The sequence below is a fragment of the Pectobacterium actinidiae genome, assembly GCF_000803315.1.
Classification (GTDB): Bacteria; Pseudomonadota; Gammaproteobacteria; order Enterobacterales; family Enterobacteriaceae; genus Pectobacterium; species Pectobacterium actinidiae.
In genome coordinates, this window is sequence record NZ_JRMH01000001.1 from 1,900,078 (window position 1) to 1,957,748 (window position 57,671).

Below are 57,671 nucleotides of genomic sequence, written 5' to 3' on the forward strand. Positions count from 1 at the left end.
GCCACGGGAAGCCTGTAACGTTATGCAATTTGGATGACGTAAAAGATAACGATCTTTTTATCCCATGCAGTACGATGGGGGCACCGACAGTCTCTGTGGAAAAAATCATTTCACCGCGGCAAATTCTTCTGGCATTTGAAACAATGGAAAATTATCTCGCTGAGTCAGCAGTTGGGACTTTTTCCATCGAAGTCGGCGGCATCAATTCGTTAATACCGTTAGTGGTTGCGGCCGCAAAAGGGTTACCTGTTATCGATTGTGACGCGATGGGGAGAGCCTTTCCCGAAGCGCAGATGGTGACCTTTTTTCTCGATGATTTAACCTCTGCTCCGAATACATTGGCGGATGAGAAAGGTAATGCAGTCATCCTTAATCCCATTGATGGTATGTGGTCGGAACGGTTGGCCCGCTCAATTGTGGAGCAAATGGGAGCAGCCTGCGCCATGTGTGATTACCCACTGCGCGGTAGTCAGCTTAAGCGTAGCGCCATCAAAGGAACGCTGACGCTAGCGCGGGATATAGGAAGAATGCTTCGTCTGGCTCACCAGTCGGGCAGCCATCCTGTGCAGTCTCTGCTTACGGTGCTGAATGGTCATATTGTTGCATCAGGGAAAATTGTTGATGTAGCACGACGCACAACCGGTGGTTTTGCTCGGGGTAACGTGGTGCTGGATGGCATGGGGAACGATAGAGGCGAATCGTTTACGGTACTTTTCCAGAATGAGTTATTGCTCGCTTATCGCTCATCACAGGTGAAAAAACCTACACAGGATAATCTGCTGGCCGTTGTGCCTGATTTAATCTCCATAGTAGATAGTGAAACCGGACGTCCGATTATCACGGAACATTTACGTTATGGGCAGCGAGTCGATGTGATTGCCTATCCGTGCAATGACAAGTGGCGAACGCCAAAAGGGATTGACGTTGCGGGGCCGGAGTATTTCGGTTATCCGGTGCAGTATGTGCCGATAGAACGGCTTGCAAATCGCTGAGGCTTTCCCGATGTTACATAAAAATGATTACCGACTCGGGATTGATGTCGGCGGCACCAACACGGATGCGGCAATTTTAGATGTTGATCTACACTGCATCGCGACGGCCAAATTTCCTACCAGCCTGGATATCTACAGCGGCATCGAACGGGTGATTGCGGAAGTATTGGCGCAGTCTGGCATCGCCCCGCAGCATATTCGCTATGCGATGTTGGGGACAACCCAATGTACCAATGCCATTGTTGAGCGGAAAGGGCTGGATCGCGTCGGAATGTTGCGCCTTAGCCTGCCAAGTAGCGATAGCGTCCCGCCGCTGTTTGGTTGGGATGACGAGTGGCAAAGGACATTAGGCGAGCATTTCTATCAGATTCATGGCGGCTATGAATTCGATGGTCGAGAGATTCATTCTGTACTGCGGAATGAAGTGCTGGCAGTTTGTGACAAGATGCGTGGCCATGTCGATAGCGTGGCTATCTGTGGTGTATTTTCTCCCGTAAATAATGAACAGGAACTACAGGTTGCCCAGTGGGTGAGCGCGGCATTGCCAGAGGTTTCTGTGTCGTTATCCCATCGGATAGGCAGCACTGGATTGTTGGAAAGGGAAAACGCGACCATCCTGAATGCATCGTTGCAAAGCACCGCGAACCGCTTTGTTAACGGCTTTACGCAAGCGCTAGTCCGGCACGGTATCAAGGCTACGCCATTCTTCGGGCAAAATGATGGCACATTGATGTCCGAGAGTATGGTGAAGCAATATCCCATTTTGACGATGGCCTGTGGGCCAACAAACTCGATTCGTGGGGCGTGCCACCTTTCGGGACTGAATAATGCGCTAATTATCGATGTCGGCGGTACGACGACAGACATTGGCGTGTTGGTGAATGGCTTCCCGCGTGAATCGGCAATCGCCGTTGAGGTCGGTGATGTGCGGACGAATTTCAGAATGCCAGACATTATTTCTATCGGCATTGGCGGTGGAACCTGCGTGCGGCAGTCTCAGGATGGGAAACTCACCCTTGGGCCGGATAGTGTCGGCTATCGCCTGCTTGAACAGGGGATCAGCTTTGGCGGGGAGACGTTAACGCTTAGCGATATCATGCTGCAACTTCATCGTGAGAGATGGACTACGGCGCTTCCTCTTCCGCTGCCCGAACTGGATAACGCTCTTTGCCAGCAGGCTTATCGCCAGATGATTGATAAAGTGGAAAGTGCTATCGATCGGATCAAATCGTCAAACACGGCAATTCCCGCGGTGCTTGTGGGCGGTGGCAGTATTTTACTGCCTGATGTTTTATCTGGTGTCAGTCAGGTCATGCGCCCGCAGAATTTTGATGCGGCAAATGCGGTTGGTGTTGCGTTAGGGAAGGTGGGTGCACAGATCGAGCGCGTAGTTAAAATGCCTGATAACGATCGCGAGAAGATAAAAAGTGAATTGCAGCAGCAAACCAGGTTTCTTGCACAAGAGATGGGTGCCATGCCGGGCAGCGTTGAAATCATCGACTATCAGGAAATTCCGTTGGCTTATCTGCCAGGGAATGCGGTGCAGGTGAAAATCAAGGCGGCAGGGAATTTGGCTTAGCGTCGCGCATTAACACTGCGGTGATATCTACTCGCAAAATGAAAATAGCGCGCCATGAGCGCGCTATTTTTCCAGAAAGCGTCAGACGTTAGTACATGACCTTGTGACCGTAACTTTCAAGAATCGATTTAATACGATCCATCGTGTCGGCCTTCGGCGGTTTAACACCGTCTAATTTGTACTCTTCACCCATCGCAATCCACTTGTGTTTGCCAAGTTCATGATAAGGAAGAAGCTCAATTTTCTCGATGTTTGTCATATCCTTGGTGAATTCGCCCAGCTTGTGTGCGGACGCATCATCGTCAGACCAGCCTGGAACGACGACATAACGAATCCAGGTACGCTGGTTGCGTTTTGCCAAATAGCGAGCGAAATCCAGAGTACGGTGATTGGATACGCCAACTAAATTCTGGTGTATGTCGTCATTCATTTGCTTCAGATCGAGCATCACTAAATCGCTGACGTCCAATAGCTCGTCAATGACGGGGTCGTAACGACGAACGAACCCATTGGTGTCCAAACAGGTGTTGATGCCTTCAGCCTTACAGGCACGGAACCAGTCACGCACAAACTCGGCTTGCAGAATGGCCTCTCCGCCAGATGCCGTTACGCCGCCGCCTGATGCATTCATAAAGTGGCGATAGGTTACGACTTCTTTCATAAGCTCCTCAACTGTCACTTCCTTACCGCCGTGTGTATCCCAGGTATCACGGTTATGACAATACAGGCAGCGCATCAGGCAGCCTTGAAAGAAGATGATGAAACGGATACCTGGGCCATCGACGGTGCCACAGGATTCAAAGGAATGGATGCGACCGATTACTGACATTGCGAGGTTTTCTCCAAATTTGACCGAACAATAGCGGTCTTTATGAGCGCAGTCATAAGAAAGCAGGTACCACTCTGACAGGGATTTCTGACAGAAGAACACCGTGTGACAGATGCTGCGTCGAATCTGTTTTGCAAGCCATCCACATGATGAGGGCAACATAGCGGGCTGGCAAAACAGGTTAACAATCTGAACGACAAGCGAGGGTGAGAAAAAGGCCCCACTGACGTGGAGCCTTTATTTTACGCCTTTTCAGACAGTCATGGAAATTACATTGACTGTGTGAAAGTACGGGTGATGACGTCTTGTTGCTGTTCTTTCGTCAGTGAGTTGAAACGCACTGCGTAGCCAGATACGCGGATAGTCAACTGCGGATATTTTTCCGGGTTTTCCATCGCATCAAGCAGCATTTCACGGTTCATGACGTTGACGTTCAGGTGCTGACCGCCTTCGATGCTGGCTTCGTGGTGGAAATAACCATCCATCAGGCCGGCAAGGTTAGCTTTACGCACGTTATCGTCTTTGCCCAACGCGTTAGGAACGATGGAGAAGGTATAAGAAATACCATCTTTCGCGTAAGCAAACGGCAGTTTGGCAACAGAAGTTAGGGAAGCAACCGCGCCTTTCTGGTCACGACCGTGCATTGGGTTAGCACCTGGTCCGAATGGCGCGCCTGCGCGACGACCGTCTGGCGTGTTACCGGTTTTCTTACCATAAACCACGTTAGAGGTGATGGTCAGAACAGACTGAGTTGGTGTTGCGCCACGGTAGGTATTCAGTTTCTGAATTTTCTTCATGAAACGTTCAACCAGGTCACAAGCCAGTTCATCTACGCGAGAATCGTTGTTACCGAATTGCGGATATTCACCTTCGATATCAAAGTCGATAGCCAGGCCATCTTCATCACGAATCGGTTTAACTTTGGCATATTTGATGGCAGACAGGGAGTCAGCAGCAACAGACAGACCAGCGATACCACACGCCATCGTACGGAACACGTCACGGTCATGCAGTGCCATCAGCGACGCTTCGTAGCTGTATTTGTCATGCATGTAGTGAATGATGTTCAGAGCGGTGACGTATTGTTTAGCCAGCCAATCCATGAAGTGATCCATACGATCCATCACTTCGTCGAAGTTCAGAACGTCGCCTTTGATCGGTTCTGATTTCGGACCAACTTGCATTTTCAGTTTTTCGTCCACGCCGCCGTTAATCGCGTACAGCATGGTTTTCGCCAGGTTTGCACGGGCTCCGAAGAACTGCATTTGTTTGCCAACGATCATCGGGCTGACGCAACAAGCAATTGCGTAGTCATCGTTGTTAAAGTCAGGACGCATCAGATCGTCATTCTCGTATTGCAGAGAAGAGGTATCGATGGAGACTTTAGCCGCATAGTTTTTAAAGCTTTGTGGCAGTTTTTCAGACCATAGAATGGTCATGTTTGGCTCTGGAGACGGCCCCATGGTGTACAGGGTGTTCAGGAAGCGGAAGCTGGTTTTGCTCACCAGAGTACGACCATCCAGACCCATACCCGCCAGAGATTCTGTTGCCCAGATTGGGTCACCAGAGAACAGCTCATCATACTCAGGCGTACGCAGGAAACGTACCATACGCAGTTTCATGACCAGGTGGTCAATCATTTCCTGAGCGTCTTCCTCAGTGATTTTACCGGCTGCCAGATCGCGCTCAAGGTAGATGTCCAGGAAGGTGGAGACACGTCCGAAGGACATTGCCGCACCATTCTGTGATTTCACCGCAGCCAGATAGCCGAAGTAAGTCCACTGCACGGCTTCCTGAGCTGTCGTTGCTGGGCCAGAAATGTCACAGCCATATTTAGCAGCCATTTCTTTAATTTGGCTCAGTGCATGATGCTGATCGGCAATTTCTTCACGCAGACGAATGGTTGCTTCCAGGTCTTCGCCGTTTTCCAGTTTGGATTGCAGAGAAGTGAACTGAGCAAATTTGTCTTTCATCAGGAAGTCGATACCGTACAGCGCAACGCGACGGTAGTCACCGATGATACGGCCACGGCCATAGGCATCTGGCAGACCAGTCAGAACGCCTGATTTACGACAACGCAGGATGTCTGGGGTATAAACATCGAACACGCCCTGGTTGTGCGTTTTGCGGTATTCAGTGAAGATTTTTTTCAGTTGAGGATCCAGTTCACGACCGTAAACTTTGCATGAACCTTCAACCATTTTGATGCCGCCGAACGGAATTAACGCACGTTTCAGCGGAGCATCAGTTTGAAGACCAACGATTTTTTCCAGACCTTTGTTGATGTATCCCGCGTCGTGAGACGTGATAGTTGCAGCAACATTGGTATCAAAATCAACAGGCGCGTGAGTACGGTTTTCCTGTTTGATGCCTTCCATGACGCTGTCCCACAGGGCAGAAGTCGCGGTGGTTGCGCCAGCCAGGAAAGACTCGTCACCTTCATACGGTGTGTAGTTTTTCTGGATAAAGTCACGTACGTTGACGTTATCCTGCCATTCACCTTTGCTAAAGCCTTGCCATGCATTGGCCAATTTTTCATTCAGCTCGGTCATTTTACACCTACCTTTGATATGGATTTCTTAAAATCCGACGTTGCGGCCGATTGCACCTTAGTGGTGCTTGTCTCCACCGCGCAAATAAATTACCCAATATGTCAAACCGACCATGACGCCGCCTCCGATGATGTTCCCTAGGGTGACGGGAATCAGGTTATCGGTAATAAAGTGGCTAACGGTTAAATGTTCAAACTGAGACGGCACCATACCTATCGCATTCCAGAATTCTGGAGCCGCAAAATTTTTGATAACGATGCCCATAGGTATCATGAACATGTTGGCGATACTGTGTTCAAAGCCGCTGGAAACAAACATGGCGACAGGCAAAATCATGGCAAACATTTTGTCGGTAAGCGTACGGCCGGAATAGCTCATCCACACGGCCAGACAAACCAGCAGGTTGGCGAGAATCCCCAGACACAACGCTTCAACGAACGTGTGTTCAAGTTTGTGTTCTGCCGTTTGCAGGACGTTGAGGCCCCACGCACCGTTTGCGACCATATGCTCTCCCGAGAACCAGATAAGCCCAACGAAGAAGAGTGCACCAATCAGGTTGCCGACATAGACATTTGCCCAATTATAGGCTAGTTGCTTCCAGGTAATACGTCCACTGGCTTTGGCAATCACGATAAGAACGGTTGAGGTAAATAAGTCTGCACCGCAGACGACAACCAACATGAGGCCAAGGGAGAAACAGATACCACCGATCAATTTCGCGATGCCGAAAGGAATCGTCGCGGTTCCAGTGGTAGCCGTAATATAAAAGACGAAGGCGATCGAAATAAACACACCCGCAGTGATCGCTAAATAAAACGTCGTACACGGTTGTTTTGTAGCTTTATAGACTCCGGCGTCTTCAGCAACTTTTGCCATAGCGGCCGGGAGTAATAGAGTAAAGGGGTTGTCAGCTTTCACACTAACTCTCTCTTAAAAATTATCAGCGTTGAGATACTAACAAAGCAGTATACGGTAAAATTTGACGTGGATCATATTGCAAGAAATTAACAGGTTAGCAAGCAGGGTGGGATACGGGGATTTCATGGTTAATTAATTGAATTTTATAATAAAAAAATATTTTAAATTTTGCGAAAAGATTTGAATGACAGACGTTAAACCTACCGATTTAGCGTTAAAAAAAATCATGTTTTGTAGAATTTCAGTACCACCTTGTCGAGGTAATTTAATTAAAAATTCACTATTCAATAACAATGTTCTGATTATGCATTACGAATAATAAATATTGCCCTCTGGATAATAAAATAGCCCTTTAAAATAAAGGGCTATTTGTCGATTGTTATTTGTACTAGATCGCACTCATCGATATAAGATACGTTCTGACGGCATCACTCTGACGTTATTTTGCCTGCCAATAACGACGTTTCGCCTGTTGCAGTTTTTCATAGGCAGCAAGCAGTGACTGGTGCGCAGGTAAAGCGTTAAAGGTGTCATCCACGGCAAACAGACCATAGAAGCACGCTTCACCAGCAATGGCGGCGCTGGCGGCATCGACCGTCTCGCTGCCGTACATTTTGGTAAAGGCGTCATAATATTCTGCTGGGTCGCGCTCAGGTTCTTGCGCCAGTAACAATAGAGTTTGCAGGCAACGGTAATAATTGCTGCGCTGTGCCGTAAAGACGGAGCCGTTGAAATCTTGTGTCCACTCTGTCCAGGTCAGCGCCTGATCCAGATCGCCACCAGCCAGAGCCAGCATCGCTTTCAATTCGCCAACGCGCAGCGTGAACCAGCCATTATCTTTGCCAGTGGCAATACCCAGCAGCTCACGTACGCGAGTGAAATCATCCAGCCCTTCGTCATCCAACTGTTGCAACAGAGTCAGATAGTCTTCTTTTTCCCATTTGCTGTCAGGTAGCGCCAGCAGCGTGTCACGCAGATGAGCGCCCATGCTGTTATTGGCTAACAACAGATCGTCAGCAGGGTAGATGTCCGACATTCCCGGTACGATGATGCGGCAGGCATAAACAGCCAGATGCTCATAGTCAGCAATGTAGACTTCTTTATCTTCCTGCTTGAAAATCGCCATCAAGGTAGCAAATTCTTCTTCCGTCGATCCTTTAAAGCTCCAATCTGCAAATTCATAATCCGCTTGCTTCTTGAACATATCCCAGGAGATCAGGCCGCTGGAATCGATAAAGTGGGTTTCCAGATTAGCGTGCTCGGCAACTTCCTCATCATCGAATGTTGGTGGGGTGAACACGTCCAGATCTTTCAATCCACGGCCTTGCAGCAGTTCGGTAACGGTACGCTCCAGTGCCACGCCGAAATCAGGGTGCGCGCCGAACGAGGCAAAACAGGTGCCATTCGCGGGGTTAAACAGCACCACGCAGATAACCGGATATTTCCCGCCCAGTGAGGCATCGTAAGAGAAAATCGGGAAACCTTCTTTTTCCAGCGTTGCAATCGCTTCGACCACACCTGGATAACGGTTTAGCACCTCTTGCGGAATTTCCGGCAGACTGATGGATTCAGCGATGATGCGGTTTTTGATGCTGCGCTCAAACACTTCAGATAGCCCCTGAACGCGGGCTTCGTTGGCGGTGTTACCTGCGGACATCCCGTTAGAAACGTACAGGTTACCGATGATGTTCATCGGAATATAGACAGTTTGCTGATCGGACTGACGAGTAAATGGCAGCGCGCAAATGCCTCTGTCAGCATTGCCGGATTGCAGATCGATCAAATCGCTAGCGCTCAATTCCTGATCAGGATCGTAAAACTGGTGCAGACGGGCATCCAGAATACCTTCCGGTAGCGCATCATTTTCTGGAATAGGGAACCATTTTTCATTTGGGTAATGGACGAAATCGCCGTTAGCGATGCTTTTGCCGAGATAGAAGTCAGCAAAGAAATAGTTGGTGGACAGACGCTCGAAATACTCACCTAACGCAGAGGCCAGTGCCGCTTTCTTACTGGCGCCTTTACCGTTAGTGAAGCAGAGTGGGCAATCACGGTCTCGAATATGGACAGACCAGACGTTTGGCACCGGGTTCAGCCATGACGCTTCTTCGATGTTAAACCCCAGGTCCTGGAGCTGTTGTTGAAAACGGGCGATGGAATCTTCCAGGGCGGCGTCTTTGCCTGGGATAAACGTTTGAGTCATGGTGTTCACTCTTATCGAGATTAGCGGAAGCGGCATGATACGGATTTTTCTGTTCAGACTCTATTTATTCATAACAGATCGGCAACAGTGAAAAAGAACAGGCTGCGTAACGTGCCGTTTTGCATAATGAAAGCGCAATAAGCGTTGCAGCCGCGATTGACGAGTGATAAAACCGATAGCAGGGTAAAAGTAGTGTGGTTATGGCGGCTGTTCCGTTATAACTACTATCTTGTAACAGCGGTATTTTTATAATCGTCAGGTTTATAAAAATGGTATTTGTAACAACGGTGATAAAAAGAACCGCTATTTTTCAGGTGTGGTGAGGGGAAATGACTCAGATTTTTAATTTTAGCGCCGGTCCAGCAATGCTGCCGGTTGAAGTACTGCGTCGTGCTGAACAGGAGTTGTGTAATTGGAATGGTCTGGGCACATCGGTCATGGAAATCAGCCACCGCAGTAAAGAGTTTATGCAGGTTGCCGCTGAGTCCGAACAAGATCTGCGTGATTTGCTGAAAATCCCCTCTAACTACAAAGTGCTTTTTTGCCACGGTGGTGCGCGTGCGCAATTTGCGGCAGTACCGTTAAATCTTCTGGGCGAACGCTCAACGGCCGACTATATCGACGGCGGATATTGGGCACACAGCGCAATCAATGAAGCAGAGAAATACTGCACACCTAACGTGATTGACGTGAAAACGCGCGTAGGCGAACTGCGTGGTATTAAGCCGATGCGTGAATGGACATTGTCTGATGACGCGGCATTTGTACATTACTGCCCGAATGAAACCATTGACGGTGTTGCAATCGAAGAAGAACCGGATTTTGGCGATAAAATTGTGGTCGCCGACTATTCTTCCAGCATCCTGTCTCGCCGTATTGATGTCAGCCGTTACGGCGTGATCTACGCTGGTGCGCAGAAAAACATCGGTCCGGCCGGTCTGACGCTGGTTATCGTGCGTGACGATTTACTGGGCAAAGCGCGTCGTGAGCTGCCATCGATACTGGATTATCAGGTTCTGGCGGACAACGACTCTATGTTTAACACGCCGCCAACGTTTGCCTGGTACTTGTCCGGCATGGTCTTCAAATGGCTGAAAGAGAACGGCGGTCTGGCTGAAATGGAAAAACGTAACCAGGAAAAAGCTGACCTGCTGTATAGCGCGATTGACGGTAACGATTTCTATCGTAATGACGTCGCCGTAGCGAACCGTTCTCGCATGAATGTGCCGTTCCTGCTGGCGGACTCTGCGCTGGATAAAGTCTTCCTGGAAGAATCCGTTGCTGCGGGTCTGCACGCGCTGAAAGGCCATCGCGTAGTGGGCGGTATGCGTGCTTCTATCTACAATGCGATGCCGCTGGAAGGCGTGAAAGCGCTGACGGAATTCATGTCTGACTTCGCGCGTCGCCACGGTTGATTAAGACCGCCCCTCGATACATTTTGATCAGCCCCGGACTTTCCGGGGTTTTTATGTCCACGTTGAAAGAATAGGCTTTACATGCAGGAATCCCTGACGCTACAACCCATCAAACTGATTAACGGTACCCTTAACCTTCCTGGCTCAAAAAGCGTCTCTAACCGTGCGCTTTTGCTGGCGGCCCTGGCTGAAGGAAAGACCCGGCTGACTAACCTGTTAGACAGTGATGATGTTCGCCATATGCTTACCGCTCTAACGGCATTGGGCGTAGAATATCATCTGTCGTCTGACCGGACCGTGTGTGAGATTACGGGGCTGGGTGGGGCGTTTACGGCATCGCAGCCGCTGGAACTGTTTCTGGGAAATGCAGGGACAGCGATGCGTCCACTGGCTGCTGCGTTGTGTCTGACCGATGGCGATATTGTACTGACGGGCGAGCCGCGGATGAAAGAGCGTCCGATCGGACATCTGGTCGATGCACTGCGTCAGGGCGGGGCGAATATTGATTATCTGGAGCAGGAAAACTACCCACCGCTTCGTCTTCACGGTGGTTTTCAGGGCGGTGACATCAGCGTAGATGGCAGCGTATCAAGCCAGTTCCTGACCGCGCTGTTGATGACTGCGCCTTTGGCTATGCAGGATACGCAAATCAGCATTCAGGGCGATCTGGTATCCAAACCGTATATCGATATCACGCTGCATATGATGAAAGCGTTTGGTATTGAAGTACGTCATGAAAACTATCAGCGATTCGTCGTGGCAGGTCGCCAGCGGTATCGCTCACCGGGTGATTATCTGGTGGAAGGCGATGCGTCATCGGCCTCTTACTTTCTGGCCGCCGCGGCGATTAAAGGTGGCGTTGTACGCGTCACTGGCGTAGGCCGTAACAGCGTACAGGGCGATATCCGCTTCGCTGATGTCTTGGAAAAGATGGGCGCGATCGTTCGCTGGGGTGAGGATTATATCGAATGTGAACGCGGTGAACTGCACGCGATCGACATGGATATGAACCACATTCCTGATGCGGCAATGACAATCGCGACGGCGGCACTTTTCGCTCAGGGCGGTACGACCACGTTGCGTAATATCTATAACTGGCGCGTGAAAGAGACCGATCGTCTGGCGGCAATGGCGATTGAGCTGCGTAAAGTTGGTGCGGAGGTGGAAGAGGGTAACGATTACATTCGCATTACGCCGCCGACCACGCTGAAAGCGGCAGAAATCGGTACGTACAACGATCACCGTATGGCGATGTGTTTCTCGCTAGTGGCGCTATCGGATACCCCTGTCACGATTCTGGATCCGAAATGTACAGCTAAAACCTTCCCTGACTACTTTGAACAGCTGGCGCGTCTCAGCGAGCTGGCTTGATTTCTCTCTTCTAAGGCACGTTTTTCGTGCCTTTTTTGCTATCAAGTTTTCCCAAGGTTCGCTCAACTTTTCTTCTGAAATTGCGTAACGCATTCAGAGAATGCCTTATTTTTCCCACCATTCTGGCATTGGGGTAACCTTTCTCTGCATTGATGCGTATAATGAGGTTCCGTGATGCCATAAAACGGCATAAGCGGAACTTCCCAGTATTAAGGAGAGAGAAATGACGGTGATGGCACCGGTAATTACGGTTGACGGACCGAGTGGCGCAGGCAAAGGTACCTTGTGTAAGGCATTGGCTGAGGCTTTACAATGGAATCTGCTGGACTCGGGGGCTATCTATCGTGTTTTGGCTCTGGCAGCATTGCACCATCATGTGGATATCAGCTCGGAAGACGCGCTGGTTCCACTGGCTTCTCATCTTGATGTGCGCTTTGTCGCAGAAGACGGGCAGTTGAAAGTCATTCTGGAAGGTGAAGACGTTAGCCATGAAATTCGTACCGAAGCGGTAGGCAATACGGCGTCTCAGGCTGCGGCTTTCCCTCGCGTTCGTGAAGCTTTGTTACGTCGGCAGCGCGCTTTCCGTGAGGCTCCTGGGCTAATTGCCGATGGCCGTGATATGGGAACGGTGGTCTTTCCTGATGCACCGGTGAAGATTTTCCTGGATGCCAGCGCGCAAGAACGTGCACAACGTCGCATGCTACAGTTGCAGGGGAAGGGCTTTAATGTTAACTTTGAACGTCTTTTGTCTGAGATAAAAGAACGGGATGAGCGCGATCGCAACCGCCCCGTTGCGCCGTTAGTGCCTGCTGCCGATGCATTGGTGCTGGATTCAACGGAAATGACAATCGATGAAGTGATAGCGCGCGCGTTGGCTTATGCCCGCGAAATTTTAGCGTAATCACAAAAAACTGAATTTTTACCTCGCTGTAAGGATGCACAGCGAGGCATGTTAAACAACCCCATCGAGCAGGATGCCAGATGGACGTTAAAATGAAACCCTTAAGATTATCAACATGACTGAATCTTTTGCTCAACTCTTTGAAGAATCCCTGAAAGAAATCGAAACCCGTCCTGGTTCCATCGTACGCGGTGTTGTTGTTGCTATTGACAAAGATGTCGTACTGGTTGACGCCGGTCTGAAATCTGAATCTGCCATTCCGGTAGAGCAATTCAAGAACGCACAGGGCGAACTGGAAATTCAGGTTGGTGATGAAGTTGACGTTGCTCTGGACGCTATCGAAGATGGCTTCGGTGAAACGCTGCTTTCTCGCGAAAAAGCTAAACGTCATGAAGCATGGCTGACGCTGGAAAAAGCCTACGAAGAAGCTGCAACGGTTACCGGTATTATCAACGGTAAAGTTAAAGGCGGTTTCACTGTTGAGCTGAACGGCATTCGTGCGTTCCTGCCAGGTTCTCTGGTAGACGTTCGTCCGGTTCGCGACACGCTGCATCTGGAAGGCAAAGAGCTTGAGTTCAAAGTTATCAAGCTGGATCAGAAACGCAACAACGTTGTTGTTTCCCGCCGTGCAGTTATCGAATCTGAAAACAGCGCTGAGCGCGATCAACTGCTGGAAAACCTGCAGGAAGGCATGGAAGTCAAAGGTATCGTTAAGAACCTTACTGACTACGGTGCATTCGTTGATCTGGGCGGCGTTGATGGCCTGCTGCATATCACTGATATGGCTTGGAAACGTGTTAAACACCCAAGCGAAATCGTCAATGTGGGCGACGAAATCACTGTTAAAGTGCTGAAGTTCGACCGCGAGCGTACTCGTGTATCTCTGGGCCTGAAACAGCTGGGCGAAGATCCATGGGTTGCTATCGCTAAGCGTTACCCAGAAAGCACGCGTCTGACTGGTCGCGTGACTAACCTGACTGACTACGGTTGCTTCGTTGAAATCGAAGAAGGCGTTGAAGGTCTGGTACACGTTTCTGAAATGGATTGGACCAACAAAAACATCCACCCGTCCAAAGTTGTTAACGTTGGCGACGTAGTGGAAGTGATGGTTCTGGACATCGACGAAGAACGTCGTCGTATCTCTCTGGGCCTGAAACAGTGCAAATCTAACCCATGGCAGCTGTTCGCAGAAACCCACAACAAGGGCGACCGCGTTGAAGGTAAAATCAAGTCTATCACTGACTTCGGTATCTTCATCGGTCTGGACGGCGGCATCGACGGTCTGGTGCACCTGTCCGACATTTCCTGGAACGTGGCTGGCGAAGAAGCCGTTCGCGAATACAAGAAAGGTGATGAAATCGCCGCTGTTGTTCTGCAGGTTGATGCAGAGCGCGAGCGTATCTCTCTGGGTGTGAAACAACTGGCTGAAGATCCATTCAATAACTACCTGTCTGTTAACAAGAAAGGTGCTATTGTTACTGGTAAAGTTACAGCAGTTGACGCCAAAGGTGCTACAGTTGAATTAGCAGACGGCGTAGAAGGCTATCTGCGTGCTTCTGAAGCCTCTCGCGATCGCATTGAAGACGCAACGCTGGTACTGAACGTTGGCGACAGCGTTGAAGCGAAATACACTGGTGTTGATCGTAAAAACCGCGTTGTTAGCCTGTCTGTTCGTGCGAAAGATGAAGCTGACGAGAAAGATGCAATCGCAACTGTTAACAACAAGCCGGAAGAAAACAATTTCTCCAGCGCGATGGCAGAAGCGTTCAAAGCAGCTAAAGGCGAGTAATCACAACGGTAGAATGAGCAACGCAAGTTGCTCATTCTTGTAACGGTAGTCAGTTATCCTGGTTATTGATAACCGCACTTGGAGGAGCTATGACCAAGTCTGAACTTATTGAAAGGCTTGCTGGACAGCAATCTCATATCCCAGCCAAAGTGGTTGAGGATGCAGTGAAAGAAATGCTCGAACAAATGGCTTCTACGCTAGCCGAAGGCGACCGTATTGAAATCCGTGGGTTTGGCAGTTTTTCACTTCACTACCGTGCACCGCGTGTAGGTCGTAATCCAAAAACGGGTGACAAAGTTGAGTTGGAAGGTAAGTACGTCCCTCACTTTAAGCCAGGTAAGGAACTACGCGACCGCGCTAATATTTACGGCTAATCATTAGTCCTAAATACCAGCCTTATAAAAGCACCCATCTTGGGTGCTTTTTTACATTTATAACCAGCATCCTCTTCGTCTTCCGTCGATATGACGCGGTTATCTGACACCGTGTAGGCTATTCCGCGTTATCAGCGATCGATAACGCGGGGAACAGGCTTACTTATTATGACGTTCTTTCAGGCGATTGATGATAGTCGCCAGATCTAAATCCTGATCCTGCAACAGCACCAGCAGGTGGTACATTAAATCCGCGGCTTCGTTGGTCAATTCTTCGCGGTCATGCACCGTGGCGGCTAATGCCGCTTCCAATCCTTCTTCACCGACCTTCTGAGCAATGCGCTTGGTGCCGCTGGCATACAGACGCGCAGTATAAGAGCTATCCGGGTCAGCATGCTTACGCTCGGCTAGCAGTTGTTCCAACTGATAGAGGAACGTCCAGTCGCTGGCAGCAGGCGAGAAGCAGCTACTGGTGCCAAGGTGACAGGTTGGCCCGATTGGGTTAACCAGAATCAGCAGCGTGTCATTATCGCAATCCGGCGTGATAGAGACGACATTCAGGAAATGGCCGGAAGATTCACCTTTCGTCCACAACCGTTGCTTAGTCCGCGAGAAAAACGTCACTTTGCCGCTTTCTTCCGTGGCTTGCAAAGCATCCTGATTCATGTAGCCCAGCATCAACACTTCACCAGATACCGCATGTTGCACGACAACGGGCAGCATGCCGTCCGTTTTTTCCCAATCGAGCTGGTTTCGTTGTTCGTCGTTTAAAAAGAACCTTTCGCTTAACACACTCGAATCTCCACACCCTGTTGCTTAAGATATTGTTTCAGCTCGCCAATATTAATAATTTGCTTGTGAAACACCGATGCAGCCAGCGCGCCATCAACGTGGGCGGTTTGGAACGCATCCAGAAAATGCTCCATGGTGCCTGCGCCGCCGGAAGCAATAAGCGGGACATGACAGACATCACGCACCAGATTTAACTGGTGTAAATCATAGCCGTTGCGCACGCCGTCCTGATTCATCATATTCAGGACAATCTCACCCGCACCGCGCTTCTGTACCTCTTCAACCCAATCCAGCGTTTCCCAGGTGGTGACCTTGGTTCGCGCTTCATCACCCGTGTATTGGTTGACATGGTAGCGGCCCGTCGCGGCATCGTGCCAGGTATCAATTCCGACAACGATGCACTGCACGCCATAGCGGTCAGCCAGTCGGGTAATCAGCTCTGGGTCGGCCAGCGCTGGTGAATTGATGGAGATTTTATCTGCGCCGAAAGAGAGGATTTGACCTGCTTCTTCCACGCTTTTAATACCGCCTGCCACGCAGAAAGGAATGTCGATGACTTCAGCAACGCGAGATACCCAGCTTTTATCGACTACACGGCCATCGGAAGAGGCGGTGATATCATAAAAAACCAGCTCATCGGCCCCTTCCTGCGCGTAGCGCTGCGCCAGCGGCACAATGTCACCGATGATTTCGTGGTTGCGGAACTGTACACCTTTCACGACCTGACCGTTACGCACGTCCAGGCAGGGGATTATCCGTTTTGCCAGCATGAAATAGCCTCCACGACGTTGAATTTACCTTCCAGCAGCGCACGACCCACGATCACGCCCTGCACACCGCTGCCGCGCAAATTGGCGATATCCGTCAGGTTGCCGATGCCGCCGGATGCCTGAAAGGCAATCTGTGGGTAGCGCTGGCTGATTTCACGATAGAGTTCGACGTTGGAGCCGCTCAGCGTACCGTCACGTGAAATGTCAGTGCACAACACATGTTTCAGACCAAACGGCAGATATTGTTCGACGACTTGTTCAAGCGTGGCGTCGGAGTTTTCCTGCCAGCCACTGATGGCGACGAACTTCGTGCCGTTAGCGTCGATGCGCACGTCCAACGCCAGAACAAGCGCTTCTGCGCCATAGCGGGTGAACCATTGCTGAACGAGTTCCGGCTGTTTGACGGCGGTGGAGCCGATGACGACACGGCTGGCACCAGCTTTTAATAACGCTTCCACGTCCTGTTCGGTGCGGATACCGCCGCCAATCTGAACGGGGACGCTAACGCCAGCCAACAGCGTGGTTAGCAGGGGGATCTGGCGGGCTGAGGGATCTTTGGCACCAGTCAAATCGACCAAATGCAACACACCTGCGCCTTGTTGCTGGTAATCCTGCAAGCGGGGAAGCGGATCGCTACCGTACTGGCGCTGTTGGCCATAATCACCCTGATGCAGACGGACAACCTGTCCATCAATCAGATCTAATGCGGGAATAATCATGACGCTCTACATCTCCAGAAAGTTTTTCAGCAGTTGCGCGCCCGCCGCACCCGAACGCTCAGGGTGGAACTGCACGCCAAAGAAATTATCTTTTTCCAGCGCAGCGGTGAAGGCTTCGCCGTAATTGGCTTGGGCAATCGTGTTTTCGCAGACAGGCATGGCATAGCTGTGAACGAAATAGAAATAGGCACCTTCATCGATATCGCGGAACAAACGATGTCCGGCCTTCGGAATGACTTGATTCCAGCCCATATGCGGCAGCGGTAAGCCGTGGTCAACCATCTTTTTCACAGGCGAATCGACAATCCCGAGCGTGGGAATGCCGCCATTTTCGTCGCTGTTTGTGCCCAATAACTGCATGCCGAGACAAATACCGAGAACAGGTTGAGTACAAGCTTTGATCAACGCAATCAGCTCGCGCTCTTCCAGTTGATTCATCGCGGCTTGCGCGGTACCAACGCCCGGCAGAAACAGCTTGTCCGCTTGCAGGACAATCTCGGCCTCGCGGCTTACAACTGGCGTATACCCCAACCGCTGCACGGCATAGGTCACCGAAGAAAGGTTAGCGCAACCAGTATCAAGAATGACGACCTTCATTAGAGCACTCCTTTCGAGCTCGGCAGCGTATCACCCTCGACGCGAATGGCCTGACGCAGCGTGCGCCCGAAAACTTTGAACAGGCTTTCCACACGGTGATGATCGTTACGTCCCTTGGTTTTCAGGTGCAGCGTACAGGCCATGGAATAAGACAGTGAACGGAAGAAGTGTTCGACCATTTCTGTACTCAGGTCGCCCACGCGCTGGTAGCTGAACTCCGCTTTGTATTCCAGATGCGGACGCCCGGAAATATCCAGCGCACAGCGTGCCAGACACTCATCCATCGGTAGAACAAAGCCAAAGCGGCCAATGCCGCGTTTGTCGCCCAGCGCTTTATTTAGGGCTTCGCCCAGCGCCAAACCGGTATCTTCAACCGTGTGGTGATCGTCGATGTACAGATCGCCTTTCACTTCAATTTTCATGCGGAAGCCGCCGTGGGTGGCGATTTGATCCAGCATATGATCGAAGAAGCCGACGCCAGTATTGATTTTGCTGCCGCCTTCCTGATCAAGCCAGACGTTCACATCAATCGCAGTTTCACGCGTGACGCGGTTGACGTGCGCATGGCGGTCACGCTTAGTTAACTGGTTGGTAATCGCTTGCCAGTTTAGTCCGCCACGCTGATAGAGCAGGCCGGTTATTCCCATGTTCTGCGCCAGTTGGATATCGGTCTGCCGGTCGCCGATAACGTAGCTATTCGCCACATCCATCAAACCGTTGTTCAAATAGGCCGTCACCAGCTCGGTCTTGGGTTTGCGACAGGTGCAGTTATCAGCAGGTAAATGCGGGCAGATCAGCACTTGCTCAAAACGGATGCCCTGCGATGTCAGAATCTGCATCATCAGGTTGTGCGGTGGATCGAAGGTTTCCTGTGGAAAACTATTGGTTCCTAACCCATCCTGATTCGTGATCATCACCAGCGTATAACCGGCTTTTTGCAGCGCCAGCAGTGAGGGAATGACATCGGGTTCCAGCGCCAGTTTATCCAGACGGTCAACCTGAAAATCCTCGGGCGGTTCAGCAATCAATGTTCCGTCACGGTCGATAAAGAGGTATTTCTGGCTCACGTGAGCTCCTTAAAATTAAGCGTTGATGCCTGGCAATGATTGTAATGCAGCAACAACGCGTTCACATTCGTAGCGGTTGCCGATCGTAATACGCAAACAGCCTGCTAGGCTAGGTTGCTTATTTTGGTCACGCAGAATAATGCCTTGATCCCACAGGGTTTTAAATACAGAAGGGGAGGCGGTAAAGCGCACCAGCAAATAGTTACTCTCGCTGGGGAAAATTTCCTCAATGCAGGGAATGTCTTTTAAAGCTTCGCTCAACCAGCGACGAGCGGACGTAATTTCCTCAACATTCGCCTTCATTTTGGCGATCCCTTCGTGACTCAGCGCCTGCGCCGCGATATCCGCTACGGGAGTGGACAGCGGATAAGGAGCAATGACCTTCAGCAGAAACTGAATGACCTCAGGGTTCGCTAGCGTGAAACCACAGCGCAATCCAGCGAGTGAGAAGGCTTTGGACAAGGTCCGTAGAATCACCAAATGTGGGAATTCGTCCAACCAGACTGAGGTGGTCGCCTGCGGACAGAATTCAATGTAGGCCTCATCGATAACGACCAGCGCTTTTCCCTGTGCCAGCGTGAGTAATTGGCGTAAATCTTCCCGTGCAATCAGGTTGCCGGTCGGGTTGTTCGGGCTACACACGTAAATGACTTTGGTGCCGTCCAACTGCGCTTCAATCGCGTCGAGATCCAACTGCCAGTCTGCTGTGCTTGCTACGGTGCGGCGTTCCACGCCAAACGTCTCGGCGCTGACGGCGTACATGCCGTAGGTCGGTGGACAAAACAGGATGGCGTCTTTCCCCGGTTCGCAGAACGCGCGGATTAGCAGCTCGATACCTTCATCGGCACCGCGGCTGACCAGAACCTGCTCCGGTGTTACACCAGCATACTCGGCGTAACGGTTGATCACCGTGACGGGTTGGCATTCTGGATAGCGGTTCAGCGTCTGTAACGTTAACTGATATTCAGGCGCTTGAGGATATTCATTGGCATTCAGCCAGACATCACCGTTGCCGCCCAAACGACGGGCAGACATATAGGGTGTCAATGCACGGACGTTGGCGCGTGCCAGTTGTTCAATGCTGCTCATGCTTGCTCCTTCAGTGCTGCGACACGCAGGGTAACGGCGTTTTTGTGGGCGGTCAGCTGTTCGGCCTGTGCCAATATTTCTATCGTTGGTGCCAGTTGCAGTAACCCCTGCGGCGTGAGCTGCTGTACGGTCATGCGCTTCTGAAAATCAGCCAGTCCCAGACTTGAATACGTTGAGGTATAGCCATAGGTCGGCAGAACGTGGTTGGTGCCGGAGGCGTAGTCACCAGCGGATTCCGGCGACCAGTCACCAAGGAAAACTGAACCCGCGCTGGTAATGCTATCAACCAGTGATTCAGCGTCGCGCGTTTGGATGATCAGGTGCTCTGGGCCATACTGATTGCTGATTTCGACACACTGGGTTAAATCACGTGCGACGATGACGCGGCTACTGGCAAGTGCCTGACGCGCGATGTCTGCACGGGACAATTGCGCGAGCTGCTCTTCAACGGCGTCCGCCACGGCTTTGGCCATTGCTGCGTCGGGCGTGAGCAGGATGACCTGAGAATCCGGGCCGTGCTCTGCCTGCGACAACAGATCGGAGGCGACAAACGCGGGCGTCGCGCCGCTGTCGGCGATCACTAATACTTCTGATGGCCCTGCTGGCATATCAATGGCCGCGCCATCGAGCTGCTGACTAACCTGACGCTTGGCTTCCGTGACGTACGCGTTGCCAGGACCAAAGATTTTATCCACTTTGGGCACGCTCTCGGTGCCAAATGCCATCGCGGCAATCGCTTGCGCGCCACCGAGCTGAAAGACTTCTTTAATGCCACACAGCTGTGCGGCATACAGAATTTCATCGGCAATCGGTGGCGGTGAGCACAGCACTACGCGACCACAGCCTGCGATGCGCGAAGGTGTGCCCAGCATCAGCACGGTGGATGGCAGTGGCGCTGAGCCCCCGGGAATATACAGGCCGACCGTTGCGATAGGGCGAGTGAGCTGCTGGCAACGTACGCCCGGTTGCGTTTCGATATCGACAATCGGCAGCTTTTGCGCGTTGTGGAATGTCTCGATATTACGCACGGCGATCGCCATCGCCTGTTTGACCTCATCGCCCAAACGGGCGGAGGCGGCGGCAATCTCGGCCTCGGTCACTCGAATCGCATTGACCTGAACCTTGTCAAACTGTGCGCTGTAGTCGCGTAATGCGCTATCACCACGACTTTTTACGTTTGCCAGAATATCGCTCACGATGTGGGTAATGCGGTCTGACGCGGAAATCGCGGGTCGAGTCAGTAGCTGACGCTGCTCTTCTGCTGAACAGCGCTGCCAGTCAACGAGCGTGCTGAAGCTGCCAGTGCTTTTGGTGTTGTCAGCCATCGCCATCACTCCATCATTTTTTCAATAGGCAGAACCAGAATGGAGCTGGCACCCAACGATTTCAGTTTTTCCATCGTTTCCCAAAACAGCGTTTCGCTGCTGACCATGTGCATGGCAACGCGACGTTGATCGCCAGCCAGCGGCAGAATGGTTGGGCGCTCCGCACCCGGTAACAGGGCGATGATTTCATCCAGGCGCTCGCTTGGTGCGTGCAGCATGATGTATTTTGATTCACGCGCCTGAATCACGCCTTGCATACGGGTCAGCAGTTTATCGATTAACTGTTGTTTCTCCGCAGGCATCTCACCGTCACGTTGAATCAGGCTGGCCTTAGAACGGTAAATGACTTCCACTTCACGCAGGCCGTTAGCTTCCAGCGTAGCACCGGTTGATACCAGATCGCAGATGGCATCGGCCAGACCAGCGCGTGGAGCCACTTCGACGGAACCGTTGAGCAGGCAGGATTTGAAATTGACGGATTGTCTGTCGAGATATTGTTTGAGCAGGTGAGGGTAAGAGGTGGCAATACGTTTGTTTTGCAGACATTCAGGGCCGGTATAGGCTTCATCCAGCGGCATCGCCAGCGACAGGCGGCAGCCGCCGAAATCCAGACGGCGCAGCGTGAAGTAACGCGGATCTTCGCCCTGTGCACGACGGTTTAACAGCTCTTCTTCCAGCACGTTTTCGCCGATGATGCCTAGATCGACCACACCATCCATAACCAGACCGGGGATATCGTCATCGCGTACGCGCAGGATATCAATCGGCATATTTTCTGCGAACGCGATCAGGCGCTGTTGCTGTAAGTTGATTTTGATCCCGCAGCGCGCCAGCAGTTCGCGTGAATCGTCGCTCAGGCGGCCTGACTTCTGCATTGCTATCCGTAAACGTGTTTTATCCAGCATGGAAACCTCATTAACCTGTCAAATTTAAATTTTTGGAAATAGAGCGAGCATAAAAAAACGTCGGGAACGTTTTTTAACGTTGCATAGCAACGGCCTGCAAGGTGCGCGCAAGGATAGCGCGCATAAAAAAACCCTCGGAAGGTGATCTTCCGAGGGCTCTTTCTGTGTTCTGCGCCACTGGAAGATCTGAACGTCTTCCAGCACCAATTGCCCGAAAGACTAATCAGGATGATGGTGATGATGGTGGTTAAACAGAACGCGTGTCATAAGATGTCTCTTTGTTGTGTCAGTGTTTATTAAATCAATAATGATTTCTGTCGAATAACCTAAACCATGTTCGGGCTGTTGTGCAACATTTTTTTAGCAGATGTGGGAAGTTCGTTTTGGTTGAGTGATGTGCCAGCATAATCGCGCTGGATATCCGCTTTTGATAGGCAGAAAAGACTACGGAAATCGGACAGGCATCCGTAGCGGTGGGCATGAAAGCCGTTTACTCTGTAGGCGTGCGTGATGTTAATAACAGGCTCCTTGCAGGGGAGAACGGCTGATGAAAAAAGTATCGATTGTTGGATTGGGCTGGTTGGGTATGCCGCTGGCTCTGGCACTGAATGGGCACGGCTACCATGTGACAGGGACGAAAACCACTCAGGATGGCGTGGAAGCGGCGCGTATGAGCGGCATTGAGTGCTATCAACTGGCTCTGACGCCTGAACTGGAATGCGATGCTGACGAGCTTAACGCTTTACTACAACAGGTTGACGTATTAGTCGTGACGCTACCCGCCAGTCGAACGGCGGAAGGAGGCGATGGGTATGCGCAAGCGGTACAGCAACTGGTGAATATGGCGCGCGTGTTTCATGTCCCGCGTATTATCTTCACCAGCTCAACGTCGGTTTATGGCGATAGCAGCGGCACGGCAAGAGAAAACTCGCCGCTACAACCGACGACGGTAGCAGGGAAGACGCTGGTGTCCCTCGAACAGTGGTTGCAGCATCTACCCGATACCTCCGTGGATATTTTGCGGCTTGCGGGGCTAGTTGGTGGCGATCGCCATCCAGGGCGTTTCCTTGCTGGCAAAACCAATCTGCCGCGTGGCAATCATGGCGTGAATCTGGTGCATCAGGAAGATGTGTTGGCGGCGATTCTCTTGCTGCTTAAGCTCCCGACCGGTGGGCATATCTATAACCTGTGTGCGCCAGAACATCCTGCCAGACAGGATTTTTATCCTGAACAGGCGCGCAGATTGCACCTGTCTCCGCCGCAGTTTGCACCCGTAACCGATAGCGCTCAGGGGAAAATTGTTGATGGGCAGCGCATCTGCCATGAACTTGGGTTTGACTATCAGTACCCTAATCCCTCAACGATGCCGTTGAATCAGGGCTTGTAGCTAACTGGCTTGTTTATCACGATTTTTTGATAATGCTATAGGGTTTCTGACACGCCCGGATGCGCGTGAAACCATCCGGGCGTGAGTGGTAAAATTCAGCCCTGACGCGATATCAGGGCTAGAAGGCAAAACGTTAGAAGGTTGTCCAACCTGAATCCTGCGACTGTTTTGATGCCGGAGGCAGGCGTTTCTGCTGTGGCGGCAAACCGGAGAGCGTTGCTTTTGGTTTACGCCCCTCGTGATCGGACAGACGGAAGTTCGCTACCATACTTTCGAGTATCGCGGACTGTTCTTCCAGCGAGTTAGCGGAGATTGAGGATTCCATTACCAGCGCCGCATTCTGCTGCGTGGTGGTATCAAGTTCGCTGATGGCGCGGGAAATTTGCTCAATGCCGCGACTTTGCTCATCGGAGGCGGAGGCAATTTCCCCCATGATGTCGTTAACCCGCGAGACAGAGGAGACGATCTGATCCATCGCGGTTCCTGCATTAGCCACCAATTGTGTGCCTACATTGATACGCGACACTGATTCAGATATCAGGCTGGCAATCTCCTTCGCAGCTTGCGACGTGCGTTGAGAAAGCGTCCGTACCTCGCTGGCCACCACGGCGAACCCACGACCTTGCTCACCGGCTCGCGCGGCTTCTACGGCAGCGTTAAGCGCCAGAATATTGGTCTGGAAAGCAATGCTGTTGATAACGGCGGTAATGTCGGCAATCTTTCGTGAGCTGTCTGAAATGCCTGACATGGTATCCACGACATTTCGTACTACTTCGCCGCCTTTGTGCGCATTTTGTGAGGCTTCGGTACTGATTTGGCTCGCTTGTTTGGCGTTTTCGGCATTATTTTTCACGGTCGACGTCAGTTCTTCCATGCTGGCGGCAGTCTCTACTACGGCGGCAGACTGCTGCTCGGTGCGCGAAGAAAGATCGCTATTGCCCACGGCAATCTTGGCCGCAGAGGTTGACACACTGTCCACGCTGTCACGTACATCGCTGATCATATGGCGCAGCTTTTCGTTCATTCTCCCCATAGCGGCCGTTAGCTGGCCCAGCTCATCATCGCGGTCAGCCACGATTGTTGACGTCAGATCGCCTGCGGCGATTTTTTCCGCCAGAGAAAGGTTATGAATCACAGGGCGGGTGATTTGGCGGGTAATCAGCAATGAGATGATAATGCCGATCACGACGGCGATGAGGCCAATGATCATCGTGATAGTCGCGGAACCGTATGCCAACGCATCATTCTTCTCTTTGACGATAGTGATAAGCGCTTTAATGGAAGCGCTGCTCTTATCTCCGCCGACCTTCACGCCGTCTTCGGCTTTTTTCAGATCGTTGACGCTCAGAAAGTAGTCAGCATTGAGCTTTTTATAGCTGGTGACATAGCTCCGCAGGTCTTCTGCAGCGGCCTTTTGGTCAGGCGTGAGTGCCGCAGTGGCACCCTGATAGCTGCTGTCAAAGCGGCCAAAAGCCTCATCAAGTTTCTTCGCCGTATAGGCATCTTGCTTAAGCTGCAACTCATAGGATAACTGTTTGAGTTCTGAAACCTGTGTTGCCAACTCCTCAGCCTGATATTGCGTCGTGTTATCAGAAGGCTGCTGACGCAGCTTGGCGTAAAAGTCAGCAGTAATGTTTTGCCTGTTGGCAATGCTGATTTTGTCGCGATTCTCTACCACGCGCTGCGTGGCTTTCCCCATCTCGGTGATAGCGTTCTGAAATTCGGTCAGGTGTTGGCCGAGATCGTTAACGAGGGGAGCCCCTTCTGGACTCCACGAGAGCGTTTTTGCTTCAGTGGTTAACTCTGATGCATGTTTAACGAAACCCGCCATGGTTTCACGCGATTTCTCTTCATACGAATAAAAATACTTCAGGCGGTTTATTTTGGCCTGAAATACTTCGATGTTGATGTTGTAAATAAGATTGGTTTTTTCATAGATATCACGAATTTCTCTGAAACGCCCTGCGCTTAATAGCGATGCAATGATGACCAGTAGCAGGATCACCCCAAACCCAAGATACAGCTTTTGGGATATTTTAAGATTTCTGATTTTTTTGGCTAAGAACATGACGTCTCTCCGGGGATGAATTACTGGTGTTGGGTAACGAATTAATCGCGGTATAACCCATAATGCTTATCGGATTTAGGGCGGTTTTTTTTAGTATGAATGAAGAAACTAATAATAATTTGTGAGCCTCCTCTCTCATTGTTGGACAACTGCACAGCAAGTGCAGGTTGTATTACCAATAGGCGTGACTTTAATCGTTATAAGAATAAACACAGAAAATTGTGATTATTTTTTTAATCTTTAAAAAAGAGGGAGGAAATGGTTAATTTGGAAATATATTGAAATATAAATGGAGTGGAAATAACGAATGGTTAAGTTTTATCTTAATATTGGTTGTATCGGATCCCCTATGGCGACGACTCTCACCGCCATAGGGGATATACCTAATAGGTGCTTTTTGTACGATATAACCGGCGTGGGTGACCAATTTTTCCGTAACGCATTTCGATGTCGAGGAACTGGTTTTCAACGCAGAACTCCAGATAGCGGCGTGCTGTCGTTTTACTCAGCCCCGTTTTTTCGACGATGTCATCGACAGAATAGAGTGTATCGCCTCCATCACTGGTAAAAATCTGCTTGATCAGCCCTAGCGTATTTTCTTCAATGCCTTTTGCTGATGATGAAGAGGCCGCGCCGGACGATTGCAGCTGATAGAGAATATCGACGTTCTGCTGATCGACAATTTTGTAGGTGTGCTGGGTCTTTACGAATTGAATAAATCGCTCCAGCGAAGAGCGCAGCCGCGGGTAGGAGAGTGGTTTGATAATGTAGTCAAAGGCCCCGCAGCGAATCGCCTGAGCGCAGGTATTCATATCGCTGGCTGCGGTAATAAAGATGACGGAACAGTCCATTCCTTTGAGCAACTGGCTTTCAATCAGCGAAACCCCTTCGCCGTCGGGCAAATAGTTATCGAGCAGGATTAGACGAGGCTTGTGCTGCTGGAGAAGCTTTTTGGCTTCAAAAAGCGTAGCGGCAATCCCGACGACACGCAGATTGAAATGTTTTTCAATAAATTCAGCATGAATATTTGCCAGCTTACTTTCATCTTCAACGATTAAGACATCGAAATGTTCAGTGTGCTGCATGGTGTGAATCCCTGTTAGTATCTGAAGCATAAAAGAAGATCTGGTACCCGTATACCGCCATACTCCAAGTTGTCTGTGCGTTGTTCAACACATGACAACGCAAATTAGTGGGGGGATATCGGTATAAATAGGGAAAATATGCTGCCCTTCGGCTGGTTGGCCGAGACTTCGATCATTCCCTGAGCCTGATTGACGTAGCTGGCGACCAGATGCAGCCCCAGTCCGTGATCGCCCTGCGTTTTGCTGGTCACGCCCATTTCAAACAGGCTATCGGCAATGGTGGGATCGATACCCGTTCCCTGATCGGCGATTTCAATGACCAACTCTTGTTCACTGTTATAGATGTACACTTCGACAGGATAATGTGGCGCGGTGGTGGCTAATGTGGCTTCCATCGCGTTATCCAGCAAATTACCAATAATGGACATCAGCTCCGTTTCACTCAGCGCGGGTGGAATGTGAGTGAGCTGGCAGCGTGGGTCGAAAACAATCTCAATGCCTTTTTCCCGCGCCGTCGCGTACTTGCCCAGCAGCAGCCCGCATAGCGCGGGTGAACAGAAGCGGCGCGAAACAAAATCCAGTACCACCTGTGCGCTTTCCGACTGCGCTTCAATATATTTGATCGCTTCGTCATAGCGTTTTAGGTGCAGCAGCCCGGCCAGCGTCGCCGTCCAGTTCAGTTGCTCATGGCGCAGAATGCGCAGGCTATTCGCGTAACGTTTCACCTGGCTGAGCTGCATGCTAAGCGTGTGAATATCATTTTTACTGCGGAAGCTGATGACCCAGCCCTGAAGCTCATCCTCCAGCATGATCCGCACCCGGCTGGCAATCACAGTGGCGTGGTTAAACCGGCAGATCTCATCGTGGGTGTCGCTGTTCCACATGGCTTCGCCGGAGAAAAAAGGCACGGGTTTAATGACGGTATCAATCGGCTTGCCGCGCAATAGATAGGACGGTTCGTCTAGTCCGAGGATCTCTTTCGCTGCGTGGTTAATCGCCGCAATGCGGTGCTGCTTATCGATAGCGATCACGCCTTCGTAGATGGATTCGAGCAGCGCCTTCTGCTGCCTGACCAGCATACGAATCTCAAGGGGCTCGAGGCCAAACATCTGTTTCTTCAGATTGCGTGAGAACCACCACGAAAAGATAAACAGCGCGACAAACATCGCCAGAATCGCCAGCAGGATATGCGCCAGTTTACTGAACGTCAGGTTATCGATATGGGTTTTCAGATAGCCAACGGAGACAATACCAATAACCTGACCGTCAGCGACGATCGGCGCTTTGCTGCGTAATGAAATACCAATGCCGCCCCGGCGCACCGTGATAATGCTTTTGCCTGCTAACACCTCGACGTTATCGCCGCCCACCATCTGTGTGCCGACGAGATCGGCATCTTCAGAATGAAACAGATGATGCGCCTGATTATCCCCGATTACGATATAGCTGGCGTCGCTGCGCAGCTTCAATTGGTGAACGAGCATGCTTATCTGCTTGATGTCTTTATGCTTCACCGACTCAATCAAGGATGGGATGATGGCGATTTCTCTGGCTTGTACCTGCGCTCGTGTACCCAGCTCGGAATACAGCTGCTTATCGATATCGTGATAATAATAAATGCCCGTCATCAGAAGTAACGAAGAGAAGAAGACGATCAAATAGATAAATAATTTGATATGAAAGGAAAGTCTCACTCTCATGATGTGCGGTAGCCTGCTGGTAAACGAAAAATAGCTGGTTAATTTATCACGAATGGTAATAAGAATGGGCTGAGAGGAAAAAACTTGTGAGCAATAACACGTTTAAATATGTTGCTACCAATACGATGTTAGTAATAAAGAGATAAAATTAAACGCACTTGTCTTCTTTAATAAACAACTTAATTACGTTTTATCAACATAGTCATTTTTAGGAAATAAAAACCATAAACTCCATAGAAACCATAAAGTTTATTTTGATCGTAAAATCATCTAACCGCCTGCGTAATAAACGATTTTTTAATAAAAATCATAAAATCCATAAACACCTTTAAAACTCGTTTTTTAATTTGAAGGGAATCACATAATAATAGGTAATCACCCCCTATCATTCGCGGACAAAATAAAACGGGGACAGAGTTATGAGTACGACTGATGATTCATATATTGTGGTAAATAATGAGGCGGCTGGGAAGGCCTCATTAAAGGAAAAATGGTGGCATGTTCTGGATACCTATAAAGTAGGTATTATCCCAGTGCCGCTCTTTGTGCTAGCGGGGGTATTAATCGGCATTGACTGCCTGAATGGCAAGTTGCCGAGCGATATCGTCGTGATGGTGGCGACACTGGCATTCTTCGGGTTTGCCTGTGGTGAATTTGGCAAACGTCTGCCGATTATCGGCAAGATGGGGGCGGCGGCAATCTGTGCGACCTTTATCCCCTCGGCGATGGTGCATTACGGCCTGCTGCCGGACGTTGTCGTTGAATCCACGACCAAGTTCTATAAAAGTACCAACATCCTGTATCTCTACATCTGCTGCATTATTGTCGGCAGCATCATGAGTATGAATCGGCAGACGCTGATTCAGGGCTTCCTGCGTATTTTCTTCCCTATGCTGTGCGGTGAAATCGCCGGCATGCTGGTGGGCATGGGCGTAGGTATTGCGCTCGGCCTGGATCCGTTCCAAATCTTCTTCTTCCTGATTCTGCCGATTATGGCGGGTGGGGTGGGTGAAGGTGCTATCCCGCTGTCTATCGGCTATGCCACGATTCTGCATATGGATCAGGGTGTTGCGCTGGGACGCGTCTTGCCTATCGTCATGCTGGGCAGCTTGACCGCGATCATTCTTGCCGGTGTTCTGAATCAGTTGGGTAAACGCTATCCACACCTGACCGGTGAAGGTGAATTGATGCCGAATAAAGACAATGGTCTGGGCGGCGGCGCAAGCAGCACACCAGCTCCTGCCTTTAGTGGCAAAGCCGATGTAACGACCATCGCCTCTGGCGCGCTGCTGGCCATCCTGCTGTATATGGTGGGTATGCTCGGTCACAAAATGGTTGGCCTGCCTGCACCGGTTGGCATGCTGTTCGCCGCGGTGCTGGTGAAACTGGCTCACGGTGTTTCACCGAAAATGCTGGAAGGTTCTCAGGTCGTTTATAAATTCTTCCAGACTTCTGTGACGTATCCGATTCTGTTTGCCGTTGGCGTGGCGATTACGCCGTGGCAGGAATTGGTCAATGCCTTCACGATCCAAAACCTGCTGGTGATTATCTCTACCGTAGTGACGTTGGTCGGGACGGGTTTCTTGGTGGGGAGAAAAATCGGTATGCACCCGATTGATGTCGCCATTATTTCTTGCTGCCAGAGCGGACAGGGTGGTACGGGGGACGTCGCGATTCTGACGGCAGGTAACCGTATGGTACTGATGCCATTCGCGCAGATTGCTACGCGTATCGGCGGTGCCATTAACGTTTCGATATCACTGCTGGTACTCGCCAACTTTTTAGTCTGATGTCATTCAGAAAATAAAACGGCGCTGAGCTAAATAAGTATTACGTTGAAAAAATGTGTTGAGTTAACGAAATAAAAACCGCCATTGCGCGTGGGTTTATTTTGCACAGGAAATATTATGAAACTTGCAAGCTATCGTTATAACGGTAAGGACAGTTACGGCATTTATACGGCAACGGGATTAATCGATCTTGGCGGTAAAATTGGTCACCGCTATCCCGATCTGAAAACACTGCTGGCGCAGGATGCGTTACACGTTGCACACGAATTCAGTATGAGTACGCCGGATATTCCTGTCGCGGATGTGACGTTCTTACCGGTTATTACCGCACCAGGGAAAATACTGTGTGTGGGGATGAATTACGCGGCTAAACGTCAGGAATTTAATGAAGAGAATCCTGCGCCAACGCTATTTGTGCGCTTTGCGGATTCGCAAACCGGGCATGCGACGCCGGTTATCAAACCGCATTATTCCCGCGAGTTTGATTATGAAGGCGAGCTGGCGGTCGTTATCGGTAAAGGCGGACAGAATATTTCTCAGGATGTCGCGCTCTCTCATGTCGCAGGCTACAGCTGCTACATGGATGGTTCTGCGCGTGACTGGCAGCACAGTTGGTTTACCGCAGGTAAGAACTGGCAGAAAACCGGTGCGTTTGGCCCTTATCTGACCACGACGGATGAAATTCCCGATCCGCATGTACTGGCAATCCGCACGTATCTGAATGGCCGCATGGTACAGGACGACAATACCAGCAGCATGATTCACAAAGTCGCTGAACTAATTGAATACATCAGTACGTTCACCGAGCTGAGCGCTGGCGACGTGATCATCACGGGTTCACCGGGCGGCGTGGGTAAAAAACGCAACCCACCGCTGTTTATGAAGGCGGGCGACTGCATTGAAGTTGAAATCGAAAACATTGGTCATTTGCGCAACACGATAGTGGATGCCGCTGCGCCGTTGAAATCAGTTCCGGTAACGGCTGAAGCCGTCGCGCACTGAATAGCCGTGTAAGTACCAGGCTACCGGCGCTAAACCGGCAGCCTGCAATAGATTGCCTAAATAATTTGAGTTGCAGGAAAAACCGTGATGTATGCCAATGATTCCGTCTTTTTTGACACGCTGGATGTGCGCCTTCGGGAGCCGGAGAGGAACGCGGTGCGCCAGTTCCTCGCACACTGTCAGCTCGGCATGGATGACGATATTGACATCGTTGTGGTTGGCAAACTGGGCGGGCGGTTGATTGCCTGCGCGGGGCTAGCTTCCAACACCATTAAATGCGTTGCGGTCGATCCTGAATTCAGACACCTCAATCTGGGCGTGCAGGTGGTGAATGAAGTGATGCAGCAGGCGGCGCAGCGCGGTCACTTCCACCTGTTTCTCTATACCCGACCGGAAAATGTCGACATCTTTCGCGGATGTGGCTTCTACCCGCTGGCCTGCTATCAGGACAGCGCGGTGCTGATGGAAAACACACCGATTGGCATTCAGCAGTATTGCCAGTCGTTATCGGCGTTTGCGCACCCTGAACCGCTCGCGGCGCGGACAGATAAAAAGATCGGCGCGATTGTCATGAACGCGAACCCCTTCACGCTAGGCCACCGCTATCTGGCGGAACATGCGGCGCAGTCTTGTGATTGGCTGCACGTTTTCGTGGTGCGGGAAGACGTTTCCTTTTTCCCATTCACTGAACGTCTGGAGATGGTTCAGCGCGGCGTGGAACACATCCGCAATCTGACGGTACATGCCGGTTCTCACTACATGATCTCGAAAGCGACGTTTCCCGGCTATTTCCTGAAGGAAGAGAAGCTGATCACGCGCGCTCATGCGGCGTTGGATTTAATCATTTTCAGGAAATATATCGCGCCGGCACTGGGCATTACCCAGCGTTTCGTCGGTACCGAACCCTTTTGCCCGGTGACGTATCAGTACAACCAGGATATGCACTACTGGCTGGAGAAAGACCAGACGGTGTCTTCCCCCGCGCTAAGCGTGGTTGAAATTGAACGTAAACGGCAAACCTCAGGACTGGCCATTTCCGCTTCGGAAGTCAGGAAATTGCTCAAACTTCGGCAGTACAACCGTATTCAGGACATCGTGCCAGCCTCAACGTTTGCACATTTACAGCACTACTACGAACCCGAATACGCGTAATTAAAATTAATCAGGATAAGTCTATGAAGATTGTTAAGGAGTCCCTGGCGGGTACCTTTGAATCCAGCGATTTGCTGGTCAAAGTGGCACCAGCGGAGGGGAAACTCACCGTGGTCATCAACAGCGAAGTGATGAAACAGTTCGGTCATCAAATTAAACAGGTCGTGAATGACACGCTGAAAGCGTTGGGCGTACAGGAAGGGACGATCATTGTGGATGACAAAGGCGCGCTGGATTGCGTCATCCGTGCTCGCGTGCAAAGCGCGGTATTACGCGCCGCAGACGGACAGCAGATTGAATGGGAGAAATTATAATGAATAAACTTCGCCGCAGCATGTTATTCCTCCCCGGTGCGAACGCCGCCATGTTGTCCAATGCGTTTATCTATAAGCCTGATTCCATCATGTTCGATCTGGAAGATGCCGTTTCCCTACGCGAGAAAGATACCGCGCGTCTGTTGGTTTTCCATGCGCTCCAACACCCAATGTACCGTGATATTGAAACCGTGGTACGCATCAACCAGTTAAGTACGCCGTTTGGCCTGTTGGATCTTGAAGCCGCCGTGCGCGGTGGTGCCGATGTGATCCGCCTGCCGAAAACTGACTCCACTGACGATGTCGATGAACTGGAACATCATCTGGTTCGTATTGAAAAGGCCTGCGGTCGTGAAGTCGGGTCCACGCGCATCATGGCGGCGATTGAGTCTGCGGTGGGGGTGATTAATGCCGTCGCGATTGCCCGTTCTTCCGAACGTATGATCGGGATTGCGCTGGCGGCGTTTGACTACGTGATGGATATGCAAACGGAACGCGGTGACGGCACAGAGCTGTTTTATGCCCGCTGCGCGGTGCTGCACGCGGCGCGCGCGGCTGGTATCGACGCCTTCGACGTGGTTTATCCCAACGTCAATGACGATGCGGGTTTCCTGAAAGAAGTCGATCTGATCCGCAGGCTGGGCTTTAACGGTAAATCCCTGATAAACCCGCGTCAGATTGAGCTGTTACACAACGCTTATGCCCCTACACAGGATGAAGTGGACTATTCCCATCTGGTAATCAAGGCCGCCGAAGAGGGGGAGCGCGCGGGGCTGGGTGTGATTTCCCTGAACGGGAAAATGATCGACGGGCCAATCATCGACCACGCCAGACGAGTGCTGGAACGTGCTCAGGCCTCCGGCGTTCGCAAATAGCCATTGCGTGATTACACCGCAATGGCCGCTCTCAGGAATTACAGGATTAGACAATGAGTCATTTTATTGAAGCACTGCAAAAGCAGTACCCGGAAAAACGTCATCTGCAACCCTTCGTCAACGCCAACCAAAACACGCCGTGGCTGAATGATGTTGCCCAAAAACATGAGCGCAAACTGTGCGCCGATCTGGAAGAGGCGATTCGCCACAGCGGACTGAAAGATGGGATGACGATCTCTTTCCATCACCATTTCCGCGAAGGCGATAAAGTGATTAATCGGGTGATTGATACGCTGGCACGTATGGGGTTTCGCGATCTGACGCTGGCCTCCAGCTCACTGATGAGCTGTAACGCGTTGCTGATCGAGCACATCAAAGCGGGCGTGGTCAGCCGGATTTATACCTCGGGGATGCGTGGCAAACTGGCCGATGCGATTTCTCATGGATTAATGAAAGAACCGGTACAAATTCATTCCCACGGTGGTCGCGTCCATCTGCTGCAAAGCGGTGAACTGAATATTGACGTCGCGTTTCTGGGTGTCCCGTGCAGCGATGAATTTGGTAATGCCAACGGCACCGTCGGGAAATCCAGCTGTGGTTCGCTGGGCTATGCGATGGTTGATGCGCAGTTTGCCCATAAAGTGGTGCTGCTGACCGAAGCGCTGGTGCCGTTCCCGAACATGCCAGCCAGCATCGTGCAGGATCAGGTGGACTACATCGTTCAGGTGGATGAAGTTGGCGATCCGGCAAAAATTAGCGTGGGCGCGGCGCGCGTCACTAGCAACCCGCGTGAATTGCTGATCGCTCGTTCCGCGGCAGACGTGATTGAACATGCCGGTTATTTCAAAAATGGTTTCTCGATCCAGACTGGTTCGGGCGCGGCTTCTACGGCCTGTACGCGTTTCCTTGAAGATAAAATGCGCCAACAGAATATTGTGGCGCGCTTCGCGCTCGGCGGCATTACGGGCGGGATCGTCGATCTGCACGAAAAAGGGCTGATCGAAAAACTGATCGATACCCAATGTTTCGATGCGAATGCGGCCGCATCGCTGGCGAAGAACCCGAATCACGTTGAGGTTTCCACTAACGTTTACGCCAACCCAAGCTCTAAAGCGGCCTGTTGCGATCAGCTCGACATGGTGATTCTTAGCGCGCTGGAAATTGACACTGATTTTAATGTCAACGTCATCACTGGCTCAGATGGCGTGATGCGCGGCGCGTCCGGCGGACACTGTGACGTCGCAACGGCAGCGAACCTGACTATCGTCGTGGCACCGCTGATTCGTAGCCGTATCCCGACCGTGGTGCGTCAGGTGACGACGCGTGTTACGCCAGGAGAAAGCATTGATGTACTGGTGACCGATCACGGTATTGCCGTCAATCCGGCGCGCCCTGAGGTGGCTGAACGCCTGAAACAGGCGGGTCTGACGGTGATGACGATTGAAGATCTGTATCAGCGTGCGATTGCGCTGGTGGGTGAACCACGCGCTATCGCGTTTCACGATCGCATCGTCGGTGTTATTCGCTATCGCGATGGCAGCGTGATTGACGTCGTTCGTCAGGTGAAAGAAGCCGACGAATAAGCGTAAACGCATGAGGGAATCGATGATGACAAATGCTGTTTCCATCTCGCTGGAAACCTTACTCGCGGCGAAGGAACGCCGCGCAGTTCGCCAGCAAGAATGGCTCGCTCGACACGGCACGACGCTGGTGTCGCTGACGCTGGTCACGCCGGGGCCGGTAAAAGATAGTGAAGGCTACCGGCAGGTGATGGCCGAAGCGATCAAGGCGTTCAGATTGCTGTGTCAGACAAGAGGTTGGATAGTGGTGGAGCAGCAAACATTCTGGCTGACAACCGGAGCGGAAGGGCTGTGGGCGATCACTAAAGATGCGCTGTCTGTGAAAGCGGCGACCATTGCGCTGGAAGATAGCCATGAGCTGGGGCGACTCTGGGATTTCGACATCTTCAGCCCGGAAGAAGGATCGATTGGTCGGTCGATGTTGGCACACAGCGGGCGCACCTGCTTATTATGCGATCAAATGGCGCACGCCTGTAGCCGTTCTCGGCGTCATTCGTTACCTGAGCTGCTTGAGCACATTGAGGAAAAGGTTAATGCCTACTTTACGCCAGCCTGACGGTATCCTGTCGGCGGTGGTATCCCGTTCCGCTGTTGGTGATTATCGAGACCGCGATGCGTTACCGGATATCGACCAACGGGTGGCGCATGCGTTGATGATGGAAGTGATGTTGACACCGAAACCTGGACTGGTGGATCGCGCGAATAATGGATCTCACCGCGATATGGATGTGGCGCTGTTTCAGACCAGCATTCAGGCCATTTCCCCCTGGTTTCGGCATTTTACCGAGGCGGGTTATCAGCACGCCAGCGTACCGCTAGCGCTGCTGCTGCCTCAGGTTCGACCTATCGGCATCGCCTGTGAGCAGGCGATGCTGTCGGCGACGAAAGGTGTGAATACCCATAAAGGCGGAATTTTCGCGTTTGGCCTGCTGTGTACCGCTGCCGGTTGGCTAGCAGGGCGAGGAGAGCGTGTGACGCAACTCAGCCTGTGCGATAGCGTTGCGACAATGTGCCACGATATGGTGCGGAATGAGCTGGAGACGTGTTCTGGCGCCGCGACCGCGGGTGAACACCTCTATCAACGTCATGGTCTGACGGGCGCGAGAGGGGAAGCCGCAAGTGGTTTCAATACCGTATGCCAGTACGCGTTGCCCGCCTTGCAACAGGCTATTGCCGCAGGGGCAGATGACGAAACCGCGTTGTTACAGACGCTGCTGGTGTTGATGGCTCACAATCCTGACACCAATGTTGTTTCACGCGGTGGCATGGACGGACTGGCGTTTGTGCAAGACTACGCGCGGCGATTGCTGATTGGTCCGCTAGATCGTCAGGCACTGAAGGAGATGGACGACGCGCTGATTGCCAGAAACCTTAGCCCGGGGGGCAGCGCCGATTTACTGGCCTTAACCTGGCTGCTGCATCATTATCCTGCCGAATAGCACACGAACGACTGCGATAAAAGGAGCGGCTGGCATCGCGATGGCTAGTGTCGATGATTTACATCATTTGACGGCTCCTTAACACTTTTCCTATTGTTCCACTAAAGTTAGTGAGAAAATTGCCGATATCGTTTTCACCAACTTCTACCCGTTATACGTCGAGTTATGTACGTGCTGGCTGCTCAACCTCTTTTCCACGAGTTTGTTTTTCGCTTGTCGCGTAATGAGGTGCATAAGTGTGCCTTGCCCAAAGGACCTACGTTTTGTCCTGTGACTCGATGCATTTAAGGTAGGTTTCATGCTGTTTCAGGTACTCCGAGTCATCGTTTTCAATATGCAGCCAGTGCAGTGCATCGTGTTGGCACACATGGAACTTGAAAGATAACGAAGAGGCGTGCATCAATATAAGCCATTGACACATAATCCGTGTAAACAATGGTAGGGATGAAAGCGGTGAATGAAAATTTGAAAGAGCAGTTTGTGAAGCGCAACAAACTGGCCATCTGTGCAACATTGCGCGAGTTAAAGAAGAATGATACATCTCTGATGGTTCATCATTCTCACGGACAGTTCATCAGTAAAATTCTTGACGTTGTACCTGACAACAACCTGTTTGTCTTCGATTTAGGCGGCATTGAGCGCGAGAATAACCGTGCGCTGTATGCCGGCGCGCTCTCTTTTGTCGCTGAACCCGCGGGTGCAAAAGTCGAATTTAATGCCGAAATTGCAAGAACGGTGGACTACGACGGGCTGCCAGCCTTTAGCGCACATATCCCTGAATTGCTTTATCTTATTCAACGCAGAACCTATTTCCGCATCAACACGCCGCTGTGGCCGCCGTTGACGTGCCGTGGAGAACTGCCGGATGAAAGTGTTTTCCTGTTCACCATCAAAGATCTCTCTCTGGGGGGATTGAGCCTGTATACCGACCGTGACACCACGGGGCTGTTGACCGAAGGCGACATTATTAAGAGCGTCGAGATGGATCTGGCTGACCACGGTTTCTTCTGCGTTGACTTGCAGTTTGTCGGTCAGGCAATGGTGAAAATTGTCGATAATAAAGGCGAATTGAAACTGACGCAGCGTTTGAGCTTCAAGTTCCCTTCATTGAACGCGGCGCAGGAACGGGATCTTCAGCAGGTGATTTTTGAGTTGGAAAGATTACAAAACGAAAAGAAAAAGCGGTTTCAGGAGTTGTAATTTTTAAGCACAACGTTTTGTATGGGCTTCACACATCGCAGCAACGTTTTTATAACGAGTATTATCTTATTTACCCATAAGTCATGCGAAAAGCCAACGTACGGGCAGCTCGAAGAAGGGTGGGGGTAAATAAATGGTTTCCAACGTTCTCAGAGCCTTGTCAGATGAGATCGAGTGGTGCAGAATACGCGCCTTGCAAAATAACCGACGTCTAATAGCGTCGGTTATTTTTTTACATTTATGCTCGTCAACCTTCAGGTAGCAGGGATATTGGTGCGGTTTCTCACCGTTCTCTGTGGATCAGGTTTGCTGGGTATAGGGTCTTCAACCAAAGAGGCCGGACAACGATCCGGATAGATAATTTTGTGTGTGCCTGTGAGCACAGTGAGGAAAGGAAAGATGGGGCAATTAACACGTTTCGCACCGGTGCCCGCCGGTTTGTGCTGCAAAGGTATTGGTTATGGCGCGACGCAGTCGCAAGTTATTTCTGGTGCTGTTACAGCCACCTCTTCTCATCGTGATTCAGGCGAGCCCTGTATCCATTCATTTGTTTCCGGTGCGTATGCGCCTGCCGTGATGAACGGAGGTGCGCGTCATGTCGCTTGATTCTCAACTGCCTAATGGTGGCGCAAAACGTGCGCAATTAAAAAGAACGCTCACGCTGTGGCCTGTCGTGATGATGGGGCTGGCGTACATGCAGCCGATGACCATTTTTGATACCTTCGGTATTGTGTCTGGCCTGACCGACGGCCATGTGGCGACCGCCTATGCGTTTGCGCTAGTCGCCATTCTGTTCACGGCGCTGAGCTATGGCAAATTGGTAAAACGTTTTCCGTCCGCCGGTTCTGCTTATACCTACGCGCAAAAAGCGATCAGCCCGCACGTCGGGTTTATGGTCGGCTGGTCGTCGCTGCTGGACTATCTGTTCATGCCGATGATCAACATCCTGCTGGCGAAAATCTATCTGGAAGCGATCTTCCCTGGCGTGCCGTCATGGATTTTTGTGGCGGCGCTGGTCGGTTTGATGACGCTGTTTAACCTGCGTGGCATCAGTCTGGTTGCTAACCTGAACTCGATTATCGTGGTGGTGCAGGTTGCTATCATGGCGGTATTCCTGGGGCTGGTGATTCATGGTGTTTATCTGGGTGAAGGTGCAGGAACATTGACCAGCACGCGTCCATTCTGGTCTGAGAATGCTCACGTCGTGCCGATGATCACTGGGGCCACCATTCTCTGCTTCTCGTTTCTTGGCTTTGATGGCATCAGCTCGCTGTCGGAAGAAACGCAGGATGCAGGTCGGGTGATTCCAAAAGCCATCTTCCTGACGGCGCTGATTGGCGGCGTGATCTTTGTTGCCGTGGCGTACTTTCTGCAACTGTATTTCCCGGATATCTCGCGCTTTAAAGAACCGGATGCCTCTCAGCCGGAAATCATGCTGTACGTCGCGGGTAAATTCTTCCAGTCGGTTATTCTGGTGTTCTCCTGCGTCACGGTGCTGGCATCGGGTATGGCTGCTCACGCGGGTGTTTCTCGCCTGATGTATGTGATGGGGCGTGATGGCGTATTCCCAGAGCGCTTCTTCGGCTATATTCACCCGAAATGGCGCACGCCGGCGCTGAATGTCCTGCTGGTTGGTGTGATTGCACTGTCTGCGGTGTCGTTCGATCTGGTGACAGCAACGGCGCTGATCAATTTCGGTGCGCTGGTCGCGTTTACGTTTGTGAACCTGTCGGTCATTTCACAGTTCTACATTCGTGAACGCCGTAATCGCACAGTGAAAGACACCATTAACTTCCTCGTACTGCCTGTGCTGGGTGCGTTGACGGTAGGGGCGCTGTGGGTAAATCTGGAAGCCAGCTCAATGACGCTGGGTCTGGTATGGGCAACGATTGGATTGCTCTATCTGGCATTTGTGACGCGCAGCTTCCGTCAGCCAGTACCGCAATGCAGTGAAGAGCCGGTTTAAATAAACTGACGGCTTACGGCTTACATAAGAGAAAGTGGAGCCAATATGCTCCGTTTCAGACTGTTGACAACCCTATTTTCTGAATGAGAACGGGAGTAACGGAATAGAAGAGTAAAGCGTTTGCGCCATGGATGGCGCAATCCGAGCGTACAGGGATGTATTTACAGCGTCTTTACGATCTATCCGTTACTACCGCTCAACAGACTTTTTCAGCAACTTCCAGCGGAGCCAGTGTGCTCCGCTTTTTTATGCTTTATCCCACCAGCTCCTGTGCATAGGCGTACAGTGCTTTTAGCTGTGCCATCTTCTCTTTATCGTCTTCGTGCAACTGATACAGGTTGCTGAGTTCTGACAGATAAGACTGCAAGCGCTCCGGCGTAAATACCGCACGCCGATGCTGCAACCAACGCTGCTGCTCGCGGTCGTCCAGCGTTCCTGGGAAATTGCGGGCACGGTAGCGGAAGAACAGTGGTTCCAGACGGTTATCAGCAAACGTGAGATCCAACGCGGGAAGGTTCTGCGGGGCAGTCTCCTGAATAATCTTCATCGCCATGCGGTCGGCATCGCCAAAGAAGCCATCATAAAGCCGTAAATCGACATCTTCAGAGGCGGCGAACGCGGGGGCATCGGCAAACAGCTCCACCACTTTTTCTCTGACGCTCGCGTGGTTACGCAGCACGGCCAGATTGTCTAAACAGCGTTGACGGTCGATACCCAATCTTTCCGCGTCTTCTTGCCGTAAGGTATTGGCCGGTGCTAAGACCGGACATTTATTGATGTGTACCAGCTTGAGTGGAACCGCGCTCTGATCGGCCTCCAGTGCATCCCGGCGGGTGTATAACCGCTCACGTAATGCTTCGCTGTCCAGCTCCAGCAGTGGTGTCATATCGCCAGCCAAATCGCACATGATGACTGCGTTACGGTTGTCCGGATGCCAGGCGAGCGGCACAACCCAACTGGTGTTGCTCCTTGCCGCGCCAAACATGCCAGACACGTGAACGAGCGGCTTCATTTGCGGGATATCAATCAGCGCGGAAATTTTGTTTTTGTTACGCAACGGGAACAGATAGTCAAACAGCTTGGGCTGTGCCTGCTTGAACAATTTTGCCATGGCGATGGTGGCATAAACGTCGGACATCGCATCGTGCGCCTGCTCGTGCGCGATGTCGTTGGCTTTTGTCAGATGCTCAAGGCGGAAACTGGGCAGGCCGTCATCGTTTTCCGGCCAGACGATGCCTTCCGGCCGCAGGGCATAGCAGGCGCGTAATGCATCCAGCAAATCCCAGCGGGAATTCCCGTTTTGCCAGCTGTAGGCATAAGGATCGTAGAAGTTACGATAGAAAATATTGCGGCTGACTTCATCATCAAAGCGGATGTTGTTGTAGCCCATGACGCAGGTGCCGGGCACGCTGAATGCCTCATGGATCTGACGGGCGAACTCCGCTTCATTGACGCCTTTTGCCAGCGCGACCTGCGGCGTAATTCCGGTGATCATCACCGCTTCTGGTTCCGGAAGGTAATCATCCGACGGGCGACAATAAATGACTAGCGGCTCACCGATAATATTGAAATCCATATCGGTACGGACACCCGCAAACTGCGCAGGGCGATCGCGAGCCGGATGTTTACCGAACGTCTCGTAGTCATGTATGAAAAAAGTGGGTTGTGTTTTCTCGGCCATATATGCAGTTAGCTACGTGTGCGCGCTGAGCCTGAAATCAGGCAAAACAATCTGGAAAACGGCAAGGATACCATTGAATCGACTTTTCTGTGGCGCTTTCCTGATTTGCATCACTTCCCTGACTTACATCAATAGGCGGGTAGACATAATCGCTAGGCATGACTGTGTCCATTCGGTTACAATTTTCGTTTTAATGCGAATGATAATTAAATTCTTTATTGCCGCGTAGCGTGCGCTGCGGGGTAGCATTCGGCGACAAACAGCAAAATGGAGAACACACTTATGCGGTTAAATGCGGTGCGATTGAATGCAACGTTTGCAGTGAAGGCGACGTTATTGGCATCTATGTTTGTTCTGGCTGGCTGCGATCAGCAGGCATCGTCTTCAGAAGGCAATCACACGGTCAGCATTGAGCATGCGCAGGGCACCACTCAGGTTCCACAGCCGCCGAAGAAAGTGATTGTGTTTGATCCTGCCTCATTGGATACGTTGGACGCGCTGAAGGTCGAAGGGATTGCCGGTGTACCGAAAAGCAGTACGCCGCTGCCTGCATTTTTATCAAAATACAACAGCGATGCTTACCTGAATGCCGGGACGCTGTTTGAACCTGCCTATGAAGCGCTCAGCAGCGCGAAGCCCGATCTGATTATTGCCGGTGGACGTACGCGCGATGCCTACGACAAGCTGAGCGGCATTGCACCGACGATCTCAATGGACGTGGATGAGCACCAGTTTATGGCGAGCTTTATCCAGCGTATCGAGCAACTGGGCACCATCTTCGGCAAAGAAGATGAAGCGAAAAAACAGATTGATGAGTTTAAACAGCAGATCGCCCAAACGCGCGCTAAAACGGAAAACGCGGGCAATGCGCTGGTTCTGATGGTCAGCGGCGGCAAGATGTCGGCCTACGGTCCTAAATCGCGCTTTGGCTTTGTGTTTGATGAGCTGGGCTTCAAACCAGCGACCGAATTCCCTGAATCCGGGCGTCATGGCAACGTGGTGACCTCCGAATTCTTACTGAGCGTGAACCCGGAATGGCTGTTCATCCTCGATCGTGACAGTGCGATTGGTCGCCCGGGTGGAGAGTCGGCCCAGCAGGTGCTGGATAACCCGCTGATTCACAAAACCAACGCCTGGAAAAACAATCGCGTGATTTACCTGGATTCTGCATCGCTGTATATCGCAGGGGGGCTGCAAAGCTATAAAAACCTCGTGACGACCGTTAGCGACGCGTTAGATAAGCAATAAAGGCAGGGTTACGGCAGAATCAATGAAGTCTTTTTACTATTCGCTGGGTCTTGCGTTTCTGGCCTGCATGATTGTTGTCAGCCTGTTTGTTGGGGCCGGGCACTTAAACATGCAGGCCGTCTGGAACGACCCGGAAATGCGCGATATTTTCTTTATCAGCCGCGTTCCCCGCACGCTAGCTTTGCTGCTGGCAGGTAGCGCCATGAGTGTGGCTGGTCTCATCATGCAGTTACTGACGCAAAACCGCTTTGTCGAACCGTCTCTGGCGGGAACCACGCAGTCGGCTAGCTTAGGTTTGCTGGTAGTGATGATCGCCGTGCCCGGTGCGACGATTTTCACCAAGATGGTGGTGGCGAGCCTGTTCGCCCTAGCAGGGACTTTCCTGTTCATGATGCTGCTACAGCGAATTGTGTTGAAATCCGCGCTGGTGGTGCCGCTGGTCGGCATTATGCTGGGGGCGGTTATCAGTTCAATCACCACGTTTGGCGCGATGTATTTTGATTTGCTACAGGCGCTCGGTAGCTGGGAATCCGGTGATTTCTCCGGTGTCTTGCAGGGGCGTTACGAGCTGCTCTGGCTGGTTGGCGCGTTAACGCTGGTGGCCTGCTGGGTTGCTGACCGCTTCACCGTCGCAGGGATGGGGCGTGAATTTTCCGTCAATGTCGGCCTTAACTATCGGCAGGTCATGTTGATGGGGCTGAGTATTATCGCCATCGTCAGCGGCGTGGTGGTGGTGGTGGTCGGCAGTCTGCCGTTTATCGGGCTGATTGTGCCGAACCTGATCAGCATGATGATGGGCGACAATGTGCGCAAAACGATCCCGTGGGTGTGCCTGCTCGGCGGTGGTCTGGTGCTGTGCTGCGATATTATCAGCCGCGTGATTCGCTATCCTTTCGAGATTCCAGTGAGCGTAATTCTTGGCGTCATTGGTGCTGCCGTTTTCCTTCTCTTATTGCTAAGCCAGAAACGCCATGTCAGTCAATGAACGTAAGACGGTGCTGACCGGAGCCGTCAGCGAAAAACGTATGGGATTATCGCCGACGCAGCGGTTGATGTGGCTGGCTGGCGCGGCTGCCGTGGTGATCGTGCTGTTTATGACCATTAATCTAGGCAGCAACCTGCGCTACATTTTAACGCACCGCGGTCTGATGCTGACGACGATGCTGCTAGTGGCATTTGCCGCCAGTGCGTCGACTGTGTTGTTCCAAACGGTGACGAATAATCGGGTGCTGACACCCTCGATTATGGGGTTTGAAGCCCTGTTTATCCTGATTCAAACCTCGCTGGTGTTTGTTTTCGGCATTAGCGGTATTCCGGGTCTGGGCGTTGAAGGCAAATTCGTTCTTGAGACGCTGCTGCTCATTCTCTTCTCCGCGCTGCTGTACCGCTGGCTGTTTACCGGTAGCCGCAATAACCTGCACCTGGTTTTACTGGTCGGGATTATCTGCGGGACGTTGTTTCGCAGCATGGCGGGCTTAATGCAGCGTCTGCTGACACCCGGTGAGTTCGCCATCCTACAGGGGCGGATGTTTGCCACCTTCACCCGTACCGTGCCTGAACTGGTGGCGCTCTCGGTTGGCATTACGCTGGTGGTCGCGGTGGTGATCTGGCGCATGCGCTTTCGGTTTGATGTGCTGGCGCTGGGACGTAATAACGCGATTAACCTGGGAATCGACTACAAGCGCAGCGTCACGATCATTCTGCTGCTGGTTTCCGTGCTGGTTGCCATTTCAACGGCGCTAGTCGGTCCGCTCACCTTTTTGGGCTTTATGGTCGCGAACCTTGCCTATTTAGTCATTGGTTCCAGCCAGCACCGCCTGTTGCTGCCTGCGGCTTTCCTATTGGGCGTGATTTCACTGGTTGGCGGACAGTTGGTGCTTGAGCATCTGCTGGATATGTCTGGGGCGCTGTCGGTCGTGATCGAATTTGTGGGTGGATCGCTGTTTATTGTGTTGCTACTGAAAAAGGTTTCCGTGTGATTGAGATCGGCAATGTAACTAAAACGTATAATAACGTGACGGTATTGAATAATGTCACGGCGACGGTGCCTCGCGGTGGCGTCACGTCGATTATCGGCCCGAATGGTGCAGGGAAGTCGACATTGTTGTCCATCATCAGCCGCCTGCTAGACGCGGATCGCGGACAGGTAAAAGTCAACGGCATGGACGTGATGACTACGCCAAGCGATAAGCTGGCGACGTGTTTGTCCGTACTGCGGCAGGAAAATCAGTTTACCAGCCGCTTAACGGTGTCGGAACTGGTGGGGTTCGGTCGCTATCCTTATACCAAAGGGCGGCTAAATGCTGACGATCGTGAACGTATCAGCGCTGCGCTGGCGTTCCTCAACCTGACCGAATTGAAAGATCGGTTTTTAGATGAGCTTTCCGGCGGCCAGCGGCAGCGGGCCTATGTCGCGATGGTGCTGTGTCAGGACACGGAATATGTTCTGCTGGATGAACCGCTGAATAATCTGGATATGAAGCACGCCGTGGCGATGATGAAGCAGATTCGCCGCGCGGCCGATGAACTGGGCAAAACCATCGTGCTGGTTATCCACGATATCAACTTTGCTTCCGCCTATTCGGATTACATTATTGCGATGCGCAAAGGGCAGATCATCTACACGGGAAAACCGGAAGACATTATGGTCTCTGAGGTGTTGGAAGATATTTTCGATACGGAAGTGGCCATTGAGCAGGTTCATCATCAGCGTATCGCGGTATATTACCGCTAAATACCCGTCATACTTCAAGCCGCCCTCATGCAACTCGAATTAGTTAGGGTATGTTTGCTGACAGATTATCCGCTCAGTGAGGTGTTAGCGCAAAGGACGTAAGCACTGCTTGAAAGACGCCGGGTATAACCTGTATGGTGAATGCATAAAGAATTTATGTATGACTTAAGGTAAGGGTAAAAGATGGATAAGGACACTAAACCGTGTTTCCAGGATGTGTTGGAATTCGTGCGCATGTTTCGTCGTAAAAACAAACTTCAGCGTGAAATCGTCGACAACGAGAAGAAAATTCGTGATAACCAGAAGCGCGTTCTGCTGCTGGACAACCTGAGCGAATATCTGAAACCTGGTATGTCTATTGAGGACGTACAGAATATCATCGCTAACATGCGCGGTGATTATGAAGACCGCGTTGATGACTACATCATCAAAAACGCCGATCTGTCGAAAGAACGCCGTGAGCTGTCTAAAAAGCTGAAAGCGATGGGCGAAGTTAAGTAACCTGACGCACCATTTTTTACGGTCGGTAAATAGCTACTGTAAAAGGATCGCTTCTGCGGTCCTTTTTCTTTTGGTTGTTATGCCACAACCTTACCTCTTTTCGCTTATCCACTTGTCTGGCTATCGTTAATGATTTTGTCGCTGACAAGAATGTCGAACATCCAGAGAACTGGAATCCAGCTCGCACGCTGGATGCCATTTTTCGCAATTTAGCCGTTTTCTTGCGAAGCGTTTCCCCACCTGAATTTTTCGTCCTATTGCATCGGCCTGAGTTACTGCAACATGCCAGGACGAACCACAGGGAAAAGGGAAGGGTGTGTTATGGCAAGGAATGATGTCAGTAAATAGTCTGGCTTGGGCGAGCGTATTGGGTATTCTGCCGTTGCTTTTTTTACCGCAGATTCCCGCGAAAATGCTGCTGTGGTGGGGGATTGGGCTATCCACCTGCGTGATGCTAGTCGGATATCGTCACGCAGGGATACGATGGGTGGCGCTTGTTGCCATGAGCTTTTGCTGGGCAGCGTTGAATGCTCAAACCTTACTGCTACAAATTGAGCGCGTTACGCAGGGTCAGGTTAACGCTGTCGTGACGATAAGCAGCATACGGTTCAATGAGCATGATGATGATGGGATCACGGTTCGGTTGGAAGAGATCAATCAGCACAGAATCTTCCCTCCATTATATGCCCAACTGACCTTGTCACCAGCTATGGAAAACTGGTGTGGTGGTCAACGTTAGGCAATCACTGCCAGTTTACGACCTATTCACAGCCGACTTAATGAAGGCGGTTTTGATAGCCAGCGCTGGGCCATTGCCAAGCGGCAACCGGTGTCGGGTCGTGTGCTAACGGCAAATGTGGTTGATAGCCAGTGTGACTTTCGCCAGCGCACGATTGTGCAGGCGGAGCAGCAGGTGCAGGGATTAGCGTGGCGTTCTATTTTACTAGCACTGACGTTTGGTGAGATGAAAACGGTTAGCCCAGAACTCAAAGCGCTACTTCAGAACACTGGGACGATGCACCTGATGGCGATCTCTGGCCTTCATATTGTGCTTGCGGGTCTGGTTGGCTGGGGAATAGCGCGGGCGCTACAGTATGGCTTTCCCGTGCAGTGGATTGGCTATCGTTTCCCATTACTGATGAGCGCCGTGATTGCTTGGGGATATGTTTGGCTGGCAGGGGGAAATCCACCCGCGGTGCGATCTGCACTGGCGCTTAGCGTATGGGTTTGCCTAAGAATGTGGAGTATCAACGGCTCAGCCTGGCAGGTTTGGCTATGGTGTGTCGCGTTGATTTTGGTCAGCGATCCATTGAGCGTACTGTCAGACAGTTTTTGGCTATCGTGCCTTGCCGTCGCGTCGCTAATTTTCTGGTTTCAGTGGGCACCCCTTCCTCACCGGCTACAGACCCGCCGACGATGGTTCTGGCTACGCTGGATCCACCTGCAAACGGGAATCACGCTGCTATTGATGCCCTTACAGCTTCATATTTTCCACGGTTTCAGTATCACCTCACTGCCCGCGAACCTTTGGGCAGTGCCTTTGGTGTCCTTCGTTACCACACCGCTCATTTTGCTGGCATTGAGCACAATGGTATTCGCGCCGCTGAGTGAAATGCTCTGGTGGCTGGCAGATATTTCGCTGCATGGAGTATTCGCTCCGCTGACGTACCTACAAACGGGGTGGGTGTATCTTGATGCATCGCTGCTGCTAGGGAGTGTCGCGGGCTGGGGCGCTGTTGTGATATGGCGCTTTAGCTGGTGGCGTATCCATCCGGCGAGTGTCGGTACTCTGGTTCTGGTTTTACTGGTCTTCCGTATAAAGACCGATGAGCCGGATTGGCGTGTGGATATGCTGGATGTCGGTCATGGTTTGGCGATGGTGATCGAACAGCGTGGGAAAGCCGTGCTATACGACACGGGAAACCGCTGGGAAGGGGGCGATATGGCGACGCGAGAAATTCTACCTTACCTGCGATGGCGGGGCGTCGACGTAGAAAAAATTATTCTGAGTCATAGCCACAGGGATCACACTGGGGGGCTGGAAACGCTACAGGTGGCTTATCCTGAAGCAACAATATATAGCGCGACCAAGGCGATGAATCATCGTGCGTGCCAACGTGGCGAGCGTTGGCACTGGCAGGATCTCACGTTTACCGTGCTGTGGCCGTTAGCGCTTGTAGAACGCGCGGAAAATAACGACTCCTGCGTTATCCGTGTTGATGATGGAAAACACAGTGTCCTACTGACGGGCGATCTGGAGTCGGATGCGGAAAACGCATTGATTCGGTTAGATCGCAGTGCCTTGCGTGCGAATTTGTTACAAATCCCTCACCATGGCAGTAAGACCTCATCATCACCTCCCTTTATTCGCGCGGTTAATGCCGAGTTTGCAATGGCTTCTGCGGCGCGCTATAACCCGTGGCGATTGCCTTCAGTAAAGATTGTTGAACGATATCGGCAATATGGCTACTCATGGCTGGATACCGCATCATTCGGGCAGTTAAGTGCACGTTTTTTCAGCGATTCATGGCACATTCTGCGGTTCAGGGATCACATATCGCCTCGTTGGTATCATCAGTGGTTTGGCGTAGAGCGGTATAATGAGTAAAATGGTCGGCTATTTCTTCCCGATTCAGGTTTACTACATGCTGAATGATAAAGATCTCTCCACCTGGCAGACGTTTCGCCGCCTATGGCCGATGATCTCTCCTTTTAAGGCAGGGCTTGCTGCTGCTGCAATCGCACTCATTATTAACGCCGCTGGCGATACATTGATGCTCTCCCTGCTTAAGCCCTTGCTGGATGAAGGGTTTGGCAAAGCGGAACGTTCCGTATTGCTCTGGATGCCGCTGGTTGTCATTGGATTAATGCTCGTGCGAGGCGCGTCAGGCTTTGTTTCCAGCTACTGTGTTGCCTGGGTTTCAGGCAAAGTGGTGATGAACATGCGTCGCCGCCTGTTCTCCCACATTATGGGCATGCCGGTAGCGTTCTTCGATCAGCAGTCAACTGGCACGCTGCTTTCTCGTATCACCTATGATTCGGAACAGGTTGCTGCTTCGTCATCCGGCGCGTTGATTACGGTCGTCAGAGAAGGGGCCTCAATTATCGGTCTGTTCATTCTGATGTTCTACTACAGCTGGCAGCTGTCCATCATTCTGATTGTGATTGCACCGATCGTGTCAATCGCCATGCGCATGGTGTCCAAACGCTTCCGCAATATCAGTAAAAACATGCAGGATACGATGGGGCATGTGACTACCAGCACGGAGCAAATGCTTAAAGGCCACAAAGAAGTGCTGATGTTTGGCGGTCAGGAAGTAGAAACTAAACGTTTTGATCAGGTCAGCAATCGGATGCGTCAGCAGGGCATGAAAATGGTGTCTGCTTCATCGATTTCCGACCCTATTATCCAGTTGATTGCTTCGCTGGCATTGGCATTTGTGCTGTATGCTGCCAGCTTCCCCAGCGTGATGGACACGCTAACGGCGGGGACGATCACGGTGGTGTTCTCATCCATGATTGCGCTGATGCGTCCGCTAAAATCACTGACCAACGTGAACGCGCAGTTCCAGCGCGGTATGGCTGCATGCCAGACGCTGTTTGCGATTCTGGACATGGAACAGGAGCGTGACACGGGCAAACTCGAGCTTGAACGTGCGAAAGGTGAACTCGAATTCCGTCAGGTAAACTTCGCTTATCCAGGAAGAGAAAATCTGGCGTTGAAGAATATCAATCTGCATATTCCTGTGGGTAAAACGGTCGCATTGGTTGGCCGTTCTGGTTCAGGTAAATCAACGATTGCCAGTTTAATCACGCGTTTTTACGACATTCAATCCGGTGAGATTCTGCTCGATGGTCACGACCTACGTGAGTATCGCCTGTCCTCCTTGCGTAATCAGGTTGCGCTGGTTTCTCAAAACGTTCACTTATTCAACGATACGATAGCGAACAACATCGCCTATGCTCGCAATGAGCACTACAGCCGTGAAGAAATTGAGCGTGCGGCGAAAATGGCGTACGCGATGGATTTCATTAATAAGATGGAACACGGTCTGGATACGATCATTGGTGAAAATGGCGTGATGCTTTCCGGCGGACAACGGCAGCGTATCGCAATTGCCCGTGCGCTACTGCGGGATAGCCCGATCCTGATATTGGATGAGGCTACGTCGGCGCTGGATACGGAATCTGAACGTGCCATTCAGGCTGCGTTGGATGAGCTGCAAAAAGATCGTACCGCGCTGGTGATTGCACACCGCCTTTCCACGATTGAAAAAGCAGATGAAATTCTGGTGGTTGAAGACGGCAGAATCATTGAGCGTGGTAACCATGCTGCGTTACTGGCGGCGAACGGTGCCTATGCTCAGTTGCATAGAATGCAGTTTGGCGAATGATTGAGCGCATCTGGTCCGGGCGGTCGCCGCTCTATTGGTTGTTGCTGCCGCTCTCGTGGCTATACGGACTCATTACGTTTCTGATTCGCCAGAGCTATCGACTGGGGTGGCGGAAAAGCTGGCGATCGCCTGTTCCCGTTGTGGTCGTGGGGAATCTAACGGCTGGCGGCAATGGGAAAACACCGTTAGTTATTTGGCTCGTCGAACAACTGCAACGCCGAGGCTATCGTGTCGGCGTGGTGTCGCGCGGTTACGGTGGGAAAGCTGAACGTTATCCGCTGCTGCTGGATGAGTCGGTGAGCACGGCGCAGGCAGGCGATGAGCCGGTGCTGATTTTTCAACGTACCGGTGCGCCCGTTGCTGTCGCTCCTCGGCGGCGGGATGCTGTGAGCGCGTTATTGGCACAGAACGCGCTAGATGTGGTGATCACCGACGATGGATTACAGCACTATGCGTTGGAAAGAGATATCGAGCTGGTTGTGATTGACGGGATGCGGCGTTTTGGCAACGGATGGTGGCTGCCTGCGGGCCCAATGCGGGAAAGAGAAAGCCGTCTGGCGTCGGTGGATGCCGTCATTGTTAACGGCGGAACGCCACGAACCAATGAGATAGGCATGACACTCACGGCGGGTATGGCGGTAAACGTACTTTCCGGTGAATCGCGCCCGCTGAGCCAGTTGCATGATGTCGTGGCGATGGCGGGCATCGGACATCCTCCGCGTTTTTTTGCTACGCTGCGTGATGCTGGTGTTCGTATTGCACGTGAAGTCGCTTTTGCTGACCATCAAGCGTACCAGCCAGAACAGCTTGAATCGCTGACTCAGGATGCGACGCAGCCACTGCTGATGACGGAAAAAGACGCCGTAAAATGTAAGGCGTTTGCTCAGAATAACTGGTGGTATCTGCCCGTCGATGCCGTGTTAGCTGAGCCCTACGGCACGCAATTGCTCGACAAACTGGAAAATGTGCTTAATCGGGCTGCGGGCAGCAGAACATAAATAGGTCTGCTACCACGGTTTCAGATATCCCTTGTGGATATCACCTTATTAGATCGCTCCCATAGCGAGAAAGAACATGCCGGTTATCGATCGGCCAAAGATGGAGGAAGCATGGATCACCGTTTACTTGAGATTGTTGCCTGTCCTGTTTGTAATGGTCGGCTGTACTTTAATAAAGAGAAACTGGAACTGATATGCAAGGTCGATGGTTTGGCCTATCCGGTTCGTGATGGTATCCCTGTGCTGCTGGAAAACGAGGCGCGTAAACTCGGGGCTGATGAGATAACACAATGACCTTTACTGTGATCATTCCTGCGCGTTTTGCGTCGAGCCGGCTGCCAGGTAAACCGTTGGCGGACATCAACGGCAAACCGATGGTCGTCCATGTGATGGAGAGGGCGCTGGAATCGGGAGCACAGCGCGTTATTGTGGCCACCGATCATCCCGACGTCGAGGCTGCCGTACGGCAAGCCGGTGGCGAAGTGTGTCTGACCCGCGCCGATCATAATTCTGGCACGGAGCGTCTGGCTGAAGTCATCGAGCGTTACGGTTTTACCGATGATGACATCATCGTGAACGTTCAGGGCGATGAACCGCTCATTCCTTCCGTGATCATTCGTCAGGTGGCGGAAAACCTCGCTGCCAGTAAAGCGGGAATGGCAACGCTGGCGGTGCCGATTGAAACCAGCGAAGAAGCATTCAACCCGAACGCGGTAAAAGTGGTTACCGACGCAGAGGGATACGCGCTGTATTTTTCCCGTGCGACCATTCCCTGGGACAGAGAGCGTTTTGCTCAGTCTAAGGAAACCATTGGCGATCACTTCCTGCGTCATATTGGCATCTATGCTTACCGCGCGGGCTTTGTACGCCGTTATGTCAGTTGGGCACCGAGCCAACTGGAACAAATCGAATTACTGGAGCAACTGCGCGTGCTGTGGTACGGCGAGAAGATTCACGTTGCGGTCGCCAAAGCCGTCCCTAGCGTCGGCGTGGATACCCCGGAAGATCTGGCCCGCGTACGGCAGGTCATGGCGGGTCACTAAACCTGTCACATCCACTTGCTATAAACACGTTATAGGGAATCTATTCTTGCCGGAATAGATGTTCCCTATAACGTTTCTCTTAATATACCCGTCATACTTCACGTTTCAGTGAGTTTGCTGCGCTACTCGGCACACTTACGTGTACCTCGCCCCGTTGGGGCCGCTACAAGCAGCGTTCAAACCTGCCTTTGGCAGTGTTGTCATTCACTCGAATCACTTACTCAAATAAGGTCATCGGGACGCCTTCGCTTGACGCCTGCCTGAAACTCGAATTATTTGAGGTACAGGAAATTTTATCTTTTAAAATATTTAGCACTTATTTAGATAAGCATTCTTAAAAATTCTTAAATTACGCTGCATCGCTTTATTTATGCGGATGACTTATTCCCATTCTGAATTGACTCATCACGAGTTGAACTTTTATTTTCATCGTTAAATGCTACTATCAACTCGCCATGTTTTCGCATGGCGTTTTTGTTATTTCAACTAAGGACGGTAATGATATGAATGCTAAACGTTATATCGCAAAAATATTTCTCGGCGGTATGTTAATGGGTGTTGCAGCGGGCAGCAGCGCGGCGGTTTATTACATGGCACCCAATGGCGACGACACGAATAACGGCAGTAAAAACTCTCCCTGGAAAACAATTGACCGCGCACAGAAAACCTTAAACCCTGGCGACCGCCTGTGGATCCGTGGTGGTAAATACGTATTTACCAAAGGGCTGAACGTCTGTACGACGCGTACCGATGTGGTGAATGCGATTACGCTGAGTAAGAGCGGCACTGAAGGTAAGCGCATTGAATATTGGGCCTCTAGTGGAGAAGTGCCGATTTTTGATTTCAGCCAGATGCAGGATGATTGCCGGGTTAAAGGGTTCAACGTCGTTGCAGATTGGGTTTCCGTAAAAGGGCTGGAAATAACGGGTGTCCCACAGCGTAATAACCTTAACCATGAATCCTGGGGCGTGTGGATAAGGGGCAGCAATAATATATTCGAGCAGTTGAATATTCACCATATTATGGGAACAGGGCTGTTCATTCAGCGTGGGGGGAATAACCTGGTGTTGAACAGTGATTCTCACCATAATTACGATCCTCTGACATCGAATGGTGCTGGCCAAAGTGGTGATGGTTTTGGTGCGCATATCCCTGCTAACCAACCGGGTAATATTTTCCGCGGTTGCCGTGCATGGTCAAACTCGGATGATGGCTTTGATTTAATTAACGCCTATTCTCCGGTGTTGATTGAAAATTCCTGGGCCTGGTCACACGGTTATTTACCGGGGACGACACAATCACTGGCTGCGGGTAACGGTAATGGTTTTAAAATCGGTGGCTACGGTGGCGTTTATGTGGCGAATGCGGTGAAACATACCGTGCGTAATTCGGTTGCGTTTTTAAATAAAGCGGCCGGATTTTATGCTAACCACCATCCGGTAGCGAACGACTTCTTTAACAACACCGGCTATAAAAATAACCCGAACTTTAATATTCGTGGCATCGATGCAAACGGAAAAGCGATTGGGCTGGGTACACTGCGCAACAACGTTTCTCACGGTGGTAAAGACCTGTCGTTCTCAGACGGAGCGAACATGCGTTATAACTCGTGGGATCTGAAAATTACGGTATCAGATTCTGATTTCGAGAGCGTGTCCGTGACCGGATGGGATGCTCCACGTCAGGCTGATGGCAGCTTGCCGGTACTCAAGAGCCTGCATCTTGCTTCAGGCAGTTCGCTGATCAACAAGGGTGGCGATGTCAAACTGCCTTATAAAGGATCAGCCCCAGATCTGGGTGCCTTTGAACGCGAATAATCGTCGGATGTTAACACGCTAGCCTGTCACTCACGATATTCCCTACTGACGAACAGGGAATATTGCAGCAACAACCCCGGCAGGGTTTGCTCCCTGCCGTCATGAGATCCCCTTTTATTTGATCTGCGTTGAAGTATTTGTCATCCGCTCGTCGCATCATGGTGAGTGGAGCTATTTGGCTCAACTGAGGTATCGCCGTTTATGGAACAGTTGAAATCAGAACTCAGTACGGTGTTAGGGGAAAGCCTCAGCCGACTTGAGCGCATAAGCGAACAGCCGTATGCGGATCTGTATGCCTTGTATGATCAAGAAGGCAACGCCATTCCTTTGTTGGCTAAAAGTTATGTTTGTCAGGGTGTGGCGCAGCAGGAAGCTTACAAACTCTCGATGCTGGCGCGTGAGGGCGACGTGCGTCTGCCAACTGTCTATGGACTGGTGCTGACGCAACAACAGCCTTATCGGGAACTGCTGCTGATTGAGCGCTTGCGCGGTGTATCGGTGGAAGCGCCGCCCCGAAGCGGCCAGCGCTGGACGCTGCTGATGGACCAAATTGTTGAAAATGTATTGGCCTGGCACCGAATTGATAGTCATGGTTGTGTCGGTTCGGTGGATAGCACGCAGGACAATGATTGGTTCAGTTGGTATCAACAGCGCCTGGAAGTCTTGTGGTCCACGTTGCTCAATGTCAATGCTCCACAGCTTACGCAGCAGGACCGGAGCGTGCTTTATCGTTCGCGCCAATGTTTAGAAATGCTGTTCGACGATTTCGAAGATGGCTGTGTGCTGGTACACGGTAACCTTTCGCTGCGCAGTATGTTGAAGGACGCTCGTAGCGATCAGCTATTGGCCATGATCAACCCGGGTATGATGCTGTGGGCACCCAGAGAGTATGAACTCTTCCGGCTTTGTGAATCCGGCATGCCGGAGCAGTTGCTTTATCACTATCTGAAACAGGCACCGGTATCTGAATCCTTTGTTTACCGGCGCTGGCTATATGTCATTTGGGAAGCCGTATCCCGCTATATCCACACGGGACAGCTAGACCGTCAGCTATTTGATGTCGCTTCCCGTGAGCTCTCTCCCTGGCTGGAATGAGCCTGCGGCTGTTCCGCTCTGTGCGGGGCTGCCGTGGTTCCCTTCAGTGCCTGCCAGAGGCGGCCGAGTGTTTCATACCAGGCTCGCTCGCTGTGCGATAAATAGTAGGCGGAAGGGAAGATTTTTTCCCACGGGTTGAGTGCAGAAGTGATCGCCATCTGATTGGCTGGCGCGGGAATTGGCGCTAATCCCTGAGCCTGGAAGAATCGCATGGCGCGGGGTAAATGGTTGGCTGAGGTCACCAGCAAGAAAGGGCGTTCGCCAACAATTTTCGCGGTTGCCGCCGCTTCCTCTTCCGTATCTCTTGGCGTATCCAGAATGACGATGTCCTGCTGGGGAATGCCCAAACTTTCGGCGACCAGCGCTGCGGTTTTCGCACTGCTCACCGGGTTCCCTTGCGCGGCTCCACCGGTAAAAATCAATTTTGCGCCGGGATTGGCATGATAAAGGCGAACGCCTTCCGTGACGCGCGGGAGGCTGTTGCTGATGAGATTAGAACTGGGTGCCCATTCCGCGTTATAGGTATATCCCCCGCCTAACACGACAATATAATCGGCTTTGCTCGCCTGCGGCGTTTGTCGCCAGGTTGGGTAGTGTGATTCCAGTGGTAACAACAGGCGATCGGCAACAGGCTGTAGGCTGAGTAGAATAAGCATCAGCCAACTGGCAACGATTAGCGTTTTTCCCGTACGCTGCCGCTGGGTAAAACAGATCAGCAACAGGCCAACACCCATCAGAAGCAATAGCAATGGCAGGGGCTGCAAAAGGCCACCGACGAACTTTTTGAGTGTGAAAAGCATAAAATTGCATTCCTTTTGAGTGAAAAACCCGCATCCGGGAAGATATCATGCGGTAAGGCCATTTATTCTAAGCCAGCCTGTGCCAAAATGGCAGGCTGGAAAAAATCGCATCGCGCAGACATGTCCTGCACGAGATCCCCGTTTATATGATGCGGAACAATGACTGATGCAGGATCGCAATTTTAACGATATCGCCGAAAAATTTGCTCAGAATATCTATGGCACGACGAAGGGGAGACTTCGGCTGGCGGTATTGTGGCAGGATCTTAGCCATCTTTTGACCCAGCTTCCGGCCCGGCCTTTGCGCATCCTTGATGCGGGAGGCGGTGAAGGGCAGATGGCCTGTCGTCTGGCGGCTTTAGGACATCAGGTCTTGTTGTGTGATGTTTCCGGTGAGATGATTCAGCGCGCCAAAAATGCGGCAGCGGAGCAGGGCGTTACCCATAATATGCGTTTTGTGCAGTGTGCCGCACAGGATGTCGCGCACTATATGGACAGCCCCGCCGATCTGATATTGTTCCATGCGGTGCTGGAGTGGGTCGCGCAACCGCAGCAGGTACTGAAAATATTGTACGATTGCCTGTCGCCGGGTGGCGCATTGTCTCTGATGTTCTATAACCACCATGGGCTGTTGATGCGTAACATGGTGGTGGGCAACTTTGATTATGTTCAGGCCGGAATGCCAAAGGGCAAACGGCGCTCGCTCTCGCCGGATCACCCGCTGAACCCGCAAGACGTATACGGCTGGCTTGATGAGATGGGGCTGACCATTAGCGGGAAAACTGGCGTGCGTGTGTTTCATGACTACTTGAAAAATAAACAGCAGCAAGTTGAGAAATTTGACGACATTCTGGAGATTGAACAGCTGTATTGTCGGCAAGAGCCTTTTGTGAGTTTGGGCCGTTATATCCATGTCATGGCGCATAAACCCCATTTGAAGGATGCATTATGAGTGATTTTTCCCAGACTGTACCCGAACTGGTCGCCTGGGCACGAAAAAACGATTTCTCCATTTCCCTTCCCACCGAACGCCTGGCGTTTTTGATGGCGATCGCCACGCTTAACGGCGAGCGCATGGATGGTGAAATGAGTGAAGGCGATCTGATTGATGCCTTCCGTCATGTGAGTCAGGGATTTGATCAGACGAACGAAACCATTACCGTCCGCGCCAATAACGCGATTAACGATCTGGTGCGCCAGCGGTTGATTAACCGCTTTACCAGCGAACAGGCGGAAGGTAATGCGATTTATCGTCTGACGCCGCTGGGGATTGGCATTACCGATTATTACATTCGGCAGCGTGAGTTTTCGACGCTGCGCCTTTCCATGCAGCTCTCCATCGTGGCGCAAGAACTCAGTCGTGCAGCCGGTGCGGCTGAGGAAGACGGTGATGAGTTTCACTGGCACCGCAACGTATTTGCGCCGCTGAAATATTCCGTTGCTGAAATCTTTGACAGTATCGATCTGTCACAGCGCGTGATGGATGAGCAACAGCAGGGCGTTAAAGACGATATCGCCGCGCTGTTAAATCAGGACTGGCGAGCCGCGATCAGCAGCTGTGAACAACTGCTGACGGAAACGTCATCGACGTTGCGTGAGCTCCAGGATACCCTTG

Annotated in this window: 50 protein-coding genes, 1 pseudogene and 1 other annotated feature (2 of these 52 only partly in view); of the genes and pseudogenes, 33 read left to right on the plus strand and 18 right to left on the minus strand. The window is 51.5% G+C overall.

The features are described from left to right. Both KKH3_RS07995 and KKH3_RS08000 read left to right on the plus strand, forming a co-directional pair. Window positions 1-992 carry the 3' portion of an S-methyl thiohydantoin desulfurase family protein gene (locus KKH3_RS07995; RefSeq protein ID WP_039357886.1) on the plus strand. 118 nt of this gene lie to the left of the window's left edge, so 992 of the gene's 1,110 nt are visible here — the last part of the coding sequence; its start codon lies off the left edge, out of view; the stop codon is at window positions 990-992. A gap of 10 nt (window positions 993-1,002) precedes the next feature. Next, the gene (locus KKH3_RS08000) at window positions 1,003-2,571 is read left to right on the plus strand and encodes a hydantoinase/oxoprolinase N-terminal domain-containing protein (RefSeq protein WP_039357888.1); all 1,569 of its coding nucleotides are present in this window, start codon (window positions 1,003-1,005) and stop codon (window positions 2,569-2,571) included. Between the two features lie 88 nt (window positions 2,572-2,659). Here KKH3_RS08000 and pflA read toward each other — a convergent pair whose 3' ends face one another. The 4 genes from pflA to ycaO all read right to left on the minus strand — a co-directional run bounded on the left by pflA (window position 2,660) and on the right by ycaO (window position 9,073). After that, window positions 2,660-3,340 carry a pyruvate formate lyase 1-activating protein gene (gene pflA, locus KKH3_RS08005; RefSeq protein WP_240560722.1) on the minus strand — a complete coding sequence of 227 codons (681 nt, stop codon included), beginning with the start codon at window positions 3,338-3,340 and terminating at the stop codon, window positions 2,660-2,662. Window positions 3,341-3,669: 329 nt separating this feature from the next. Continuing rightward, window positions 3,670-5,952 (minus strand): formate C-acetyltransferase, encoded by a 2,283-nt coding sequence (pflB, locus tag KKH3_RS08010; protein ID WP_039357891.1) that lies wholly within the window; start codon window positions 5,950-5,952, stop codon window positions 3,670-3,672. 57 nt (window positions 5,953-6,009) lie between these two features. Continuing rightward, a complete protein-coding gene (gene focA, locus KKH3_RS08015) occupies window positions 6,010-6,870 on the minus strand; it encodes a formate transporter FocA (protein WP_039357896.1) in 861 nt (286 codons plus the stop codon). A 439-nt stretch (window positions 6,871-7,309) separates the two neighbouring features. After that, window positions 7,310-9,073: a 30S ribosomal protein S12 methylthiotransferase accessory factor YcaO gene (gene ycaO / locus KKH3_RS08020; protein WP_039357902.1), complete on the minus strand. Its 1,764-nt coding sequence runs from the start codon at window positions 9,071-9,073 to the stop codon at window positions 7,310-7,312. A gap of 329 nt (window positions 9,074-9,402) precedes the next feature. Between ycaO and serC the strand changes: the two genes are divergently transcribed. The 5 genes from serC (at window position 9,403) to ihfB (ending at window position 14,923) form a co-directional block, all read left to right on the plus strand. Beyond that, window positions 9,403-10,488: a 3-phosphoserine/phosphohydroxythreonine transaminase gene (serC, locus tag KKH3_RS08025; protein ID WP_039357905.1), complete on the plus strand. Its 1,086-nt coding sequence runs from the start codon at window positions 9,403-9,405 to the stop codon at window positions 10,486-10,488. A gap of 81 nt (window positions 10,489-10,569) precedes the next feature. Then, window positions 10,570-11,859 carry a 3-phosphoshikimate 1-carboxyvinyltransferase gene (gene aroA / locus KKH3_RS08030; RefSeq protein WP_039357907.1) on the plus strand — a complete coding sequence of 430 codons (1,290 nt, stop codon included), beginning with the start codon at window positions 10,570-10,572 and terminating at the stop codon, window positions 11,857-11,859. 223 nt (window positions 11,860-12,082) lie between these two features. Then, complete coding sequence (gene cmk, locus KKH3_RS08035) at window positions 12,083-12,760, plus strand: (d)CMP kinase (RefSeq protein WP_039357908.1); 678 nt, start codon at window positions 12,083-12,085, stop codon at window positions 12,758-12,760. A gap of 115 nt (window positions 12,761-12,875) precedes the next feature. Beyond that, entirely contained in the window at window positions 12,876-14,549 is a 1,674-nt protein-coding gene (rpsA, locus tag KKH3_RS08040; RefSeq protein WP_039357911.1) for a 30S ribosomal protein S1, read from the plus strand. An 89-nt stretch (window positions 14,550-14,638) separates the two neighbouring features. After that, entirely contained in the window at window positions 14,639-14,923 is a 285-nt protein-coding gene (ihfB, locus tag KKH3_RS08045; protein WP_005967571.1) for an integration host factor subunit beta, read from the plus strand. Between the two features lie 159 nt (window positions 14,924-15,082). Here ihfB and hisIE read toward each other — a convergent pair whose 3' ends face one another. From hisIE to hisL, 9 genes are all read right to left on the minus strand, one after another. Further along, window positions 15,083-15,715, minus strand: coding sequence for a bifunctional phosphoribosyl-AMP cyclohydrolase/phosphoribosyl-ATP diphosphatase HisIE (hisIE, locus tag KKH3_RS08050; RefSeq protein ID WP_039357916.1), 633 nt, complete (start codon window positions 15,713-15,715; stop codon window positions 15,083-15,085). Further along, complete coding sequence (gene hisF, locus KKH3_RS08055) at window positions 15,709-16,485, minus strand: imidazole glycerol phosphate synthase subunit HisF (RefSeq protein WP_010277156.1); 777 nt, start codon at window positions 16,483-16,485, stop codon at window positions 15,709-15,711. Before hisF ends, hisIE begins: the two co-directional genes overlap by 7 nt. Continuing rightward, complete coding sequence (gene hisA, locus KKH3_RS08060; protein ID WP_039357919.1) at window positions 16,467-17,204, minus strand: 1-(5-phosphoribosyl)-5-[(5-phosphoribosylamino)methylideneamino]imidazole-4-carboxamide isomerase; 738 nt, start codon at window positions 17,202-17,204, stop codon at window positions 16,467-16,469. The genes hisF and hisA overlap by 19 nt, the downstream gene beginning before the upstream one ends. A 6-nt stretch (window positions 17,205-17,210) precedes the next feature. Further along, entirely contained in the window at window positions 17,211-17,801 is a 591-nt protein-coding gene (gene hisH, locus KKH3_RS08065; RefSeq protein WP_039357921.1) for an imidazole glycerol phosphate synthase subunit HisH, read from the minus strand. Next, the gene (gene hisB, locus KKH3_RS08070) at window positions 17,801-18,868 is read right to left on the minus strand and encodes a bifunctional histidinol-phosphatase/imidazoleglycerol-phosphate dehydratase HisB (RefSeq protein ID WP_039357923.1); all 1,068 of its coding nucleotides are present in this window, start codon (window positions 18,866-18,868) and stop codon (window positions 17,801-17,803) included. The genes hisH and hisB overlap by 1 nt, the downstream gene beginning before the upstream one ends. Window positions 18,869-18,883: 15 nt before the next feature. Then, the gene (gene hisC / locus KKH3_RS08075; RefSeq protein WP_039357932.1) at window positions 18,884-19,957 is read right to left on the minus strand and encodes a histidinol-phosphate transaminase; all 1,074 of its coding nucleotides are present in this window, start codon (window positions 19,955-19,957) and stop codon (window positions 18,884-18,886) included. Next, window positions 19,954-21,282: a histidinol dehydrogenase gene (gene hisD / locus KKH3_RS08080; RefSeq protein WP_039362279.1), complete on the minus strand. Its 1,329-nt coding sequence runs from the start codon at window positions 21,280-21,282 to the stop codon at window positions 19,954-19,956. The genes hisC and hisD overlap by 4 nt, the downstream gene beginning before the upstream one ends. Window positions 21,283-21,287: 5 nt before the next feature. Then, the gene (hisG, locus tag KKH3_RS08085; RefSeq protein ID WP_039357934.1) at window positions 21,288-22,187 is read right to left on the minus strand and encodes an ATP phosphoribosyltransferase; all 900 of its coding nucleotides are present in this window, start codon (window positions 22,185-22,187) and stop codon (window positions 21,288-21,290) included. 122 nt (window positions 22,188-22,309) lie between these two features. Further along, window positions 22,310-22,431: a sequence feature (His leader region), on the minus strand. Further along, window positions 22,407-22,454, minus strand: coding sequence for a his operon leader peptide (gene hisL / locus KKH3_RS22245; RefSeq protein ID WP_106389040.1), 48 nt, complete (start codon window positions 22,452-22,454; stop codon window positions 22,407-22,409). Its footprint overlaps the feature before it by 25 nt. 280 nt (window positions 22,455-22,734) lie before the next feature. On the opposite strand from hisL, the gene KKH3_RS08090 reads away from it, so the two are divergent. Next, on the plus strand, window positions 22,735-23,574 hold the full coding sequence (locus KKH3_RS08090; protein ID WP_039357937.1) for an SDR family oxidoreductase: 840 nt from the start codon (window positions 22,735-22,737) through the stop codon (window positions 23,572-23,574). A gap of 133 nt (window positions 23,575-23,707) precedes the next feature. Here the strand turns inward: KKH3_RS08090 and KKH3_RS08095 are convergent, their stop codons facing one another. From KKH3_RS08095 to KKH3_RS08105, 3 genes are all read right to left on the minus strand, one after another. Continuing rightward, complete coding sequence (locus KKH3_RS08095) at window positions 23,708-25,642, minus strand: methyl-accepting chemotaxis protein (protein WP_039357939.1); 1,935 nt, start codon at window positions 25,640-25,642, stop codon at window positions 23,708-23,710. A 383-nt stretch (window positions 25,643-26,025) separates the two neighbouring features. Further along, window positions 26,026-26,727, minus strand: coding sequence for a response regulator (locus KKH3_RS08100; protein ID WP_039357942.1), 702 nt, complete (start codon window positions 26,725-26,727; stop codon window positions 26,026-26,028). A 104-nt stretch (window positions 26,728-26,831) separates the two neighbouring features. Next, window positions 26,832-28,427 carry an ATP-binding protein gene (locus tag KKH3_RS08105; protein WP_039357943.1) on the minus strand — a complete coding sequence of 532 codons (1,596 nt, stop codon included), beginning with the start codon at window positions 28,425-28,427 and terminating at the stop codon, window positions 26,832-26,834. A gap of 419 nt (window positions 28,428-28,846) precedes the next feature. Between KKH3_RS08105 and KKH3_RS08110 the strand changes: the two genes are divergently transcribed. The 11 genes from KKH3_RS08110 (at window position 28,847) to KKH3_RS08160 (ending at window position 39,745) form a co-directional block, all read left to right on the plus strand. Further along, a complete protein-coding gene (locus KKH3_RS08110) occupies window positions 28,847-30,217 on the plus strand; it encodes a 2-hydroxycarboxylate transporter family protein (RefSeq protein WP_039357944.1) in 1,371 nt (456 codons plus the stop codon). Between the two features lie 117 nt (window positions 30,218-30,334). Next, a complete protein-coding gene (locus KKH3_RS08115; protein WP_039357945.1) occupies window positions 30,335-31,219 on the plus strand; it encodes a fumarylacetoacetate hydrolase family protein in 885 nt (294 codons plus the stop codon). A gap of 87 nt (window positions 31,220-31,306) precedes the next feature. After that, window positions 31,307-32,371: a [citrate (pro-3S)-lyase] ligase gene (gene citC, locus KKH3_RS08120; RefSeq protein WP_039357946.1), complete on the plus strand. Its 1,065-nt coding sequence runs from the start codon at window positions 31,307-31,309 to the stop codon at window positions 32,369-32,371. Window positions 32,372-32,394: 23 nt separating this feature from the next. Further along, window positions 32,395-32,685: a citrate lyase acyl carrier protein gene (citD, locus tag KKH3_RS08125; protein WP_039357949.1), complete on the plus strand. Its 291-nt coding sequence runs from the start codon at window positions 32,395-32,397 to the stop codon at window positions 32,683-32,685. Next, window positions 32,685-33,560 carry a citrate (pro-3S)-lyase subunit beta gene (gene citE / locus KKH3_RS08130; RefSeq protein ID WP_039357952.1) on the plus strand — a complete coding sequence of 292 codons (876 nt, stop codon included), beginning with the start codon at window positions 32,685-32,687 and terminating at the stop codon, window positions 33,558-33,560. Before citD ends, citE begins: the two co-directional genes overlap by 1 nt. A gap of 53 nt (window positions 33,561-33,613) precedes the next feature. Continuing rightward, complete coding sequence (citF, locus tag KKH3_RS08135; RefSeq protein ID WP_039357957.1) at window positions 33,614-35,143, plus strand: citrate lyase subunit alpha; 1,530 nt, start codon at window positions 33,614-33,616, stop codon at window positions 35,141-35,143. A gap of 25 nt (window positions 35,144-35,168) precedes the next feature. Beyond that, window positions 35,169-35,696, plus strand: a complete 528-nt coding sequence (citX, locus tag KKH3_RS08140; RefSeq protein ID WP_039362282.1) for a citrate lyase holo-[acyl-carrier protein] synthase — start codon at window positions 35,169-35,171, stop codon at window positions 35,694-35,696. Further along, complete coding sequence (citG, locus tag KKH3_RS08145) at window positions 35,674-36,579, plus strand: triphosphoribosyl-dephospho-CoA synthase CitG (RefSeq protein WP_039357960.1); 906 nt, start codon at window positions 35,674-35,676, stop codon at window positions 36,577-36,579. Before citX ends, citG begins: the two co-directional genes overlap by 23 nt. A 444-nt stretch (window positions 36,580-37,023) precedes the next feature. Further along, window positions 37,024-37,779 carry a flagellar brake protein gene (locus KKH3_RS08150; RefSeq protein WP_039357962.1) on the plus strand — a complete coding sequence of 252 codons (756 nt, stop codon included), beginning with the start codon at window positions 37,024-37,026 and terminating at the stop codon, window positions 37,777-37,779. Window positions 37,780-38,178: 399 nt separating this feature from the next. Further along, window positions 38,179-38,385, plus strand: a complete 207-nt coding sequence (locus KKH3_RS08155) for a hypothetical protein (RefSeq protein WP_039357965.1) — start codon at window positions 38,179-38,181, stop codon at window positions 38,383-38,385. Further along, complete coding sequence (locus tag KKH3_RS08160) at window positions 38,375-39,745, plus strand: APC family permease (RefSeq protein WP_039357967.1); 1,371 nt, start codon at window positions 38,375-38,377, stop codon at window positions 39,743-39,745. The genes KKH3_RS08155 and KKH3_RS08160 overlap by 11 nt, the downstream gene beginning before the upstream one ends. A 253-nt stretch (window positions 39,746-39,998) precedes the next feature. On the opposite strand, the gene sbcB is transcribed toward KKH3_RS08160, so the two are convergent. Beyond that, window positions 39,999-41,426, minus strand: a complete 1,428-nt coding sequence (gene sbcB, locus KKH3_RS08165) for an exodeoxyribonuclease I (RefSeq protein ID WP_039357968.1) — start codon at window positions 41,424-41,426, stop codon at window positions 39,999-40,001. Window positions 41,427-41,729: 303 nt separating this feature from the next. Here sbcB and KKH3_RS08170 point away from each other — a divergent pair, with 303 nt between their 5' ends. The 12 genes and pseudogenes from KKH3_RS08170 (at window position 41,730) to KKH3_RS08225 (ending at window position 55,256) form a co-directional block, all read left to right on the plus strand. Further along, complete coding sequence (locus tag KKH3_RS08170; RefSeq protein WP_400395392.1) at window positions 41,730-42,674, plus strand: siderophore ABC transporter substrate-binding protein; 945 nt, start codon at window positions 41,730-41,732, stop codon at window positions 42,672-42,674. Window positions 42,675-42,696: 22 nt separating this feature from the next. Further along, complete coding sequence (locus KKH3_RS08175; protein WP_039357974.1) at window positions 42,697-43,659, plus strand: ABC transporter permease; 963 nt, start codon at window positions 42,697-42,699, stop codon at window positions 43,657-43,659. After that, window positions 43,646-44,653, plus strand: a complete 1,008-nt coding sequence (locus tag KKH3_RS08180; protein WP_039357976.1) for an iron chelate uptake ABC transporter family permease subunit — start codon at window positions 43,646-43,648, stop codon at window positions 44,651-44,653. Before KKH3_RS08175 ends, KKH3_RS08180 begins: the two co-directional genes overlap by 14 nt. Then, window positions 44,650-45,408, plus strand: coding sequence for an iron ABC transporter ATP-binding protein (locus tag KKH3_RS08185; protein WP_039357980.1), 759 nt, complete (start codon window positions 44,650-44,652; stop codon window positions 45,406-45,408). Before KKH3_RS08180 ends, KKH3_RS08185 begins: the two co-directional genes overlap by 4 nt. A gap of 183 nt (window positions 45,409-45,591) precedes the next feature. Further along, window positions 45,592-45,909 carry a PTS system regulator TmaR gene (tmaR, locus tag KKH3_RS08190; protein ID WP_005967626.1) on the plus strand — a complete coding sequence of 106 codons (318 nt, stop codon included), beginning with the start codon at window positions 45,592-45,594 and terminating at the stop codon, window positions 45,907-45,909. A 334-nt stretch (window positions 45,910-46,243) separates the two neighbouring features. Beyond that, window positions 46,244-48,517, plus strand: a pseudogene (locus KKH3_RS08195) (ComEC family protein). 37 nt (window positions 48,518-48,554) lie between these two features. Beyond that, complete coding sequence (gene msbA, locus KKH3_RS08200) at window positions 48,555-50,303, plus strand: lipid A ABC transporter ATP-binding protein/permease MsbA (RefSeq protein WP_039362284.1); 1,749 nt, start codon at window positions 48,555-48,557, stop codon at window positions 50,301-50,303. Beyond that, window positions 50,300-51,301 carry a tetraacyldisaccharide 4'-kinase gene (gene lpxK / locus KKH3_RS08205; protein ID WP_039357983.1) on the plus strand — a complete coding sequence of 334 codons (1,002 nt, stop codon included), beginning with the start codon at window positions 50,300-50,302 and terminating at the stop codon, window positions 51,299-51,301. The genes msbA and lpxK overlap by 4 nt, the downstream gene beginning before the upstream one ends. 111 nt (window positions 51,302-51,412) lie before the next feature. Beyond that, window positions 51,413-51,595, plus strand: coding sequence for a Trm112 family protein (locus KKH3_RS08210; protein ID WP_005967647.1), 183 nt, complete (start codon window positions 51,413-51,415; stop codon window positions 51,593-51,595). Then, on the plus strand, window positions 51,592-52,344 hold the full coding sequence (gene kdsB, locus KKH3_RS08215) for a 3-deoxy-manno-octulosonate cytidylyltransferase (protein ID WP_039357986.1): 753 nt from the start codon (window positions 51,592-51,594) through the stop codon (window positions 52,342-52,344). Before KKH3_RS08210 ends, kdsB begins: the two co-directional genes overlap by 4 nt. Before the next feature lie 503 nt (window positions 52,345-52,847). Continuing rightward, entirely contained in the window at window positions 52,848-54,161 is a 1,314-nt protein-coding gene (pelN, locus tag KKH3_RS08220; protein WP_039357989.1) for a pectate lyase PelN, read from the plus strand. Between the two features lie 201 nt (window positions 54,162-54,362). Next, the gene (locus KKH3_RS08225; RefSeq protein WP_039357990.1) at window positions 54,363-55,256 is read left to right on the plus strand and encodes a YcbJ family phosphotransferase; all 894 of its coding nucleotides are present in this window, start codon (window positions 54,363-54,365) and stop codon (window positions 55,254-55,256) included. Here the strand turns inward: KKH3_RS08225 and elyC are convergent. After that, a complete protein-coding gene (gene elyC, locus KKH3_RS08230) occupies window positions 55,208-56,056 on the minus strand; it encodes an envelope biogenesis factor ElyC (RefSeq protein WP_039357993.1) in 849 nt (282 codons plus the stop codon). The genes KKH3_RS08225 and elyC overlap by 49 nt on opposite strands. Window positions 56,057-56,222: 166 nt before the next feature. Here elyC and cmoM point away from each other — a divergent pair, with 166 nt between their 5' ends. Both cmoM and mukF read left to right on the plus strand, forming a co-directional pair. Next, window positions 56,223-57,008, plus strand: coding sequence for a tRNA uridine 5-oxyacetic acid(34) methyltransferase CmoM (gene cmoM / locus KKH3_RS08235; protein WP_039357996.1), 786 nt, complete (start codon window positions 56,223-56,225; stop codon window positions 57,006-57,008). After that, window positions 57,005-57,671 carry the 5' portion of a chromosome partition protein MukF gene (mukF, locus tag KKH3_RS08240; RefSeq protein WP_039357999.1) on the plus strand. 659 nt of this gene lie beyond the right edge of the window, so 667 of the gene's 1,326 nt are visible here — the first part of the coding sequence; its start codon is at window positions 57,005-57,007; its stop codon lies beyond the right edge, outside the window. Before cmoM ends, mukF begins: the two co-directional genes overlap by 4 nt.

Bases quoted from the DNA above. Each gene is read 5' to 3' on its own strand.
- KKH3_RS08095 (WP_039357939.1), bottom strand. From the start codon at position 25,642: ATGTTCTTAGCCAAAAAAATCAGAAATCTTAAAATATCCCAAAAGCTG.
- KKH3_RS08150 (WP_039357962.1), top strand. From the start codon at position 37,024: ATGAAAGCGGTGAATGAAAATTTGAAAGAGCAGTTTGTGAAGCGCAAC.
- rpsA (WP_039357911.1), top strand. From the start codon at position 12,876: ATGACTGAATCTTTTGCTCAACTCTTTGAAGAATCCCTGAAAGAAATC.
- elyC (WP_039357993.1), bottom strand. From the start codon at position 56,056: ATGCTTTTCACACTCAAAAAGTTCGTCGGTGGCCTTTTGCAGCCCCTG.
- ycaO (WP_039357902.1), bottom strand. From the start codon at position 9,073: ATGACTCAAACGTTTATCCCAGGCAAAGACGCCGCCCTGGAAGATTCC.
- msbA (WP_039362284.1), top strand. From the start codon at position 48,555: ATGCTGAATGATAAAGATCTCTCCACCTGGCAGACGTTTCGCCGCCTA.
- tmaR (WP_005967626.1), top strand. From the start codon at position 45,592: ATGGATAAGGACACTAAACCGTGTTTCCAGGATGTGTTGGAATTCGTG.
- KKH3_RS08110 (WP_039357944.1), top strand. From the start codon at position 28,847: ATGAGTACGACTGATGATTCATATATTGTGGTAAATAATGAGGCGGCT.
- citG (WP_039357960.1), top strand. From the start codon at position 35,674: ATGCCTACTTTACGCCAGCCTGACGGTATCCTGTCGGCGGTGGTATCC.
- KKH3_RS08115 (WP_039357945.1), top strand. From the start codon at position 30,335: ATGAAACTTGCAAGCTATCGTTATAACGGTAAGGACAGTTACGGCATT.
- KKH3_RS08090 (WP_039357937.1), top strand. From the start codon at position 22,735: ATGAAAAAAGTATCGATTGTTGGATTGGGCTGGTTGGGTATGCCGCTG.
- citF (WP_039357957.1), top strand. From the start codon at position 33,614: ATGAGTCATTTTATTGAAGCACTGCAAAAGCAGTACCCGGAAAAACGT.
- citE (WP_039357952.1), top strand. From the start codon at position 32,685: ATGAATAAACTTCGCCGCAGCATGTTATTCCTCCCCGGTGCGAACGCC.
- KKH3_RS08210 (WP_005967647.1), top strand. From the start codon at position 51,413: ATGGATCACCGTTTACTTGAGATTGTTGCCTGTCCTGTTTGTAATGGT.
- hisD (WP_039362279.1), bottom strand. From the start codon at position 21,282: ATGGCTGACAACACCAAAAGCACTGGCAGCTTCAGCACGCTCGTTGAC.
- citX (WP_039362282.1), top strand. From the start codon at position 35,169: ATGACAAATGCTGTTTCCATCTCGCTGGAAACCTTACTCGCGGCGAAG.
- ihfB (WP_005967571.1), top strand. From the start codon at position 14,639: ATGACCAAGTCTGAACTTATTGAAAGGCTTGCTGGACAGCAATCTCAT.
- aroA (WP_039357907.1), top strand. From the start codon at position 10,570: ATGCAGGAATCCCTGACGCTACAACCCATCAAACTGATTAACGGTACC.
- KKH3_RS08225 (WP_039357990.1), top strand. From the start codon at position 54,363: ATGGAACAGTTGAAATCAGAACTCAGTACGGTGTTAGGGGAAAGCCTC.
- serC (WP_039357905.1), top strand. From the start codon at position 9,403: ATGACTCAGATTTTTAATTTTAGCGCCGGTCCAGCAATGCTGCCGGTT.
- KKH3_RS08155 (WP_039357965.1), top strand. From the start codon at position 38,179: ATGGGGCAATTAACACGTTTCGCACCGGTGCCCGCCGGTTTGTGCTGC.
- hisG (WP_039357934.1), bottom strand. From the start codon at position 22,187: ATGCTGGATAAAACACGTTTACGGATAGCAATGCAGAAGTCAGGCCGC.
- KKH3_RS08175 (WP_039357974.1), top strand. From the start codon at position 42,697: ATGAAGTCTTTTTACTATTCGCTGGGTCTTGCGTTTCTGGCCTGCATG.
- kdsB (WP_039357986.1), top strand. From the start codon at position 51,592: ATGACCTTTACTGTGATCATTCCTGCGCGTTTTGCGTCGAGCCGGCTG.
- lpxK (WP_039357983.1), top strand. From the start codon at position 50,300: ATGATTGAGCGCATCTGGTCCGGGCGGTCGCCGCTCTATTGGTTGTTG.
- KKH3_RS08100 (WP_039357942.1), bottom strand. From the start codon at position 26,727: ATGCAGCACACTGAACATTTCGATGTCTTAATCGTTGAAGATGAAAGT.
- KKH3_RS08180 (WP_039357976.1), top strand. From the start codon at position 43,646: ATGTCAGTCAATGAACGTAAGACGGTGCTGACCGGAGCCGTCAGCGAA.
- sbcB (WP_039357968.1), bottom strand. From the start codon at position 41,426: ATGGCCGAGAAAACACAACCCACTTTTTTCATACATGACTACGAGACG.
- hisH (WP_039357921.1), bottom strand. From the start codon at position 17,801: ATGAAGGTCGTCATTCTTGATACTGGTTGCGCTAACCTTTCTTCGGTG.
- hisA (WP_039357919.1), bottom strand. From the start codon at position 17,204: ATGATTATTCCCGCATTAGATCTGATTGATGGACAGGTTGTCCGTCTG.
- pflB (WP_039357891.1), bottom strand. From the start codon at position 5,952: ATGACCGAGCTGAATGAAAAATTGGCCAATGCATGGCAAGGCTTTAGC.
- hisC (WP_039357932.1), bottom strand. From the start codon at position 19,957: ATGAGCAGCATTGAACAACTGGCACGCGCCAACGTCCGTGCATTGACA.
- citD (WP_039357949.1), top strand. From the start codon at position 32,395: ATGAAGATTGTTAAGGAGTCCCTGGCGGGTACCTTTGAATCCAGCGAT.
- pelN (WP_039357989.1), top strand. From the start codon at position 52,848: ATGAATGCTAAACGTTATATCGCAAAAATATTTCTCGGCGGTATGTTA.
- hisF (WP_010277156.1), bottom strand. From the start codon at position 16,485: ATGCTGGCAAAACGGATAATCCCCTGCCTGGACGTGCGTAACGGTCAG.
- KKH3_RS08000 (WP_039357888.1), top strand. From the start codon at position 1,003: ATGTTACATAAAAATGATTACCGACTCGGGATTGATGTCGGCGGCACC.
- cmoM (WP_039357996.1), top strand. From the start codon at position 56,223: ATGCAGGATCGCAATTTTAACGATATCGCCGAAAAATTTGCTCAGAAT.
- KKH3_RS08160 (WP_039357967.1), top strand. From the start codon at position 38,375: ATGTCGCTTGATTCTCAACTGCCTAATGGTGGCGCAAAACGTGCGCAA.
- cmk (WP_039357908.1), top strand. From the start codon at position 12,083: ATGACGGTGATGGCACCGGTAATTACGGTTGACGGACCGAGTGGCGCA.
- KKH3_RS08105 (WP_039357943.1), bottom strand. From the start codon at position 28,427: ATGAGAGTGAGACTTTCCTTTCATATCAAATTATTTATCTATTTGATC.
- citC (WP_039357946.1), top strand. From the start codon at position 31,307: ATGTATGCCAATGATTCCGTCTTTTTTGACACGCTGGATGTGCGCCTT.